The organism is Pseudoduganella guangdongensis, from assembly GCF_009857475.1.
Classification (GTDB): domain Bacteria; phylum Pseudomonadota; class Gammaproteobacteria; order Burkholderiales; family Burkholderiaceae_D; genus Rugamonas; species Rugamonas guangdongensis.
Map to the genome: position 1 here is coordinate 1 of NZ_WWCJ01000006.1, position 55,820 is coordinate 55,820.

The window sequence follows — 55,820 nt, forward strand, 5'->3', positions numbered from 1 at the left end:
GGCGGCGCTGCCGACGCCGCGCGCCCCGCCGCCGACGAGACCCCGGCGGCGCCCGACGGCCGCCCGCCGCCCCCCGGCAGCAATATCGACAACAGTGCCTGATTGCCAACACAATGTTACTGTCACGCACTACTGGAACGGCGTGGTGCTGGCCGCGCCCACCAGACATCTGCATAATCGGGCGCATGACTTCCCTGCCCCGCCGCCTATTCTGCAGCGCCGCCCTGCTGGCCAGCGTCCTTGCCCTGCCCGCCCTGGCGGAACCGCAGACCGTCACGCTCATCGTCGGCGAAGCGCTGGATGAGCACGGCAAGGTCAAGCCCCTGCGCGCCTGGCAGCACAAGCTGTTCGACTACCTGCAGCAGGAACTGGACGTCAAATTCGAGATCCGCATGTATCCCTGGGCGCGCGCCGAGCGCAATGCGCGCGGCGGCGCCGGCCTGGTGTTCGGCCTGCCCAAGACCAGCGAGCGCCTGCGCGCGATGCGCTACAGCGAGCCCGCCATGCGCAACACGCTGTGGCTGGTGACGCGCAGCGACGCCACCTTCCCCTTCGCGTCGCTGGCCGACCTGACAGGCAAGACCATCGGCGCCGCGCGCGGCTACAGCTACGGCGAGCAGTTCGAACAAGCGCGCAACAAACTGTTCCGGGTGGAGGACGAGATCCCCTCGCGCGCCACGCGCTTGCAGCGGCTGTTGCTGAAGCGGGTGGACGCTGTGCTGCTTTACCAGCCCAGCTGGCAGAATGCGGCAGAAGTGGAAGCCGAACTGCGCGCCTATGTCGCGCCGCTGGCGCGCGACCTGGCGCTGCCCTACGGCGTAACCCTGAGCGTCCTGCCCCAGCCCGTGCAAATCGAGAACCAGCAATTCTTCGCCATCGCCAAAGACAAGGACGACGGCCTGATCGACCGCATCAACGCCGCCCTCGCGCGCCAGCAAAGACCGGCTTCCCTGCCCAAGCCGCGCCGCGCTCCCTGACGCGCTGGCGCGGCGCCGGGCGGCGCAATTGCCGGCGCAGCTTGCCCCATTCCCAAAGTTGTGGATAATCACGCCATCTACACATAATGGGAGACCCCGGATGAAGCTGAAGCACTCGGTAGGCGCAGTGGCGCTGTTGGCCATGGCCGCAAGCGCCTGCGCGCAGGACCTGGTAGTCAAGATCGGCCATAGCGGCCCGTTGTCGGGCGCGCAAGCGTTCTCCGGCAAGGACAATGAAAACGGCGCGCGCCTGGCGGTGGAGGAGCTGAACGCCAAGCCGATCACGGTCGGCGGCAAGAAGGTGAAGTTCGAACTGCTGTCGGAAGACGACCAGGGCGATCCGAAAGCCGGCGTCTCCGCCGCGCAGAAGCTGGCCGATGCCGGCGTCAAATACGTGGTCGGCCCGTACAACTCGGGCGTCGCCATTCCGGCCTCCCGCATCTACAACGAAGCCGGCGCCCTGATCGCGCCGGTGGCCACCAACCCCAAGTTAACGCAACAAGGTTACAAAGGCATCTTTCGTATCAACGCCAGCGACACCCAGCTCGGCTCCAAGATGGCGCTCTACGCCGCCAATGAGCTGAAGGTGAAAAGCGTGGCCGTGATCGACGACCGCACCGCTTTCGGCCAGGGCCTGGCGGAAGAGTTCAAGAAGCAGGCGCGCGCCTCCGGCCTGCAGGTGGCCGGCCATGAATACACCACCGACAAGGCGGTCGACTTCACCGCCATCCTGACCAAGCTGAAATCGAAGAATGTGCAGGCGGTGTTCTTCGGCGGCTACGCGCCGCAGGGCGCACCGATGGCGCGCCAGATGAAGCAGTTGGGCATCCAGGCCAAGCTGCTGGGCGGCGATACCATCTGCACCGCTGAAATGGGCAAGCTGGGCGGCAACGCGGTAGGCGACAACGTGCTGTGCGCGCAAGGCGGCGCGCTGCTGGAGAAGGCCGCTTCCGGCCCGGCCTTCAAGGCCAAGTTCAAGCAGCGCTTCAAGGCCGATCCGGACGTCTACGCCTCGGCCTACTATGACGCGGTGCTGATGTACGCCGCCTCCATGCAAAAGCTCAACACCATCGACCCGGCCAAGGTCGGCGCCGATATCGCCGCCGGCAGCTACAAGGGCGTGTCGGGCACCTACGCCTTCGACGCCAAGGGCGATATGAAGTCCTCGCCGGTCACCATCTTCAACTTCAAGAACGGCCAGCCGGCCGCCATTGCGAGCTACTAAGGAATTGCCATAATTCCTGCGCGACCGGCCCGTGCGGCCGGTCGCTGCGGCGCGCCGCCACCAGTTCCTCCACGCTGCCCGGCAGGTAGCGTCCGGCCAGCGACAGCAAACTCCCCTCTTCCAGTTCGCGTTCCACCAGGAAGCGCGGCAAATGCCCCCAGGCCAAGCCCTGGAGGATGATTTCCTTCTTCATCGCCTGGTCCGGCACCGAGCATTGCGGGGCGCCTTCCACCATGAAGTAACTGCGCCCCGGCTGCGCCGCCGTGTCGCGGATGATGCACTGGGTGTAAGGGCGCAGCTGCGCCGGGCGCAAGGCGCGCGACGGCGGCAGGCGCAGAAAGCCCGGCGCCGCCACCGGCACAAAGGGCACCTGCGCCAGGTCGATCCACTCCAGGCGCGCGTCGCTTTTCTCCACCGCGTGCACCACCAGGTCTGCTGCGCCAGCCAGCAGGCGCTCCACCGGCCCGCCGACGGCCTCCACCTGCACATGCAGGCGGGTGCGCGGATGGCGCCGGAAAAAACCAGCCAGGGTGGCCAGCACCTCGCGCTGCGGGCAAATATCGCCGATCACCACCCGCAACTCGGCCTCCTGGCCCATGGCCAGCTGCTGCGCATGCACCTGCAGGCCCGCCAGTTCGGCCAGCGTGGCCTGCGCCCGGGCGTGGAAGGATTGACCGGCCGGCGTCAGCGCCACCCGGTAAGCGCTGCGGTCCAGCAGCTGCAGGCCAAGCTGGTGCTCCAGGCGCGTCACCGCCGCATGCACGGCGGGATGGGAGCGGTGCAGCAGTTCGGCTGCGGCCTGGAAACCGCCGCAGCGGGCCACGGCGTCGAAGCATTGCAGGTCGTGCAGGGTGAAGGCGCTCATTGTCCATATTCCTTACAAAGATACGCCGAACTTTATAATATATTCCCGCCCGGCGCGCCCCTACCATCGCCCCATCGACATTCTTTGAGGGGACCGAACCATGCATATCACCACCGGCGACAAGGTGCGCATCGCCTACCGTTTCGACGGCGCCGACCACCTGCCCGCGCTGATCCTGTCCAACTCCATCGGCACCAGCTACCGCATGTGGGATGGCACGGCGGAGCAGCTGGCGCGCCACTTCCGCGTGCTGCGCTTCGATACGCGCGGGCACGGCGCGTCCGGCGTGCCGCCCGGCGACTACTCGCTGGACCGCATGGGGCGCGACGTGCTGGAGCTGATGGACGCGCTGGGCATCGAGCGCGCCCACTTCCTCGGCCTGTCGCTGGGCGGCTTTATCGGCCAATGGCTGGCCATCCACGCGCCGCAGCGCATCGGCCGCCTGATCCTGTCCAATACCGCCGCCAGCCTGGGGCCGGACGGCTTCGACCAGCAGATTGCCGCCGTGCGCGCCGCGCACGACATGCGCGACATTGCCGAAGGCTTCCTGGAGCGCTGGTTCCCCGCCGCCATGCTGCAGGCGGACGGCCCGCTGATCGGGCATTTCCGCGCCATGCTGCTGGCCACCGAACGCCAGGGGCTGGCCGCATCGCTGGCCGCGGTGCGCGACGCCGACCTGCGGCGCACCGTGCGCCTGGTCGACGCGCCCACCCTGGTGATCGCCGGCGCCGACGACACCGTGACCTCGGCGCGCCATGGCGCCGAACTGGCGGCCGCCATACCCGGCGCGCGCCTGCTCACCCTGCCCACGGTCCACCTGCCGAACGTCGAGCAGCCGCAGGCCTACCTGCGGGCGGTGCTGCAATTCCTGCACTAACTTGCAGGAACGCCACTGTGGGATTTTGTCCACTTGTGACAATTGGAGGATTTCCTGTGGCATTCGCGGACTAGAATTGAATCTGTTGCCGCTGCCCAACTTCCTGTTGGGCCCCACAGCGCACCTTCCATCGGCCCCGCCTCCGCCGATACTTGCATCCCAATATTAACGAATAGCGAGCTGCTGCCCTTGCCGGTTAGCCTTGGCTCGCGCCCGCGACGAGGATAACCATGGCCCAGCAAAACGAACATGCCGAAGTACTGGCCTTCCGCCTTGGTACGGAAGAATTTGGCATCGACATCCATGCCGTGCGCGAACTGCGCGGCTACAGCGCGGTGACGCGCCTGGCCAATGCGCCGCACTACCTGAAAGGGGTGGTCAACCTGCGCGGCTGCATCATCCCCATCGTCGACCTGCGCCTGAAGCTGGGCATGTACGACGCCAGCTACAACGCCACCACCGTGGTCATCGTGCTGGCCGTGAAAGAACAGCAAATCGGCATTGTGGTTGACAGCGTGTCCGACGTGATCAACCTGCAAGCCGAACAGATTAAACCGCCGCCCCCAAGCGGCCCGAATTTCCGCCACGACTACCTGACCGGCATCGCTACTGTGGACGAGCGAATGCTGCAGCTGGCTGACCTGTCCATGCTGCTGGCCGATGTCACTGCCGCTGCCGCACTTCCGCTGGCCGCCTGAAACCCTATCCCGTGGAGAAATCATCATGAAATTCAATCAAATGAAAGTCGGCACCCGCCTGCTAATGAGCTTTATTGCTGTGGCCCTGAGCGGCGCCATCGTGGCCGGCATCGGCATCGTCAACATGGGCCGAATCCATGACATGAACGAGCGCATGTACGAGCGCGAGCTGCTCGGCCTGTCCTACGTCAAGGAAGCCAATATCAGCCTGATTTACATCGGCCGCGCCATGCGCAGCATGCTGCTGTCGTCCAGCGAAGCGGAACGCGCCACCCACCATAGCCGCGTGGAAGCGCGCCGCAAGGAAGTGCGCGACAACCTGGCCGAAGCGGAGAAGCGCTTCTACACGCCGGCCGGACGCGCCTTGATGGCGCAGCTCAAGCAAGACCTGGACGCCTACGACAGCGACGTGCAGCTCACCCTGCAGCGCATGAAGGAGCAGCCGCTGCAAGCCAACAACGAACTGGCCGCCTTCGTCACCGGCGGCATGGCCAAGAAGGCCAATACCGTCGATGAGCGCATGAACGAACTGGCCAAGATGAAAGAGAAAAACGCGGAAGACGCGGCCAAGGCCGGTGCCGCGCTGTACGAATCGAGCCGCAGCTTCATGCTCATGCTGGTGGTTGGCAGCGCCATGATGGGCCTGGGCCTGGGCGCCTGGATCACCCGTTCGCTGCAGCGCCAGCTGGGCGGCGAACCGGCCGAAGCGGCCGCCATTGCCGCCCGCATCGCCGAAGGCGACCTGTCGGTCGAGATCCGCACCAAACCGCACGACAATTCGAGCATGCTGTTCGCCATGGGCCGCATGCGTGACAGCCTGGCCAATATCGTGGGCCAGGTGCGCGCCGGCACCGAAACCATGGCCGCCGCCACCCAGCAGATCGCCGTCGGCAACCAGGACCTGTCTTCGCGCACCGAACAACAAGCCGGCTCGCTGGAGGAAACCGCGTCGTCGATGGAGGAACTGACTTCCACCGTGCGCCAGAACGCCGACAATGCGCGCCAGGCCAACCAGCTGGCCACCACCGCGTCGGAAGTGGCGACGCGCGGCGGCGCCGTGGTGGCGCAGGTGGTCGATACCATGGGCTCCATCAACGAAGCGTCGAAACGCGTGGTCGACATTATTTCCGTCATCGACGGCATCGCCTTCCAGACCAATATCCTGGCCCTGAACGCGGCGGTGGAAGCGGCACGGGCCGGCGACCAGGGGCGCGGCTTTGCCGTGGTGGCGAATGAAGTGCGCACCCTGGCGCACCGCTCGGCCGATGCGGCCAAGGAAATCAAGACGCTGATCGAAAACTCGGTGGCCTGCGCGGAAACCGGCAGCAAGCTGGTGGACCAGGCCGGCCGCACCATGGATGAAGTGGTGGCCAGCATCGCCAGCGTGGGCGACATCATGGCGGAAATCTCGGCCGCCAGCGCCGAACAGTCGAACGGCATTGACCAGATCAATACCGCCATCACCGAAATGGACCATGTGACGCAGCAGAACGCGGCGCTGGTGGAGGAAGCGGCCGCCGCCGCCGAATCGCTGCAGAACCAGGCCGGCCAGCTGTCGGAACTGGTGGCGGTGTTCACCTTGCACAAGGCGGCCACCAGCTCGGCCATCACCATGGCCGCAGCGCCGCACGCGCCGGCTAAAGCGCCGGCCCGCGCAGCCGCGGCAGCCCGCCCGGCAGCGAAAGCCCAGCCGGCAGCGCGCCCTGCCCTGGCGCAGCCGGCGCCGGCCCAGCACAGCATTCCAGCGCGCGCCAAAGCCAAGGCCAATGTCGTGCGCGACGGCGCCGGCGAGTGGGTGGAGTTTTGAGCTGCCTTAGCGCGGCGCGTCGCCCGCCACCGCCGCGGCGGCCGGCGGCGCGACCGATGGCACGGCCGGCGCTGGCTGGCCCGCAGCTGCCGCCATGCCGGCAGCGCCACCTGCCGCGTGCGACCACACGCTGTCACCCGGCCCGCTGCGCGCACGGCGATATGCCAGGCGCGCGCCCCAGGTAAGCAAGAGCGCCAGCACCAGGGCGGTCGCATCCACCGCCAGCACGCCCAGGCTGCCGTGCGCCCACATGCCCAGTGACGGGAAGGCCAGCGCCAGCAGCGAGGTGGCCGGAACCGCAAGCCCCAGCAGCGCGCACAAGGCCAGCAACTCGACCCCGGCGCGCGCCGCGCCGCGCCAGAAGGCCCACCCCACGCACGCCAGGAAAACGCTGTAGTACGCCGTCATCAGGGTCGCGTTCAGGTTGGCGACGGCGCCATGCAGCCACTTGGCCGCCAGCAGCGCGCCCGCCACGCCGGCCACGCTGCCCAGGCAAATCCCTACCGTGGCCGCCGCCAGCAGCAGCGTGCGGCGCGGCTGGAGCGGCAAGGCTTCCTGCCCGCGCAACTGGTTCTTGCGGCGCTTCTCCACCCACAGCAGGTTGCCGCTGTAGAACAGGAAGGCGCCGGCCAGGCCGAACACGAAATACACCCAGCGCATCCAGTCGCCGCCATAGCTGCCGAAGTGCAGCGAGAAGAACGGCGCCACGATGCGGCTCCAGGTGTCGCTCTTGGTGGGCAGCATGCTGGTGTTGAGCACCTGGCCGGTGTAGGGCTCCAGCAGCACGTAGCCGGACACCGCACCGCGCACCACATAGCCCTGGTGCGCCACGCCGGCGCGGACCAGCGGGCGTTTGCCCTCGACATCCATGTACAGCAGCTCGGTCACGGCGAAGCCGGGCGCCTGCTGCTGCACGCGCTTGACCAGTTCACTGGCCGGCATCAGCCGCGTGGCATCGCCCGGACCGGGCGCGCCGGCCGGGCGCACCCACATCTTGCGTTCGCCGTACACCACTTGCTGCAGGGCGTCGTAGAACTGGTCGTGGAAGGCGAACACGATCACCGTCAGGCTGATGACGATGTGGAACGGCAGGCTGGCGATGCCGACCACGTTGTGCGCGTCGAGCCAGAAGCGCTTGCGGTTCTTGCCCTGGCGCAGGGCGAAGAAATCCTTCACCAGGGTTGGCAGCAGCAGGATCAAGCCCGACACCAGCGCCAGGAAGTAGAGCACGCCCGCCACGCCCATCAGGTAGACGCCAACGTATTCGTCGCCCAGGTGGCCGGGAATGCCGCCGGTACGGTGCAGCATGTCGACCAGCTCGCCGAACAGCGAGGGGCGCACTTGCTGCGCCTGCACGCTGCCGTCCGCATCCAGCGTGGCTTGCCAGCGCATGGCGTCCAGCTGCAGCTCGCGCCCGCCCTCGCCCGCGCTCCAGGTCACCGGCGCCGGGTTGGCCTCGTCGCGCTGCACATGCAGGGTGAACTCCTGGCGCGCCGCCGGGTGCTGCGCCAGCACCTGCGCCACCACGCGGTCCATCTGCTGCGGCGCCAGCGCCGCGATGGGGGCCGAGGGTGGGCTGACCCAGCGCTCGAGCGGCTGCTTGAACATGGTTAGCGCGCCGCCGAAGAAGCCGATGAACAGCAGGATGCCGGCGCAGATGCCGGTCCAGGTGTGCAGCGACTGGTAGACGCGCAAAATATCGCTACGGATTTTCATCGTTCAACCCCGCACATACAACAGCAGGCCGTAGGCGGCCAGATTGGCGCCGCCCAGCCACAACAGCGCGCGCAGGCCGGTGCGGAACAGGTAGACCGTGGAGAACACGATCATCCACAAGGGCGCGATGCTCCACATGACGAATTGCGGCTTCTCGCGCGCGTCGATGCCGCCCGGGCCGAGCCAGGCGAACAGGCCGGCCAGCGCCAGCGCCAGCGTGGCGCCGAGGACGCCGCCGGCCAAGGTCTTGCTCCACCAGTCGGGGTGGATGGCGACTGCTCCGGTCTTCATGCTTTTCCTTTCAACAGCGAACCAAAGGGCAGCAGGCTGAAGACCAGCATGCTGACCACGATCCAGGCGAAGACCGCCGCCAGCGGCGACAGCACGGCGCAGGCGGCGGCCAGGGACAGCAGCAGTGCCAGGGCGCCGGTGGCGCCGCCCAGCGGGCCGATCGGCTGCGCCAGCCAGCCCTGGTGGCGGTGGCTCAGGTACAGCAGGCAGCAGCCGGCGATATCAAGTAGCAGGAACAGGATCATGCCGCGCACTCAGAAGCCGTAAGCGGCGCTGACGTAGTAGTTGCGGCCCAGCTCAAAGAAGCTGAAGTCCTTGCTCTTCTTCGACAGGTCGACGTTGCTCAGGTTTTTCACGCCGGTGCGCAGGGTCCAGTGCCGGCCCACCTTGCCCGACAAGCCCAGGTCGTAGCGCATATAGCCCGGCAGCTCCTTGTTGGAGTAGTACTGCTTGCCGGTGTAGTGCGCCACCAGCGAAGCCTGCACGCCCGGCATGGCGGTGTACGCCAGGCCCACGCGGCCGCTGTTTTCCGGGCGGTTGTCCAGCACCGTGGTGACGCCCTTCTCGTTGATGTAGTCGGCCTTCAGGTGGGTGAAGTTGCCGGACAGGGTGAGCGCGGGGTGCAGCTGCAGGCTGGCTTCCAGCTCAAGGCCCTTGGTCTTGGCCTGCGCCACGTTGACCCAACGGCGCGCGTTCTTCACCGGGTCGTAGGTGGCGACGATCATGTCCTCCACGTCGTTCTTAAACACCACGGCGGTCAGGTCCCAGCCCTTCTGGTGGAGCTCGAAGCCAGCCTCGTAGTTGGTGCTGGTTTCCGGCACCAGGTCCGGATTGCCGGCCAGGGTGCAACTGCCGCCGCAGCTGACGATGCGGTATTCCTTGCTCAGCTGGTAGGAGTCCGGCGCCTTGAAGGCCTTGCTGATGCCGCCCTTGACGGTCAGCGCATCGCTGCCCTGCCACACCAGGTAGCCCTTGGGCGAGAAGTGGTTGCCGAACACGCTGTTGTCGTCGACGCGGCCGGCCAGGGTCAGGCGCAGGTCCTTGGCCAGGGCCAGTTCGTCTTCCACGAAGAAGGCCTTGCTGTCGGTGCCGACTTTGCCGGTATCGAGGTAGCTGGCGGCGTCGCGGATCACCTGGCGGCGCAGGTCGATGCCGGCGGTGACGGCGTTGATGCCGAGCGTGGTGTTGCCGTAGAACTTGGCGTAGGTGTTTTCTTCCTTCAGGGTGCGCTGCTGCGGCGCGTTGTAGCGCGTGTTGAAGTCCTGGATCTCCGCGTTCTCGCGCGTCAGGTAAGCCGTGGTGTTGCCCCAGCCCCAGTCGGCGCGGTGCGTCACGCCGTAGGTCTTGCGCTCAATCTCCTGGTCGCGGATGTCCTTGGTCTCGACATTGCGCTGCGGGTTGTAGGCGTAGTAGTACATCACGCGCGGACGCTTGTCCTGGTTGTAGCCCAGGTCGAAGTCGAGCGACTGGTTCTGCGCCAGTTGCCAGGTCAGGGTGCCGGTCAGGTTGCTGGCCTTTTTCTCCTCCAGGCGCGGGGTGCGGGTCTTGTCGCTGGCCGGCGCGCTCCACCAGGCGTCGCGGTCATAGCGCTCGCCGCCGATGGACAGGCTGAGCGTGTCGCTCAGGGCGCCCGCCGCGTGGGCGCCGACGCGCAACTGGTCGCCGTCGTAGCCGCTGCCGATGGTGCGGTATTCGCCGCTGACGCCGCCCTTCCATTCCCTGCTGGCCGGCCAGGTGATGATGTTGATGACGCCGCCCATGGCGTCCGAGCCGTACAGCGCCGCCATCGGGCCGCGCACGATTTCCACGCGCTTGATGCTGGACAGCGGGATCGAGCTGAAATCGAAATCGCCGCCGCGCCACAAGGCGCCACCGGACGACACGCGCTTGCCGTTCACCAGCATCAGGGTGTACTTGCCGCCCAGGCCGCGGATGCGGATTTCGTCGCGCCCGCTGTCGTCCACCTGGTTGTTTACGCCCACGCTGTCGCGCAGCAGGTCGGCCAGGCCGTTGGCCGGCGATTTGGCGATGTCTTCGGCGGTGAGGACGGTGGTGAAGGCCGGCGCGCCCGCCACGGTGTGGGCGCGCATGGAGGCGGTGACCACCACCACGCTGCCATCGGCGATGCCGCCGGCGTCGGCGGCGCATGCAGGAACCCCGAGTGCGGCCAGGCTGGCCGCGATAATTGTTTTTTGAATGGACATATCATCACTGGAATAAGAATTGAACACAAATGATAATCATTCGCATTCAAACATGCAATGATTGCAACTGGAAAAAGTTAATCTGGGTTAAGATTTCCGCATGGACCACATGCACCTGATGACCGTGTTTGTCGCCGTCGGCGAGCAGGAAAGCTTCGCCGCCGCCTCGCGCAGCCTGAATCTGTCGCCCGCCGCCATCACGCGCGCGGTGGCGGCGCTGGAGGAAAAGCTGGGCGCCCAGCTGCTGCAGCGCACCACCCGCCATGTGCGCCTGACCGAGGCCGGGCAGCGCTACCTGGATGATTGCCGCAGTATTTTGGCCAGCATTGAGGAAGCCAACGATGCAGTGGCCGGCGGCGATACCACGCCCAAGGGCAAGCTGAACATCACCGCCTCGGTGCTGTTCGGGAAAGTCTTTGTCACGCCCTGCATCGTGCAGTACCTGAAGGAATACCCGGAGGTCGACATCGCCGCCTACTTCCTCGACCGCCCGGTCAACCTGATTGAGGAAGGCATGGATGTTGCCGTGCGCCTGGGCCACCTGTCCGACTCCAGCATGAAGGCGCTGCGCGTGGGACGCATGCGGCGCGTGCTGTGCGCGTCGCCGGAGTACCTGGCGCGGCATGGCGTACCGCAGCATCCGTCCGATCTGGAGCGGCACAGCATCATCGCCGCCAGCCACCTCGCGCCGCGTGTCGAGTGGAAGTTCGGCCTCGGCGAAGACAGCCTCACGGTGCGCCTGAAACCGCGCCTGACCATCACCAGCATCGACTCCGCCATCCGCGCCGCGGTCGATGGGCTGGGCATCTGCCGCCTGCTGTCCTACCAGATGGCGGAGGAGCTGGCCGACGGCCGCTTGCGCATCATCCTGCCGGAGTATGAAGAGGAGCCGTGGCCGGTGCACATCCTGCACCGCGAGAGCAAGTACGGCTCTTCCAAGGTGCGCAAGTTCATCGACCTGCTGGCGCAGCAACTGCGCGCGCACCCGCACCTGAATTGAGTGTGCGCAGAAGGTGCCTGTCGGGCGCCTTGTTCACACCGTGCGCGAGGCATCGCGTAGCGAAACAGTTTGTTTCTCCACGCATAGTTCCGGCCCCGGGCAGCGCTTCCTACAATCCACTCATCCCAACTCACTTTGAAGGAAGCGAACATGAAAACCTCTCACATCGCAGCGGCCCTGACCCTCGCCTTCGCTGGCGCCACCGCATCCGCCGCCACCGCCCCAACCGAGGTCAGCTATCGCAGCGTGAAAGTCGATGGCATCAACATCTTCTACCGCGAAGCCGGCCCGAAAGACGCGCCGACCGTGCTGCTGCTGCACGGCTTCCCTACCTCCTCGCAGATGTTCCGCAACCTGATCCCGCAACTGGCCGAACGCTACCGTGTGATCGCCCCTGACTACCCTGGTTTCGGCCAGAGCGACGCACCGGCGTTGGACAAATTCACCTACAGCTTCGACAACCTCGCCAGCGTGGTGGACAAGTTCACCACCGCCGTTGGCGCCAGCAAGTACGCCTTATACGTGCAAGACTACGGCGCCCCGATCGGCTTCCGCCTGGCCACCGCCCACCCCGAGCGCGTGTCGGCCATCGTGGTCCAGAATGGCAACGCCTATCACGAAGGCATCGACAACGCCTTCTGGGCGCCAATCAAGCTCTACTGGGCCGACAAGAGCGAAGCCAACGGCGCCAAGCTGAAACCCTTCCTCGAGATCGACGCCACCAAATGGCAATACACCCACGGCGCGCGCGACGCCAGCAAGATCAGCCCCGACGCATGGACGGTGGACCAGGCCTACCTGGACCGCCCCGGCAACAAGGCAATCCAGCTCGAGCTGTTCTACAGCTACGGCAGCAACCCGGCGCGCTATCCGGAATGGCAAGCCTACTTCCGCAAGCACCAGCCGCCGATGCTGATCACCTGGGGCAAGAACGACCAGATCTTCCCCGCCGCCGGCGCCACGCCTTACTTGCGCGACCTGCCGAAAGCCGAGCTGCACCTGCTCGACACCGGTCACTTCGCCCTGGAAGAAGATAGCGCGAAAATCGGCAAGCTGATGCGCGGCTTCCTCGACCGTAACGTCAAGTAAGCCAGCGCCGCGCGCCTTTGCGCGGCATCAAATACGCGCTGCGACGCGTGGCGAAAATGGTAGGATCCTTCCAGGAGCTGCCATGGACGCCACGCCCCCACCCGAGCTCGCCAACCACGAGGAACGTATCACCAGGCTGGAGAACGCCATGAAGGTTGCACGAGGCGGTGGAAAAATCAACGCACGCATGGACGCCCAACACCACCTGATGGTCGCCCTTCAGGTCGCAATTCTTCTCGCGCTGATTGCACTTTTGGCCCAAAGCTAACGGAAGCGACCGTGGTCATTGTGATGGCACAGGAAACACAATTGCGGGCCGATTTCATTCGCCTCGATCCCAAAATCGATCGCGTCGCTACTGAACTGCGTCAACAAATCCACGAAGAGAAACTGCTTCCGCAGCCGCCCCCCGAAAACGAAAAAACCCTGCCAGATCAATGACCTGGCAGGGTTTCTGTACGTCCTGGTGCCGGAGATAGGAATCGAACCTACGACCTTCTCATTACGAATGAGCTGCTCTACCAACTGAGCTACACCGGCAAAGAGTCCGGATTATAACTAGCGGCTGGCAGGCACGCAAGCGCGGGTTGCAATAATTGCACTTACTCCTGGTGGTAGCTGGTCACCAGCGCCACTTCGTCGCGCGAGCCGAGGAAGACCGGCACGCGCTGGTGCAGCTTCTCCGGCTGGATGTCGAGGATGCGGCGCTTGCCGTCGGTCGCCATGCCGCCCGCCTGTTCCACAATGAAGGCCATCGGGTTCGCTTCGTACATCAGGCGCAGGCGGCCCGGCTTGGACGGGTCGCGCAGGTCGGCCGGGTACATGAAGATGCCGCCGCGGTTCAGGATGCGGTGCACGTCGGCCACCATGGAGGCGATCCAGCGCATATTGAAATCGGTGCCGCGCGGGCCGGTGGTGCCGGCCAGCAGTTCGCCGATGTAGCGCTGCACCGGCGCGTGCCAGTGGCGCTGGTTGGAGGCGTTGATGGCGAATTCCTTGGTCTTGGCCGGGATCTGCATATTGCGCTGGGTCAGCACCCACGAACCCATCTCGCGGTCCAGGGTGAAGCAGTTCACGCCGTTGCCGGTGGTGAGCACCAGCAGGGTTTGCGGGCCGTACACGGCGTAGCCGGCGGCCACTTGCTTGGCGCCCGGCTGCAGGAAGTCCTTCTCGGTCGGTTCGACCATGCCTTCCGGCGCCTTCAGCACGGAGAAGATGGTGCCGATGGAGACGTTGACGTCGATGTTGGAGGAGCCGTCCAGCGGGTCGAACACCAGCAGGTATTCGCCTTTCGGGTAGCGGTTCGGGATTGGGTGGATGTCTTCCATCTCTTCCGACGCCATGGCCGCCAGGTGGCCGCCCCACTCGTTCGCTTCCAGCAGGATTTCATTGGAGATCACGTCCAGCTTTTTCTGCACCTCGCCCTGCACGTTTTCGCTCTCCAGCGCGCCCAGCACTTCGCCCAGCGCGCCCTTGCCAACGCTGTGGGAAATGGTTTTGCAGGCGCGGCCCACCACCTCGATCAGCAGGCGCAGTTCGGCCGGGATCGAGTGGTGCAGGCGTTGTTCCTCAACGAGGTATTGGGTCAGGCTGATACGTTTCATGGTTTCCCTAGTGAGTTGAATTCTTAGTTTGCCAGCGCCTTGCTGACGACTTCCATCACATCGTTCGACAGCGGCGTGGTGGCGGCGACTTTTTCCAGCGCGTGGCGCATATGGATTTGCAGCGCCGGCGCGTACCGGCGCCAGCGGTCCATGCTGCGCGCCAGGCGCGCCGCCACTTGCGGGTTCAGGGCGTCGAGCTTGATCACATGCTCGGCCCAGAACTCGTAAGCGCTGCCGTCCACGGTGTGGAACTGCGACGGGTTGTTGTTGCAGAAGCTGAACAGCAAGCTGCGCGCGCGGTTCGGGTTCTTCAGGGTGAAGGCGGGATGCTTCATCAGCTCGCGCACCTTGGCCACATTGGTGTGCGGCGCGGAGCCCTGCATGGCGAACCATTTGTCCACCACCAGCGCTTCGCCCTTGAAGTCCTTGTAGAAGGCGTCGAGCTGCTTGCCGGCGTCGGCGCCGCTGTGGATCAGGGCCGACAGCGCGGCGGCGCGGTCGGTCATATTGCTGGCGGCGGCGAACTGCTCGCCGGCCAGCTTCACCGCGTCCGCGTTCGGCTGCACCAGCAGGTAGGCCAGCGCCACGTTTTTCAGGCCGCGCTTGCCGGCCGATACGGCGTCCGGGCTGTACGGGCCGGGCGTGGCGTTGGCGGCGTACACCTGCAGCAGTTCGGCGCGCAGGGCGCCGCCGATCGCATGGCGCATGAACTGGCGCGCGCTGTGGATCGCCTGCGGGTGCACCACCTCCATCTGCTCGGCGATGATGGTTTCCGACGGCAGGATCAGGCATTGCTCGCGGAAGGCGGCATCCAGCGCGCTGTCGGTCAGTAGCGCACGCAGGGCGGCGATATAGGTGTCGTCCAGCTTGAGCGGCTGGCCGTCCAGCACCGCCTGCGCCAGCGCCAGCAGGCGCTCCATGGCCAGGCGCTGGCCGGCTTCCCAGCGGTTGACCGGGTCGCTGTCGTAGCGGAACAGGTGCAGCAGCTCGTCGTCGCTGTACGGGTACTGCAGCACCACCGGCGCCGAGAAGTCGCGCAGGATGGACGGCACCGGCGCCTCGGCCACGCCTTCAAAGCGGAAGGTCTGTTCGGCCGCGGTCAGCTCCAGCACGGTGGTCGTGCCAAGCGCCTTGCCGCCCACCAGCAGCGGCAGGTCCCGGCCGTCGCGCCCCAGCAAACCCACCGCCACCGGAATGTGGAAAGGCAGCTTCTTGGCCTGGCCCGGCGTGGCGGGGCAGGACTGGCGCAGGGTCAGCTCGTACACCTGTTGGGCGGCGTCGTGGCGGCCGCTGGCGGCCAGCACCGGCGTGCCGGCCTGGCTGTACCAGCGCTCGAACTGCTGCAGGTCGCGCTGGTTGGCGTCCGCCATGGCGGCGCGGAAATCGTCGCACTGCACGGCCTGGCCGTCATGCCGTTCGAAATACAAGTCCATGCCCTTGCGGAAGCCTTCACGGCCCAGCAAGGTCTGGTACATGCGCACCACTTCCGCGCCCTTCTCGTAAATCGTGACCGTATAGAAGTTGTTGATCTCGACGAAGGAGTCGGGGCGCACCGGGTGCGCCATCGGGCCCGCGTCCTCCGGGAACTGGGCCTGGCGCAAGGTGCGCACCTGGTCGATGCGGGTCACGGCGCGGCCGCTGTCGGTGCCGATCATGTCGGAGGAGAATTCCTGGTCGCGGAACACGGTCAGGCCTTCCTTCAGCGACAGCTGGAACCAGTCGCGGCACGTCACGCGGTTGCCGGTCCAGTTGTGGAAGTACTCGTGGCCCACCACCGCTTCGATGCCGGAGTAGTCGATATCGGTCGCGGTGCGCGGATTGGCCAGCACGAACTTGGTGTTGAAGATGTTCAGGCCCTTGTTCTCCATGGCGCCCATATTGAAGTCGCCCACGGCCACGATCATGAAGCGGTCCAGGTCCAGCTCCAGGCCCCAGCGCTCCTCGTCCCAGCGGATCGAGTTCTTGAGCGACTGCATGGCGTAGTCGGTCTTATCCAGGTTGCCGTCTTCCACCCACACCTGCAGCAGCACTTCGCGGCCGGACTTCAGGGTGAAGGTCTCCTCCTGGCACACCAGGCGCGCCGCCACCAGGGCGAACAGGTAGGACGGCTTCTTGAACGGGTCTTCCCATTTGGCGTAGTGGCGGCCGTCGCCCAGGTCGCCCTCTTCCAGCAGGTTGCCGTTGGAGAGCAGCACCGGGTACTGCTCCTTGTCGGCGCGCAGCATCACGGTGTAGCGCGCCATCACGTCCGGCCGGTCGGGGAAGTAGGTGATGCGGCGGAAGCCCTCCGCCTCGCACTGGGTATAGAAGCCGCTGCCCGAGGTGTACAGGCCGGACAGGGTGGTGTTCTCGGCCGGCACGCAGGTGGTTTCAATTTCCAGCAGCACCTCGGCCGGGGCGTTGCGGATGGTCAGCGTGTTGTTGGCCACGATGTACTGGCTGGGCTGCAGCGCCACGCCGTTCATGCGCAGCGCCACCAGCTCGATCGCCTCGCCATGCAGCACCAGGTCGCGGCTCTTGCCGGCCGGGTTGCGGCGCAGCTGGACGCGGTTGGCGACCACGGTGCATTCCGGATCCAGGTCGAAGCCCAGTTCCACGGTCTCCACCAGGTAGCTGGGCGGGGTGTAATCTTTGCGGTAAATCGTTTGCGGGCTGTCGGTGCGCATGGTTTGGGCGAACAAGGACAAAGAAGGCTATTTTACCAATACCGGCCACGGCTTACGCCCGATTCTTTTCCGCTCTCCCTTTGGGGGTAACATTCTGTAATAATTAGGCGAAAGGCATGTTGCCGGATTAAACTGACCTGTGAGTGTTGATAAGGAGCTTTGCCATGAGAGCGCTAGCCATCCTGGTGGCAGCCACCACCCTGTTGCTGAGCGGTTGCGCCACGACCTTGCGCAGCGACGTTACCGTGTTCCATCAGTGGCCCGGCGACTTGCAGGAAAAATCATACGTCTTTGAGGCCCCGCCGCCCGGCGAGGACACGCTGGAATACCGCAGCTACCAGAACCTGGTCAGCGGCGAGCTGGCCAAGCTGGGCTTCAGCCAGGCCGCCAGCGCGCGCGACGCCCAGTTGAGCGTGGGCATGCAATTCACCACCGTGGACCGCCCGGTCAAAGTGCTGACCGCGACCGACCCGTGGATGATGCGCGCCGGTCCCTGGGGTTATCCGCGCTGGGGCTATTACCCCTACCGCTATCGCTACTATGGCTTCTACCACCGTCCCTTCTACGACCCCTGGTTGTGGGGCCCGATGGAGTTCCGCGAAACGGTGCAGCACAACTACGACCGCCACCTGCGCGTCACCATCAATAGCCTGAACGGCAAAAAGCTGTTCGACGTGACGGTGCAAAACACCAGCCGCCGCCAATCGACGCCGCAAGTGATGCCGCTGCTGGTGCAAAGCGCCTTCACCGGCTTCCCGGGCGAGAGCGGCAAGGCCAGGCGCGTAGAACTTGAGCTCCAATAAATTCCTGCCTTCGCTGGGGCGGTGTTTGCGCGCAGGCGCGTCCACCGCCCTTTTCCGTTCGCCGCGCTGGGCCGCCCTGGGGCTGGCCTACGGCCCGGGAGCGGGTGTAGTGGCGGCCCTGGTGGCGCTGGTGCTGGCGCAGGCCGTGCTGTTCCAGCGCTACTATGTCGACGGCCCGGCCCTGTTCTACTGGCAGGCGGTGGCTTACGGCTGGCTGCCATTCGCCCTGCTGCCCTTCTACGCCCTGCTGCTGCGCGGCAGCGGCCCCTGCCCGCGCCCGGGCGCCGCGCCCAACCTGGCCATGCTGGCCACCCTGCTGCTGGCGCAAGTCTTCTGGCTCGACTTGTTCCTCGGCCTGAGCTTCCTCGGCCTGCTGTACAGCGGCTCGGAACAATGGGCCGTGCGCCACCTGGGTCCTTGGGGCGCCTGGGTGTTGTGGGCCGTGCCGCATGGCGTGGCGATCCTGGCGCAACTGGTGCTGCTGGCGCGCGGCGGGCGTGGCCGGCGCTGGCCGCTGGCCCTGGCCGGCGGCATGATGGCCGGCGTGGTGGCGCTGGGCGTGGCGGCGCGCCAGCCCGACTTCTGGTATCCCGAGAAGAACGCGCAGGCCGCCCAGGCCGACGACGACGGCGCCGGCCAGCCGGCGCGCTACCTGAAACTGACCGACGACTTGCTGGAGGCGCAGCCGGTGCTGCTGGCGCGCCAGCTGGCCGCCCTGGCGCCGCAGCGCCCGGGCCGCACCGATATGTACGCGCTGACCTTTGCGCCCTATGGCGACGAGGTATTCCGGCGCGAGAGCCAGATGGTGGCGGAGGTGATGGCGGCGCGCTTCGATACCGGCGGCCGATCCCTGCAGCTGGTCAATCACCTCGACACCGCTAACACCCTGCCCTGGGCCACCGCGCCCAACCTGCGGCGCGCCATCCAGTCCGTGGCGCGCACCATGGACAAAGAGCAGGACGTGCTGTTCCTCTACCTCACTTCGCACGGCGCGCGCGACGGCCAGCTGGCGGCCAATTTCTGGCCGCTGGAACTGGCCGAACTCACGCCGGCCAAGCTGCGCGCCTGGCTGGACGAAGCCGGCATCCGCCACCGCGTGGTGGCGGTATCGGCCTGCTATTCCGGCAGCTGGATCGCACCGCTGGCAGGCGACGCCACCATGGTGATGACGGCGGCCGATGCCGACCACACCTCTTACGGCTGCGGCTACAAATCGGAACTGACCTTCTTTGGCCGCGCCATGTTCGACGAGCAGTTGCGGCGCCACACGCGCTCCTTCGAACAAGCCCACGCCGCCGCGCGCGAGGTGATCCGCCTGCGCGAGATCGAGGCCGGCAAGGACGACGGCTACTCCAACCCGCAACTTTCCACCGGCCCCGCCATCCGCGCCAAGCTCGCTGCGTTTCAGTGAAGGTAGTCGGTAATAAAATACACCGCCGCCACTAGCGCGGTGATGACTCCGCTGATGCGCCACGTCTGCTTGTGCAATGCGATATGCAATTCCTCCTTGGTGGCTAAGGAATCCATCCGCGCGTTCACTCCCGCAAATACCTCCCGAATCTGAGCCAGACTAGAACTGATGCGCGCAACCTCCAGCTTAATCTGCGCAATGTCCGACTTAATCTGCGCAACATCCGCTTTGAGCTGGGCTACATCGACCTCAAGCACGCTCAGCCTGCGTTCCACTTCAGTGAGCCGTTTATTGATCTCGCCCGTATCCATGCTCAGGAAAAACGACACGCACGGCAACGTTTCACTTAGTCGCAAGGTGGCCGGCAGCAAGTGTTCCCGCAACTCGGGATAGCTGTCCATCAAGCGGTGCAATGCGGAAACGAGTTCCATTAGCGCATTGATGCACTCGGTCATTTCTTCGGCGGCGGTGCTCATGACGAGCTCCCTGTATTAGATGTTGACAGGGTTTAGAGCAAGCCGCAGCGGGAAAGTTCAGTCGGAATTCAGGGCACGCAGCGAAATATCGTTGTGGCCGACGTCGGGCACCACGCGCAAGGTGGCGAGGCCGGGCCGGAAGCTGCGGTGCAGCGCTTCGCTGCTGGCGCGCGGGATCACGTCATCGTGTTCGGCGACCAGGAGGGTGGTGGGGGCGTTGACACTGGCCGCATAACGCGCCGACTCGTAACGGTCGCGCAGCAGCAGCCGCACCGGCAGCCAGCGGTAATGGTGGCCCGCCACCGCCGCCATGCTGTCATAAGGCGTGACCAGCACCAGCCGGTCCACCGCCCGCTCGCTGGCCAGGCGCGTAGCGACGCCGCTGCCCAGGCTGCGCCCGACCAGCGTCACTTGCGGATGGCGCGCCCGCACGTATTCGTACAGCGCCTGCGCATCGGCATGCAAGCCCTCCTCCGTCGGCGCGCCCGGCGTGGCACCGTAGCCGCGATAGTGCATCAGGTACAGCGACTGGCCGGGAAACACCGCCTGCAGCTCCGGCAGGCTGCCCGCCACCGCCTCCGCATTGCCGCCGAAATACAGCACCGCGCCCGGCCCCGGCAGCTCCAGCCGCGTGACGCCCACGCGCGTGCCGCCGCCCAGCGGCAACAGCTCGCCGCCGCTGAACTTCTGCGGGAAGTACAGCATGCTGCGCTGCTGGAAAAACACCAGCGCGCACACCGCGAGATAAGCCGCCAACAGCACTGCAAGAAGGGTCAGCACCTGGCGCATGACGGCTCCCTACGCCCCCTCGTCGCCACGGCGCCAGCTCATGCCCCAGGAGTAGAGGGCGACGAACATCATCACGTCGAGGAAAATGCCGAAAACCAGGTACAGCAGGGGCAGGAACAAGAGCGTCATGTGCTGCAGCACATAGGCGTGCAGCAGGTACTGCATCGGGAAGGCCAGTGCAAAATAGGCCAGCGTGCATACCGTCAGCCCGATCTTGCGCCACAGCGAAAAGGCGAACACGTAATAGGTCAGCCCCAGCCCCCACGGCAACATGAACAGGAAGATCAGCGCCATCGACAACGCGTCGCCCAGGTAGCGCGGCGCGTCGTAAGGAAAGTCGTTGGGGAAGAAATGAAAGTACAGCAGCGCCGTCCCCTGCACCAGCAGGCAAGCGCGCAGGATATAGCGCAGCGGCAGGTAACGCTCGCGCGGCACCAGGCTGGTGGCCAGGAAGCCAAGCACAGTGCAGGCCAGCGTCACCCACCACAGGCGCGCGTCCGGCAAGCCGGCCGGCAGCAGCGGATACGGCAAATCCAGCCAGTAGGCGCCCAGGTCGAGCTGGCGCACCGCCACCACGCCGCCCGGCGCGATGCGCGGAATCCAGAACGCGAACAAATGGTGCCACAAGGCCAGGATGGGCGACAGGAGGCACAGCAGCGCAAGGGTGAACACGAGCGGCAGCGCCAGCGAACCAAGCAGGTTGCTGCGTTTGAGCTTGACCTGGTACATCGAGCGGTGCATGCGGATGGCCGACCCGCCAAAGCCGCGAAAACGCAGGTCGTCGATCTTACGCTGCAATACCTGCAACTGCTTCACGCTCAGAACTCCTTGAACAGCGCTGCTTCCATGCCGCGCCGGTTGTAGTACGGGTTATGGTAAGCCTCCACGCGCAACTGGAAACCGTAGTCCTGGCCCAGCCACTTGCGCCAGGTCGCGCTGGCCACATTGCTGCGGAAGTTCACCAGCAAATCGGTGACGCCGGCGCCGATGTACTGGTAGGCCTCCTCACCCTGGTCGTAGCGCACCGCAATATACTGCTGCTTATTGTAGCCCCAGGTCGCGGCCACGTATTTGGCGTTGGCCATCACCCCGCCCGGATCGCTGCGGTTGATACGCATGCCGCCCTGCAGCACCAGCGCGTTCGGCAAGTACCAGGACAGGCCAACTAGCACGCTGCGGTCGCGGTGGCCGTCGCGCGCGTTGACCGCCGTCAGGCCGAGCGTAGCGACGACATTGCGCGCCGCGCCCAGCTTGCGGTTCAGCACAGCGTCGGCGCGCCCCTTCGGGTAGAAGAAGCTGCTGCCGTAGCTGGCGCCCAGGCTGCCGTACCAGTCGTCGTTGAATACGTGGGTCACGCCGGCCACCGCCAGCTTGCCGTGCGCGCCGAACTGACGCGCGTTGACCAGGTCCGCATTCCACACCGTGGCCTCCGAAGTGCGCAGCGTGCCGCGCACGAACTGCTGGTTCCACTGCCCCAGGCCGTCGCTCAGGCTGTGGTGCAGCAGGCCCGCCTCCACGCTGCCGCTCTGCGCCAGCGCCGCGCCGCCCGCAGCCAGCCAAAGCAGCCCCACCAGCCAGCCAGTACGCACAATACCGTTAGCCATGCATGCTCCGGGTCAGGATATCCTTGATGCGGTCCGCCGCGTAGCCGTCGCCGAAGGGGTTGATGGCGTCGCACATGGCCTGGTAGGCCGCCGGGTTGTCGCGCAACTCGCCCACCGCATTCAGGATGGCGGCGCTGCTGGTCCCGATCAGGCGGCCGCCGCCACTGCTCACCAGTTCCGGGCGCTCCGTCGCTTCGCGCAGGATCAGCACCGGCACGTGCAGGCAAGCCGCCTCCTCCTGGATGCCGCCGGAATCGGTCAGCACCAGCCAGGCGCGCTTGAGCAGGTTGAGGGTGGTCGAATAGCTCAGTGGGCGGGTCAGAAAAATACGCGCAGCCACTTCCTCCGGCAGGTCGGCGAACACTTCATCGACCGTGGCGCGCACCTTGGGATTGCTGTGCACCGGCCACACGATGACGACCTTTTCGTCGGCTATCAGGATCTTGCGCACCGTGCTGGAAATCGAGAGCAGCGGGCGCCCCAGGTTCTCGCGCCGGTGCGCCGTGATGAACAGCAGGCGGCTGCCCGGCAGCATGTCGCGCAAGCCACGCAGCTGCAGGCCGCTCATTTCGTCCGGATCGGCCACCATTTCGGGATACTCGCTGGTGGCCAGGCGCACTGCATCGACGATGGTGTTGCCCACCAGGTGGATGCGCGAATCGTCGATATTCTCGCGCAGCAGGTTCTGGCGCGCGTTCTGGGTCGGCGCAAAATGCCAGTCCGCCAGGCGCGCGATCAGCTCGCGGTTCTTCTCTTCCGGGAAGGGGTTGTAGCGGTTGTGCGAGCGCAGGCCCGCTTCCACGTGTCCGACCGGAATGCGCTGATAGAAGGCGGCCAGCGCCGCCATCGCCGCGCTGGCGGTATCGCCATGCACCAGCACCGCGCCCGGCTTGATCGATTCGAACGCCGCGCCCAGTTTTTCCAGCAGCATCGCCGACAAATGGTGCAAGGCGTCCGAGCGGCGCTCCAGCGGCAGGCTGAAATCAGGCAGGATGTTGAAGAAGCGGTACATCGGGTCGGCCATGTCTTCGTGCTGGCCGGTGTGCAGCAGCAGCGGCTCGAGGCCATTCTGTTTGAGCGCGTAATACACGGGCGCCATTTTGATGATCTCGGGCCTGGTGCCCATGCAAAGGAGGATGGTTTTTTCGCTCAATTCTGCTTCCTGTCTCAGCCCACATTTCCAGCGGGAGCTACGTAGCCCAGCTCCCGCGCCCACACGGTGCCATGCACCACCGCACCCTCGCGCACACGGATTTCATTTGCCGTCGCCGTGGTTTCCACGGCCAGCGATCCAAGCACCGTGCCGGCCTCGATCGCGATTGTCTGTTCGCACACCAGCGGTCCGCCGATCACGCAGCCGGCGCCGATGGTCATATTGCCACTGCAAACCAACGCACCGTCGATGCGCGCGCCGGCCTGCACCACCATGTCGCCGTGGCACTTGATGCTGCCTTCGACCCAGGCCTGGGCGCCGACCGCCATGCTGCCGCGCGCCACCAGGCTGCCGGCGTGGTGCGCGCGCTCTGGCAGCGCCCAGTCGCCACCCAGCAGCCAGCGCCCGGCCGCGTCGTCCAGCAAATGGTCGGGACGTTGCAGCGGCGTGTGCTGCCACGCCGCGACCGGCGCCGGTACGGTGCCGGCCGGCGCAGTGTCGCCGAAGCGGATGGTCGGCGCGTGCATGCGACCGAAGCGGGTGTCGCCGTGGAGCACCAGCTCGCGCTCGGCCGAGACGCGCCCGAACAAGCGGCTGCGCGCGCCGGCCACCAGGCGGTGGTCGCTGTGCGCCCAGCGCAGCACGTCGCAAGCCGCACCCAGCACGATGTCGCCCCCGGCCAGCAAAGCGCGGAAGGAATTACCGTCGCCGCAGCGGATATCGGCGCGCGCGTACACCTCTTTCTCGTAAAGCGTGCCGCCGCCCAATTGCAGTCCGGCCGCCCCCAGCAGCAACACGTCCACTGACTGGCCGGGTGCCTGCGGTGGCATGGCCGGCACGCCGGCAGCGCCGATCAGCTGGTAGGCGTCGCCCGTGTCCAGCCGTCCCAGGCGCGGCGCCGCGCTGGCGGCCGCCTCGTCCAGGGCCTGGGCGAAGCGCGCCGTCACGAATTCATGGAACCGCTTGGCGAAATGCGTGATATTGCCGTCGTGCTCGCGCACCACCCGCAGCGGCAACGCATCGCGCTTGAGGCGCCACTCCAGCAGCGCCGGCAGCAACGGCAGTATGAACAGCAGCGCCAGGCTGGCGAAGAACAAAACGGTCCAGCTCATTGCCCGTCCTCCGGTTTGCGGTAGCGCTCCGTCTTGTCCCACGCCATCTGGCGCTTGAATAGCCAGTCGAACACCACCTGGTTGAAGGTGGCGATGGAAATCGCCAACAGGCTGACCAGGAAACCGAAATAATTGAGCGGCATCAGGCGGATGCGCTGGCGGCTGCCATCCAGGTAGACGGCGGCGCCGATTTCAAAGAAGGCGGCAAAATTGCCCAGCGCGCTGTAGGACATCAGGCAGAACAAGGCCAGCACCCCGTTCAGCCAGTGGTTGGCATCAAGGTAGAACAGCAGGATCGCCAGGCCCCAGCCGGCCAGCAGGATGGGCGACATGGCGAACACGCCGAGCAGCAGCAGCCCGTCGAATTTTTCGCGCCACGACACCTTGTCGCTGCCCAGCAGCGCGCCGGCATAGCGGAAGGCGGCCTGGTTGTGCCCTTTCGACCAGCGCATGATCTGGCGCACGCGCACCGGCCAGGTTTCCGGCACTTCCTCGTAGCATTCGGAGCGGTTCTGGTAGGTGGTCTTCCAGCCGCGCAGCAGCAGGCGGTAGGTCAGGTCGGTGTCCTCGGCCAGGGCGTCGTCGCGCCAGCCGCCGATCGCCTCCAGCGCGGCGCGACGCACGCCGCCCACGGTGCCGCCGTACTGCGGCACCAGCGCCATATTCATGCGCGCCTGCTGGTCGACCTGGTAGCCGCCGGAACGCTCCATGTCGAGCAAGCGTGTCAGCAGGTTGTTGCCGGTGTTGAGCGGCACCACGCGCCCCATCACGGCCCCGATTTCGGGATCGAAGAACGGCGCCACCAGTTGCCGCAGCAGGCCGCGTCCCGGCACGTAGTCGGCGTCGAACACGATCAGGATGTCGCTGTCGACCCGCGCGGTGGCGTCCTTCAGCGCGGCCGCCTTGCCCGGCTTGCCTTCGCTGCGATGGAAGGGCGTGATGCGGCCTGGGTGGCGCGCGGCGATCTCGTCGATGATGCGGCGCGTGCCGTCGGTGGAGCGGTCGTTGACGGGCATGATGCGCAGGCGCTCGCGCGGATAGTCCACCTCGAGCAAGGCGCCTAGCGCGTCGGCGATCACGGCCTGTTCGTTGTGCGCGGCCACCAGCACGGTCACGCTCGGCCAGTTGCCGCTGCTGACATCCAGATAGGGGTGGCGCTGCGCACCGAACAAGCGGTTGAAGGTGAAGGCGTAATGGCGCACAGTGTAGACCAGCACCATCAGGATCACGGCCCACAGCAGGTAGAGCAGGACGCGCAGCGTGGCGTCGCTCAGCACCCCGTGCCGTGAACTGGGCCGGTCGTGGATGCCGATCCAGTTGCTGTTGTGCGCCTTCGGGTGCAGTGCCGACGTCGGGTCGAGGCTGAAGGCTGGCGCTGCCGCAGCTGCCGGTGTTGGCGCCGGCGCGGCCCAGGCGGACGCGAGGGAAAGCCAGCATGCAACCAGCAAGGCCAGGAACCGCAGCGTACAACGGCGTCGTTCGGTCATCGAATAATGCTCGGCAGGATGGCAACGGAAGTTTGCCATTCTAGCAAATTAACTTTCAGTCCGGTCAACATTACCAGCCTTCGACGCCGGCAGGAAGGGATCAGCCAGCTGGCCTGGCAGCGTGTCGGCCACCGGCGTCTCGCTGCCATACTCGGCAGGCCAGCTGCGCGGCAGGTAGTGCGTGCCGAACAAGCGATCCAGCAGCGGCAGCATGGCGGCGAAATTACGGTCGACATGGTCGCGCCGGGTATGGTGCCAGTGGTGGAAGGCCGGCGTCGACAGCAGCCACTCCAGCGGCCCGAAACGGACGCGCAGGTTGGAGTGGATGAAGAAGCCCCACAGCGTGCCGACCAGGATCAGCGCCACCGGCGCCGCGCTGCCGGCCGCCGTCGGCCCCGCCAGGCCCAGCACATACAACGGCGTCAGGCTGCACATGCGGGTAAACAGCAGGTCGACCGGATGGGCGCGCGTATTAACCAGGAAGTAGATATGCGTCGGGCTGTGGTGCACCGCATGGAAACGCCACAACAGCGGCCAGCGGTGCGCCAGGCGATGTGCCCAATAGGCGCCCAGTTCGCCGATCACCAGCACCAACAGCAGGCGCGGCGCCAGGGGCAAGCCGCCCAGCGTGGCCGGCAGCCAAGCCGGCAGCAGCGCGCCGGCCAGTTGCGCCGCCAATGCCAGCGGCAGCGCCAGCACAATCATCGGCAGCAGGCTGTTGGCGAAATAGTAGAACAGGTCGTCCCCGCGCAGCGCCTTGCCGCCAGGCGCCTGGCGTAGCGCAAAGTAGCGCTCCAGCGGCAGGAAAATGGCGCACAGCACGCACAGCCAGAGCGCCAGCCGCAGGGCCTGCAGTGCGATCAGGGTCAAGGCGTGGCCTGCGCGCTTAGCGCTGGCGGGCGGCGCGGCGGCGCGCGAATGCCAGCAGCAGCAAGCCGGTCAGCAGGGTCAGCCAGGTGGCGGGCTCCGGAACCTGGCCCTGCTTGCCGTCGTCGCCCAGGGCGAACAAGGACACGCCGTCCAGCAGCGAGAACGGCGGGAAGCCTTCCGGCGTACCGGCCGCCAGGAAGGACAACAGGCCCTCGGTGCCCTTTGCCGTAAAGGAGAAAGTCTCCTTCATCCAGCTGCTGGAGGCATGGTTGGCGTTGTGGTAGGTGTCGGTGGTGAAGGTGTTGCCGTCGATGGAGACGGACCAGTTCTCGGTGGTGTCGCCGTCGAAACCGAATTGCTGCGCCGCCGCCCATTCAAAGCTCAACATGTATTTCTGACCCACCACCAGGCCGTGGATCATCTGCTCGATGCGCTCGACGCCGTAAGCGCCGTCCGCCGCCAGGAAATTACCGCCGTTGGCGCTGACCGCCAGCGCGTTGGCGCCGCCGTTATTCGCGCCCCACAGCGTCAGCGGTGGGTTTTCCGGTTTGTTGAACCAGCTCTTCGCGCCCACGGTGTCGGCCTCGCCCACACCGAAGACGAAGTTGTAGCCGCCCGGCGAAGTCCAGTCGTTCACCTGGGTGTTGTAGCCGATCTGGCCGGTGCCGTTGGTGGTGGCGTCAAAGCCGCCGTTTTTCACCAGGTTGATGGGCGCCGCCTGCGCACCGGCGGCGCACAGCGCCAGGCCGGCCAGGGCGAGGAATTTGCTCAGGGTTTTTCCCAGCAGAAATTCTTTCATGGTTCCGCTTTCCAATTAATGTGTTTGGCAAGCAGTCATGCAAGAACTATGCCTAAGAATTACAGAACAAGATAAATCATTGATGGCAAAAGGAATTTCTTTTAAGAAATTCCTCTTAATCCCATGACAAAACTTATGATGTAAAGAAATCCGACACTTTCGCCGGAAATATTGACTATCGGTAATACGCTTCCGTGGCGAAGGTCAGCACGCCGATCAGCGCCACCACGGCCAGCAGCACCAGCAGCAGGCGGCCAAATTTCGGATTGCCGTCGTCATCGGCGGATTGCTTCGGGTCGGTCATAGCGTTCACGGTAAAAGGATGGTGGAACCGGTGGTGCGGCGCGCTTCCAGGTCGCGGTGCGCCTGCGCGGCGTCGGCCAGATTATAGCGCTGGTTGATCTCCACTTTCACCTGGCCGCCCGCCACCACGTCGAACAGCGATTGCGCGCAGGCTTCCAGCTCGGCGCGGGTGGCGGTGTAATTGCCCAGCGCCGGGCGCGTGAGGTAGAGCGAGCCGCGCGCTGCCAGTTCGCCCAGCGCGAAGTTGGCCACCGGCCCCGAGGCATTGCCGAAGCTGACCATCATGCCGCGCGGCCGCAGGCAGTCGAGCGAACCGATGAAGGTGTCCTTGCCGATCGAATCGAACACGGTGGACACGCCCTGGCCGCCGGTGATCTCGCGCACCCGCTCGGTGAAGTTTTCCTTGTTGTAGTTGATGGCGTGCGTCGCGCCGTGCGCCAGCGCCAGCGCCGCTTTCTCGTCGGAGCCGGCGGTGCCGATCAGGTTCACGCCCAGCGCGCGCGCCCACTGGCAGGCGATCAGGCCGACGCCGCCCGCCGCCGCATGGAACAGGATGGTGTCGCCGGCCTTGAGCGGGGCCGCGCTGTGAAACAGGTACTGCACCGTCATCCCCTGCAGCATCATGGCCGCCGCCGTGTCGCTGCCGATGGCGTCCGGCAGCTTCACCAGGCCGGCGGCCGGCATATTGCGCGCCTGCGCGTAGGCGCCGTTCGGGCGCCCGGCATAGGCCACGCGGTCGCCCACGCGCACCTCGCTCACGCCCTCGCCCACCGCCTCCACCACGCCCGCGCCCTCCTGCCCCAGGCCAGCCGGCAGCGGCTGCGGGTACAGGCCGCTGCGGAAGTACACGTCGATAAAGTTCAAGCCGATTGCCTCATGCCGCACCGTCGCCTCGCCCGGGCCCGGCGGGCCCAGCTCGACATCGACGTATTCCATCACTTCCGGCCCGCCGGTGCGGGACATGCGTATCGCCTTGACCATGCTGCGTTTCCTTTCTATCGAATAAAGCCGCGCTCGCGCAGCCATTGCGTCATGCGCGGGTAATGCTCGCGCGCCCAGTGCGTTGAATTGATATAAGCGCCGCCGCCATCGACATCGGTTTCCCACAACCCGTGCGCGGCGCGCGGCAGCATCCACACCTGGTGGTCCTGGTGGCCGGCGGCGTCCAGCGTTTGCCGGAACAATTTGGCGCTCTTATGCACCGGCACGAAGGCGTCTTTCTCGCCCAGGATGTAGAGCACCGGCGCCTTCAGCTTGGTCAGCTCGGGCAGCGGGTCGTAGCTGTAGAAAACGGTGGTGGTTTCGCTCGGTTTTTCCTTCAGCGTGTCGGGCACAATCTCCACGTGGCTGGCCCAGCGCGCGTTTTCATTGGCGCGCGCTGCGGCCAGCAGCTCGGCGCGGTTGGCGCCGCGGCTGGTGACCCAGCGCATCAGCTTTTCCTGGTAGGCGGCGCCGGCCTGCACTTCCGCCTCGCTGAAGCCGTGCGCGCGCAGCGTGTGCTCGATGCGGTAGACCTCCTGTTCGGCCGGCGGCACGGCCGATGCGGCCTGCGCGATCACAAAGGCCACTTTCTGCGAACGGGTGGCGGCCAGCGGCGCCAGCCAGCCGCCCTGGCTGTGGCCCCAGGTGCCGATGGCACCGGCCTTGATGTCGCCGCGCTGGCCCAGCAGCTCGATGCCGGCGATGGCGTCGTCAGCCAGCTGCTCCATGGTGGCTTTGTTGAATTCCCCGCCCGACTTGCCGACGCCGCGCTTGTCGTACATCAGCGCGGCCATGCCGTGCGCGGCGAAGTAGTAGGCCTGCAGCGCGTAGGCGCCGCGCGGGGCAGGGCTGGACATCTGGGTCAGCACCACGGCCGGGAACGGCCCCTTCCCTTCCGGCAGCACCAGGGTGCCGGACAGGGTGACGTCGCCGTTCTTGAACGTGACTTCCTCGCTGCGGAAATCGAAGCGGCGGCCCACCTCTTTCTTGCCCTGTTGCTGCCACACCATGCGGGTGACCTGGCCCGACTTGTCCTTTTCGAAGCGCATGCTGGTTTCGCGCACGGCGGGGTTCAGGTTGCCGGCGCCGGCGTAGTAGCTGCTCTCGCTCTCGGCGAACATGGAGGCGTAGCGCCCGCTGCGCACATCGCTGTAGAACATCTGCGGGAAGTCGCCCCATTCGGACAATACGACGATGCGCTTGCCGGGGAATTCATAGGCGCCCAGCAGCGGCTGATGGCGCGCCGGGTCGTCAGCCAGGGTGCGGCGGAAAGCGAACCGGCCCTCCTTGCCGTCCAGCCGCACGGTGCCGGCCAGCAGGCTGCCTTGCAGCTTGCCGTCGAACTGCAGCACGCCGCCCGGACCGGACAGCGCGAAGCGCACGCGGGCGCCTTGCTGCTGCAGCGCCTCCAGCGGCACGCCCTTCTTGTCGAAGGCCGGCAGGTCGACGCTGGCCTTGCCGTCCGCGCTGAACTGCGGGCGCAGGAAATTAAAGTCGCTGCCCACGGCGTAACTGCCGGCCCAGTGCCCGGCCAGCGGCGGCGCGCCCGCGGGCGCGGCAGCGGCCGTGCCGACGCCGGCGATAAAGAATGCGGCCATGCCGCCTGCGATGATTTTCATGCCCTGTCTCCCCGATTTTTATATGAGGGCGCTACCTTGCCAGCCGCGCGGCAGGCGGCCAAGCGGCATGCGACAGAATGCTATTTCGCGGCGCCAGCCTGCAATTGCGACAGCACCAGGTGGGCCGTGGCCAGGTTGGTGGCGCAGGCCACATTGTGCACGTCGCAGGAACGCACCAGGGCATTGATGTCCGGCTCGTGCGGCTGCGGCGTCATCGGGTCGCGCAGGAAGATGATGGCGTCGATATGCCCCTCCACCAGCATGGAGCCGATCTGCAGGTCGCCGCCCAGCGGGCCGGAATGCTTGCGCTCCACCTCCAGGCCGACTTCCTTGACCAGGCGGCCGCCGGTGGTGCCGGTCGCATACAGTTTGCAATTGCGCAGGAACTCCGCATACTCGCGCGCCAGCGCGATCATGTCGTCCTTTTTCTTATCATGGGCAATCAGGGCAATGCGGCACGTCATTTCACTTGTCCTTTCAGGTTCGACAGCAAATAGATACCGGCCAGCACCAGCGCCGTTCCCGCCAGCTGCCAGCTGGTGATGGGCTCGGACAGGACGGCTGCGCCAAGGAACAGGGTGGAAACAGGGCCGATCATGCCGGCCTGCGAAGCGGCGCCGGCGCCAATGCGCTGCACCGCCACCATGGTCATAAACACCGGCATCACCGTGCACAGGATGCCGTTCACCAGCGACAGCCCGTACACCTCCAGCGGCTGCACCAGCATGGAGGCGGGCCGCAGCAGGAAGAACTGGCCGATGCAGGCGGCGCTCGACACGCACATGGCATACGACACCAGGCGCAGCGCGCCCAGGCGCTTGACCATTTCGCCGGAGGCCAGCAGGTACACGGCATAGGCCAGGGCCGATCCCAGCACCAGCAAGGAGCCCAGCACCACATTGCTGCCGCCGCCCTGCAAATCGTGGAAAAACACCAGCACGATGCCGCCATAGGCGGTCAGGAGCGCGAGCCACTGGCGGCGCCCGATGTGCTGCTTGAGCCACAGGGCCGATGCCAGCAGCACGAAGGTCGGCGTCAGGAACAGGATCAGGCGCTCCAGGCCGACGGTGATGAATTGCAGGCCGAGGAAATCGAGGAAGGACGACAGGTAGTAGCCGACCAGCCCCAGCCCCAGCAGGCGCCAGGCGTCGGCGCGCGCCAGCGGCGGTTCGCTGCGCATCTTCCACAGCGCGATGGCGGCAAACACCGGCAGCGAGAACAGCATGCGGAAGGCAATCACCGTCACCGCGTCCAGCTGGTAGCGGTAGAGCAGCTTGGCCACGATGGCCTTGGTGGAAAACAGCACCGCCCCGCCAATGGCGATCGCCAGCCCGCCCAGGTAGGCGGCGCGCGTACCGGGCAAGGCGGGTGGCGTGGCATTCGTCATGCCAGCCATTGTAACGGCAGGACGGTTTTCCTGCTGGCGACGGGATTGTCTTCGCTTAGGCCTGCTCGGGCTTCAGCGAACGGCAGCAGCTGCCTGCCGTTCGCGTGGACTAAGCCTGGCTTAACTGATGGCGACCGCCACCTGGCCGGCGGTCACGGTGGCGGTGGTGATCTTGGCGATCACGTTCACCGGCGCCTTGCTGCCTACCAGCTTGTTGACCTGCTTGAACTGCGCCACCAGCGAGCCCGGGGTCAGGGTCACCACGGTGTAGCCTTGCGCGTCGGTGTTGACGTGGCGCAGCCACGGGTTGCTGTTCAAGCCGGCCAGTTGCTGCGCCAGGCCGACCAGCTGGGCGAACTCGGGGCTGGCCTTGATCAGGCCCAGCATGCTCTCCACCGGCAGGTCGATCGCGTTTTCCGGCACGCCCAGCGCGGCCAGCTGGTTGCGCATCTGCACCGCCAGCGTCTCCACCAGGGAGTCGGCGGTCGGCGCCGCCTTGCCCAGGGTGTAGTCGAGCAGGTTCACGTTCAGCTTGGCCGTACCCAGGCCCGGCACTGGCACCGGCAGCGGCACCGACACCAGGTTGGCCAGGTCGCCCAGCTTGGACGCTTCCTCGCGCAGGTAGGTGAAGAAGGAATCGGAGCTCACGCCGGCCGACACCAGGTCCACCATCACCGGCGTGCCGCCGCCTGCGGCGTCGTAGTTGTCGTTCACGGTGCCGGCGAAGAAGGCGTGGATGTCGCCGGTGAGCGCCACCACGTTGCCCACCTTGTTCGCCTTCAGGTGCTCCATCAGGGCCTTGCGCTCGGCGTTGTAGCCGTCCCACTGGTCGCAATTGACCAGGAACTTGCGGAAGTAAGGCGCCAGCGCCGCCGCCTTGCCGGAACCGACCACGAAGGGCGACTCCACTTTCCTGGCCAGCACGTCCGGCTTGACGTAGCCGATGGCGATGGCTTGCGCCGCCGCCGTGGCTTGCGCGGTGGCCGTGGCGCCGGCCTTGGCCGCCGCCTCCGCCTGGCCGAAGGCGGCTGCCGCCACGCCGGCCTGGGTGGCGCTCAAGCCGGCCGTGACGCCGGCCGTGACGCGCGCCGTCATGTCGCCGCCGCTGGCCGCCGCCGTGGCAATCGCCACCGCGCCGGCCTGCGCCAGCTGCGGCGCCGCGCCGGCGGTGACCGCGCCGACGATGGCGCCGGCCAGCGGCATATTGCCGCCGGCTTGGGCGGCGGTGGCGCCGATATTGGTGGCCAGCGTGGCCACCGCCTGCAGCGCCACCAGGGTGGCGATGGCGTCGGTGCCGTTCAGGCCCATGCGCAGCAGCGAGACTTCATTGCCCCACAGTTTCCAGGTCGCCTTGGAATCCTTCATGGCGGTTTTCCACCATTCGCGCTGGGTGGTGCCCAGCACGGTGACGCCGGTCAGCGGATCGGCGCCGGCGGCCGTGGCACCGGCGATTTTCTGCTGCTCGACGAAGGTGTGCAGTTCCTGCGCCACCAGGTAGCGCGAACCGATGCTGCCGAACGGCACACCGGTGGCCGGGTTCGGGGTGGTTTCCGGCACCACGTGGTCGGCGCGGTACAGGCGCTCGTCGGTCATCACCAGCTGCATCAGGTTGCCGAACTTGAAGTCGCGGTAGATCTTGATGTTCTGGAAGCCGGTGGCGGTGGCGTCGAAGGTGACATCGGCCGGCATGTATTCGAACCAGGCCTGGTTGGCGCTGCGGCGGCGCGCGGTGTCCTTCTTCTCGCCGTCGGTATAGGTCTGGGTATCGCCCCAGGAATCGTCGCTGAACTCGTGGTCGTCCCAGATCGCGATGAAGGCGAAGCGCTCGTGCACCGCCTGCAGGCGGGTGTCGGTGCGGTATTTCTTGTACAGGTAGCGGTAATCAGCCAGGGTGGTGGCATACTTGGCGCCCGAGTTGCCGCTCTTGAAGGTGCCGTTCGGCAGCGCCAGCGCGGCATGGCGCGACTCCACGCTGCCGACCTGGAAGGCCTCGCCCACGGTCTCGTAAATGTAGTCGCCCAGGTGGACGATGAAGTCCAGCTTTTCGTTGGCGGCGATGTGGTCCAGCGCACCCCAGTGGTTGATGCTCCAGTCCTGGCAGGTCAGGTAGGCGAACTGCAGCTGCGACACGCTGGCGTCGGCGCTCGGCGCGGTCTTGAAGCGGCCCACATTGGAGCGCACGTCGCCGGCGCTGAACTGGTAGAAGTAGGTCTGGCCCGCTTGCAGGCCGGAGACCTTGTGGCGGATCGTGTTGTCGAAATCGGGGTTGAGCGTAATCTGCGCATCGACCACGGTGGCGCCTTCCAGGGCCTTGTTGCTGCCCAGGGCGGCCGCGTTGTCGGCCAGGGTCACCTGCAGGCGCACCGAGACTTCCGCCTTGCCGCTGGCAAGCGCCACGTCGTCCAGCGACGACGGCACCACCCGCGTCCACAGCATGATGCTGTCGGCGCGCGGATCGCCCGAGGCCACGCTTTGCGGGAATTTCCAGTTGGCGCCGGAAGCCGGAGGCAAGGTGCTGCCGCCGGGGCTCGGGGTCGGTGGCGTGTAATCGCTGCCGCCGCAACCGGCCAGGCCGCCCGTGGCGACCGAGGCAGTGATGAAGCCACCGAGCTTGATAAATTGACGACGATCCATAAGTCTCCTTGAGTCTAAAAGTTATTGTTTTACGATATTAACTTTACAAGCGTATGAATTAATTCAGGATTCCCCGAGGAAAGCTTCTAATTCCTTGTTTTTGCCTGTTCAATCTTGCGTCGCTGCACGATTGGTCGCGCGGGCGCGACAATCCGACGCGGCCGGGGTAGCCTCCCACGAGAGGGAAAGCCAAGGGGCGGTATGCTAGAATATCGCCCTCGATTGCATACCGTCTAAGGAAGATTGAACATGGCTGGACACAGCAAATGGGCCAATATTAAGCACAAAAAAGCGGCAACGGACGCGAAACGCGGCAAAATCTGGACACGCCTGATCAAGGAAATCACCGTGGCGGCCCGTATGGGCGGCGGCGAGATCGCGTCCAACCCGCGCCTGCGCCTGGCAATCGATAAAGCGGCTGACGCCAACATGCCGAAGGACAACGTGCAGCGCGCCATTACGCGCGGCACCGGCGGCGGCGACGGCGCCAACTACGAGGAAGTGCGTTACGAAGGCTACGGCATCGGCGGCGCGGCGATCATCGTCGACTGCATGACCGACAACCGCGTGCGTACCGTGGCCGAAGTGCGCCACGCTTTCAACAAATACGGCGGCAATATGGGCACCGAGGGCTCGGTCGCCTTCATGTTCCAGCACACCGGCCAGTTCCTGTTCGCGCCGGGCACCGATGAAGCCAAGCTGATGGAAGCCGCGCTGGAAGCCGGCGCCGAAGACGTGCTGACCGACGAGGAAGGCGGCATCGAAGTGCTGTGCGGCCCGCACGACTTCGCCGGCGTGAAAGACGCGCTGGAAGCGGCCGGCTTCAAGGCCGAAGTGGCGGAAGTGATCATGAAGCCGGCCACCGAAACCGTATTCACCGGTGACGACGCAGCCAAGATGCAAAAGCTGCTGGACGCACTGGAAAACCTGGACGACGTCCAGGAAATCTATACCAACGCAGTCATCGAAGAATAAGTCCCTATGAAGATCCTGGTAGTCGGCTCGGGTGGCCGTGAACACGCTTTGGCTTGGAAACTGGCGCAGTCGGAACGCGTACAGATGGTCTATGTTGCGCCTGGCAACGGCGGTACCGCGCGCGACGTGCGCCTGCAGAATGTGCCGATCACCGATCTGGAGCAGCTGGCCAATTTCGTCGAGCAGGAAGGCGTCGCCCTGACCGTGGTCGGCCCGGAAGTGCCGCTGGCGGCCGGTATCGTCAACCTGTTCCGCGCGCGCGGCCTGAAAGTGTTCGGCCCGACCCGCGAAGCGGCGCAGCTGGAGTCGTCCAAAGACTTCGCCAAGGCCTTCATGAAGCGCCACGGCATTCCGACCGCCGAATACGAAACCTTCGCCGACGCCAAGGCGGCCCACGCCTTCGTCGACAAGATGGGCGCGCCGATCGTCATCAAGGCCGACGGCCTGGCGGCCGGCAAGGGCGTGGTGGTGGCCATGTCGCTGGAAGAAGCGCACGGCGCAGTCGACCACATGCTGTCCGATAACGCCTTTGGCGACGCCGGCGCGCGCATCGTGATCGAAGAATTCCTGGCCGGCGAGGAAGCCTCCTTCATCGTCATGTGCGACGGCAAGAACGTGCTGCCGCTGGCCACCTCGCAGGACCACAAGCGCCTGCTGGACGCCGACCAGGGCCCGAACACCGGCGGCATGGGTGCCTACTCCCCGGCGCCGATCGTGACCCCGGCCATGCATGCGCGCGTGATGCGCGAGATCATCATGCCTACCATCCAGGGCATGGCCAAGGACGGCATCCAGTTCACCGGCTTCCTGTACGCGGGGCTGATGATCGACGCCGCCGGCAATCCGCGCACGCTGGAATTCAACTGCCGCATGGGCGATCCTGAGACGCAGCCGATCATGTCGCGCCTGAAGACCGACCTGGTGAATGTGATGGAACACGCGGTCAACGGCACCCTGGACCAGGTGGAGCTGGAATGGGACCGCCGCACCGCCGTGGGCGTGGTGCTGGCCGCCGCCGGTTATCCGGACGCGCCGCTCAAAGGCGCGCATATCCACGGCATTCCGGCGGAAACGACGGATGCGGTGACCTTCCATGCCGGGACCACGGACGACGCCGACGGCAAGCTGGTGACCTCCGGCGGCCGTGTGCTGTGCGTGGTGGGCCTGGGCGACAATATCAAGATGGCGCAGAAGCAGGCGTACGAGGCGGTCGACAAGATCGGCTTCGAAGGCGTGCAGTTCCGCCGCGACATCGGCTGGCGCGGCCTGAAGCACTAATGAGCAGCGCCCCCGCCCCGCAAGACGTCAAAGCCTGGCTGTTAGGCCTGCAAGACCGCATCATCTCCGCCCTGGAGAACGTGGACGGCAAGCCATTCCTGCGCGACGCCTGGGACCGCCCGGAGGGCGGCGGCGGCATTTCACGCCTGATTGAAGAAGGCAATGTGTTCGAACGCGGCGGCTGCAACTTCAGCCACGTCACCGGCGCCAAGCTGCCGCCCTCCGCCTCGGCCCATCGCCCGGAAGTGGCTGGCCAGGCCTGGGAAGCCATGGGCGTCAGCCTGGTGCTGCACCCGCGCAACCCGTACGCGCCGACCGTGCACATGAATGTGCGCTTCTTCAGCACCAGCAGCCAGGACGGCACCCCGGTCTGGTGGTTCGGCGGCGGCATGGACCTGACGCCCTACTACGGCTATGTGGCGGACGCGCGCCACTTCCACCGCACCTGCCGCGACGCGCTGGCGCCGTACGGCGACGCGCTGCACCCGAAGTTCAAGGCCTGGTGCGACGAGTACTTCTACCTGAAACACCGCAAGGAAGCGCGCGGCGTCGGCGGCATCTTCTTCGACGACTTCAACGCCCTCGGCTTCGAGCAAAGCTTTGCCATGACCCGCAGCGTGGGCGACGCCTTCCTGGCCGCCTACCTGCCGATCCTGCAGGCGCGCAAGGACAGCGCGTACGGTGAGCGCGAACGCGACTTCCAGGCCTACCGCCGCGGGCGCTACGTCGAATTCAACCTGGTATTCGACCGCGGCACCCTGTTCGGCCTGCAGTCCGGCGGCCGCACCGAAGCGATCCTGATGTCGATGCCGCCGATCGTCAAATGGCGCTACGACTGGCACCCGGAAGACGGCAGCCCGGAAGCGGCGCTGGCCACCGACTTCCTGCCGCACCGCGACTGGCTGGCCGAGTGAAACGCTGCATCGCACTGCTGGGAGGCAGTTTCGATCCAGTCCACAACGGCCACGTCGCGCTCGGCAAACTGTTCGCCGACAAGCTGCACGCCGACGCGCTGCTGGTGATCCCCGCCCTGCCCTGGCAAAAGGGCGCGCTGGTGGCGACGCCCCAGCAAAGGGTGGACATGCTGAATCTGGCCTTCCAGGGCCTGGCCTGCCCGGTCACGATCGACTGGCAGGAACTGGCGCGCGGCAGCGCCACGTATACGATCGAAACGCTGCGGGCGATCCGCGCCGATGTGGGGCCAGAGGTTTCCCTGGCCTTCCTGATGGGCGCCGACCAGCTGCAGCGACTGAATACCTGGCACGAATGGCGTTCCTTGTTCGACCTGGCCCACATTTGCGTGGCGGCCAGGCCCGGCTTTGAACTGGACGACGCCCACGTGCCGGCCGAGGTGGCCGCTGAATTCCAGCGCCGCCAGGCCACGCCGGATCAGGTCAGGAACACCCCGGCGGGCAGGACCATGTTGGCGGCCGAAATGGCCATCGACATCTCGGCTACTGCCATTCGTGCTGCATTACAACGGGGGGACGGGGCGCACTCGCTTATCCCCCCGGTAGTGCTAGACTATATTGAACAACATAATTTGTATAAGAACTAAATAATGGATATCAAAAAACTGCAAGCCCTCGTCGTGGACGCCCTGGAAGACGTGAAAGCCCAGGAAATCGTCGTATTCGACACCACCGGCCTGACCAGCCTCTTCGACCGCATCGCCATCGCTTCCGGTACCTCCAACCGCCAGACCAAGGCCCTGGCTGCCTCGGTGCGCGACAAGGTGAAAGAAGCCGGCGGCGACGTGATCGGCATCGAGGGCGAAGACACCGGCGAATGGGTGCTGGTCGATCTGGGCGACATGATCGTCCACATCATGCAGGCCCCGATCCGCGCCTACTACCGCCTGGAAGAAATCTGGGGCGAAAAGCCGGTGAAACTGGGCGCGGCCAAGCGCAAGTCCACCAGCGAAGGCAAGGCCGCCGCGGAAAAAGACGCCACGCCGAAGAAATCCGGCCACCTGGCCGCCAGCAAGCCGACCAAAGCCGCTGAAGCCGTGATCGAGAAAAAGCCGGCCGCCAAGAAGCCGGGCACCGCCAAGGCCACCGCCGCCGCGGGCGCCGCCGCCAAGAAAGCCGCCGTCAAGAAAGCCCCGAAAGTGGTGGCGCCGGAAGGCAAAAAAGTGAAGGTCGGTATCACCAAGACCGCCGAGGCATCCGCCAAGGCCGCCAAGGAGAAGAAAGCCGCCGCTGCCGCCGCAGCGCCGGCCAAGACCGTCATCAAGCGCATCAAAAAGCCTGCGGCTGAGTAAGCCAGGTGCAGCTGATTATCGCTGCGGTCGGCCACAAAATGCCGGCCTGGATCGAGAATGGCTTCGCGGAATACGTGAAGCGCATGCCGCCGGAACTGCGCATCGTGCTGAAGGAAATCAAGCCCGTTGAGCGCTCCGGCAGCAAGACCGCCGCCACCGCCATGGCCCTGGAAAGGGAAAGGATCGAGGCGGCGCTGCCCAAATCGGTGCGCATCATCGCGCTCGACGAACGCGGCAAGGACTTGACCAGCGTGGGCCTGTCCCAGCAGCTGGAAGCATGGCAGCAGGACGGCCGCGACACGGCCTTCCTGATCGGCGGCGCCGATGGCCTCGACCCGGGGCTGAAGGCCAGGGCGGAAGGCATGATTCGCCTCTCCAGCCTGACCCTGCCGCACGGCATGGTGCGCGTGATGCTGGCCGAACAGTTATACCGGGCGTGGACAATTACACAAAACCACCCGTATCATCGTGTCTAAACCCAAAGGCAAACGATGAAACTGCTCGAAAAGAAGATCTACCTGGCTTCCAAGAGTCCGCGCCGGCGCGAATTGCTGCGCCAGATCGGCGTCGACTTCGAGCTGCTATTGCTGCGCAACGACGGCCCGCGCGGGCCGGACGTGAGCGAAGAAGTCAATCCCGGCGAGGAACCGCTGGCCTATGTCGGCCGCGTGGCCCAGGAAAAAGCCGATTTTGCCTGGGACATGATCCAGAAGCGCCGCCTGTTCCTGCGCCCCATTCTGGCCGCCGACACCACCGTCACCATCGACGGCGAGATCCTCGGCAAGCCGGCCAACGTGCGCGAAGCCACCGACATGCTGCAAAGGCTGTCCGGCCGCACGCACCAGGTGCTGACCTCCGTCGCCGTCCACTCGCAGGACTTTTCCGGCCATATCACCCAGGTCTCCGACGTCCGCTTCGGCAAACTGAGCGACGCCGAGATCAAAGCCTATTGCGCCACCACCGAGCCTTACGACAAGGCCGGCGGCTACGGCATCCAGGGCCTGGCCGCCCTCTTTGTAGAACATATTGAAGGCAGTCATTCCGGCATCATGGGCCTGCCGCTGTATGAAACGGCGCAGCTGCTGCGCCAGGCAGGATTAAAGCTCCCCTGATGAACGAAGACATCCTCATTAACATCACCCCGCAGGAAACCCGCGTCGCCCTGGTAGTGCAAGGCGCCGTACAGGAACTGCATATCGAACGCACCCTGACGCGCGGCCTGGCCGGCAACGTCTACTCCGGCAAGGTAGTGCGCGTGCTGCCAGGCATGCAATCGGCCTTCATCGATATCGGCCTGGAGCGCGCAGCCTTCCTGCACGTGGCCGACATCTGGGAAGCGCGCCCGCACGACGGCAACCAGAACGCCACCCCGACCGCGATCGAAAAGCTGCTGTTCGACGGCCAGGTGCTGACCGTGCAGGTGATCAAAGACCCGATCGGCACCAAGGGCGCCCGCCTGTCCACCCAGATCTCGATCGCCGGCCGCATGCTGGTCTACCTGCCGCAGGACGGCCACATCGGCATCTCGCAGAAGATCGAAAAGGAAGCCGACCGCGAAGCCCTGCGCGCGCGCATGCAAAGCCTGCTGCCGGCCGAGGAAAAAGGCGGCTACATCGTGCGCACGCAGGCCGAAGACGCCAGCGACGCCGACCTGCAGGCCGACATCGAATACCTGCGCAAGACCTGGGGCGCCATCTGCCACGGCGCGCGCACCCTGCCGCCGACCTCCCTGCTGCACCAGGATTTGAATCTGGCGCAGCGCGTGCTGCGCGACTTCGTACACGACGAAACCGCCACCATCCAGGTCGACTCGCGCGAGAATTTCCTCGCCCTGACCGAATTTGGCCGCGTGTATACCCCGTCCGTGCTGTCGCGCCTGACGCACTACACCGGCGAGCGCCCGCTGTTCGACCTGTACGGCGTGGAGGAGGAGATCCACCGCGCGCTGGGGCGCCGCGTCGACCTGAAATCCGGCGGCTACCTGATCGTCGACCAGACCGAGGCCATGACCACGATCGACGTCAACACCGGCGGCTTCGTGGGCGGGCGCAATTTTGCCGACACCATCTTCAAGACCAACCTGGAAGCCGCGCACGCCATCGCCCGCCAGCTGCGGCTGCGGAATCTGGGCGGCATCATCATCCTCGACTTCATCGACATGGAGAACAACGAGCACCGCAACGCCGTGCTCGCCGAGTTGAAGAAAGCCCTGGCGCGCGACCGCACCAAGGTCTCGGTCTCCGGCTTCTCCGCCCTGGGGCTGGTCGAGATGACCCGCAAACGCACGCGCGAATCGCTGGCCCACATCCTGTGCGAACCGTGCCCCGCCTGCGAAGGGCGCGGCCAGGTCAAAACCTCGCGCACCATCTGCTACGAGATTTTGCGCGAGCTGCTGCGCGAAGCCAAGCAATTCAACCCGCGCGAATTCCGCATCCTCGCCTCGCAGGAAGTGGTCGACCTGTTCCTGGAAGAAGAATCGCAGCACCTCGCCATGCTGGGCGACTTCATCGGCAAAAAGATCTCCCTGCAAGTGGAAACCAGCTACCACCAGGAACAATACGACGTGATCCTGATGTGAAAATTCGGGGTCAGGTCTGACAATCGGACAATCTATGCGCTTCGCGCATAGATTGTCCGATTGTCAGACCTGACCCCGAATCTTTTCAGAGGACGATGACTTCGTCGCTGAAGCGGTCTTCCACTCGCTCCCCGGCGCACAACACGGAGTAGATCGCGCAATTCAGCTTTTCTTTCTCCGTTTCGAGCATCGCGAGGAATTCCGGCGACAGGCTGCAGTCGCCGTCGGAAATCATCAGGATATCGGCTTTGCGATAGTTGTCTTCCAATGCGATGCGCTGCAAGGCGTGCTTGAGCGGGGTCTCGAAGTCGGTACCGCCGCCAAATCCCTGTTTCAGGAATTTCAGCAAACCTGCCGCATTGTTGGCAGCATCCATCGAGAATGCGCGGATCTCGTTCGCGGCGCCAAACAGCACCACGTGCAAGGCGCGGTCTTCCTCCTTGAGGATGCGCGACACGGCGAGCAGCAGGGCTTTCGCCTTCTGCATTGGCGCGCCGTGCATGCTTTGCGATGTGTCAAGACAGGCGACAACCGGGCCTGTCCGGCGCTTGCTCTCTTCCGCGTGCGTGAGCTCGGCGGGCATCGTGCCCTTCAGCTCATACGACAGCAGATTGTTCTCCAGCAAGCGGGCATAGAACAGCACTTCCAGCGCTTCGTCCTCAAGGTTCGATAGTTCGCTGGGCAGCATGCGCATCACATCGTTGCTGCGGTGCGTGCCGTGGACCTCGCTGCGGCAGGCTTCGGGAATCCTGGTCTTTTTCTTCTCCTCTTCCGATACGAAGTTGCGCCCCAGCTTGTGCACCAGGTCCTTGATGCGGCCATTGCCCTGCATGGCGCGCGCCAACCCTTCGAAATCGTCGTCGCAAGCGAGCAAGTCCTCGTAGGTGAACTGCGAACCGGGACAGGCAGCGAGGAAGCCTTTGGCCTGCTCATACCTGGCCGAGATGTCGGATAGCGCCGTGCGGAAGCCTGCGAGGCGTTGGCGCACGGGGGCAGGAATATTTTCGTCGGCGATTTCGGCCTCATAGTCCTGCACCATGGCCAGTTCGGCGCGTATCCGCCCGATGCTCTCCGCATTCAGGACCTGCTTGCGGAAATGGTCGGCTTGCCCTTCCCAGTCAGGCTCGGGAACCGTTTCCGGCTCCGCATTCCAATCCCATAAGCGCCATTTGGTGGCCCCGAGCTTCTGGCGCGCAGTCCGCTTGAGCGCCGCCATCGTCAGCTCCCAGGTTTCGAGCTGCAGGTCGGGCAAGCCTTGCGGACGGTACTCTTGGCCGCTGTAGTTCACGCATTTGGTGGCAAACGCGTGGCAGTTCTTGAAGACCAGGCCGTAGAAGGCGCGCTCGCCTACATGGTTGCTGGCGCCGTGCGCGACATCGGCGCTGCCCACCGCGCCCTGGCTGTCGCACGAGACGTAGATTTGCCGACCCATGGTGCTCTTTGACGTGAAGCTGCGCGCGCTATCCATGCACACCGAGCTCTCCGCGAAGCCGTCCACCACGATGTTCGAGATCTGTCCGTCCCCGACATAAATCCCGGAATGCTCCGCCGCCACCCACAGGTCGCAATACAGCACACTGCCAGGCACCGGCTGGACCTTGTCGCGAAAAGTACTATCGACGAAGTACTTGATCGCTTTGATGCCAACGGAGCTCGCGAGCTTTAGCAAGTTCAGCATCGAATGCTTACAGCCAGATATTGGCGCGTAATTGCTGCGAAAGGGTATCCGCTGCATCGTCTGTTCCAGCGCTTGCGGCCTCGGGACCACGGCCGGGCATACGGAGTGCCGGCCGGTCTTCCTGCTGGTCCCATTGCCAGGTCGTCTCGAAGTCCCAGTGCAGTGAATTTTCAAAATAGGCCTGCTTGTACAGCGCTTTATCGAGGGTTTTCCCGTCTATCCCGTTCGGGTCGCTATGGCCCGGGTTTCCATCAAGCGCGATATTGGAGATCAAGTTGTCGCTATTGCCCGTCGTAATTCGCTTAAGCGTAGCCCTGAAACTGAAGGCAATAGCAAACGACTGAGCAACAACTTTTACCTCTAGCTTACCCAACGCGCACTGTTTGATGGTGCAGTCGTTATCTTTTGGCCCAATCCCCACCAAAGACGTACTCCCACTTTGGGAGTGCTGCAACCGTCCGGTCACGAAGCAACGCTCGACAACGCTGCCCTTCGCAAGATACGCGGCAATACCACCTGCCTCATCCCAGCCTTTTGCTTTGGAATCCCAGTCGACATCCAGCACGGCCAAGCAATCCGACACGACGCTGTCCGCCACTTTACCAAGCACGAGGAAGGATCCGGATTGGCATTTGGAGACAGTGCAACTGAGGACATCACCCTTTATCAACTCAAGATTCGTGGTGCAATATGCGATGGAGGCTCCACCGACCCGCAATGCCAGCCGCAGGTGCTGCAGGCGCAAATTGGTGATGCTTGAACCATCCAGAATGGATTCAAAGAGAGCAGACGGCTCGGTCCCACTCACCCGGTAGGTGATGCAATGCCCGTGGCCATCGAAATGTCCTTTGAACCTGATCTTCAGCCAGACGGAAATGTCGCTAGCGTCGATATCGGCAGTCTGGCGGAAATGAAATCCGCCCTGCCCTACTTTGGATTCCGTGAGGCGCTCCAAGTCTTCGTAGGAGGCGATCTGAAACGGGCTGCTCGCGGTTCCCGCGCCCGCCAATCCTTTGATCGAACCCAAGTTTTCCAATGGGCGCGGGCTTTCGGTCATTTTCAAAAGGCCCGTAAAACTCGAGTGGGCACTGCTTGCCTTCAACTTGCTAATGATTAGGTCAGTCACCTTACCCTTGTTGTCGGGGTGGTTCCACAAGCAGTCTTTTAGCAGCAGCACATCCGAATAATCCACCTCGACGCGGCCATTGGTCGCTGCCGAGACCTGCATCAGGTGCACCACCTTCCGCAGGCGCCGGTCGGACAGGCTTTCGCGCGTATCTTCCTTGAACGCGGCTTTGTGCCCGATCCAGATGCCTTGCACCAGCCCGGCGATCTCCGGCGGGATCGCGACCTTGCGCGCGCGCTCCCGAATCGTCTCCAGGTCGTCATCGCTCAAGCGCGACGGGACGGGATTATCCGCCTGCGGCACCAACAGGCGCAGCAAACCCTCCTCGCTCACGTAATCAACAAAGCCGCGCAGCAGGAAGCGGTCGTACAGCGCATTGAGTTCCTCCTGCCCCACCGGCAGCTCGTTGGAGGCGCCGATCAGCGCGCGCAAGGGCACCTCCATCACTTCCGTGCCGTTGTGGTAGCGGCGCTCGTTCAGGATCGTCAGCAGGGAATTCAGGATCGACGAACTGGCCTTGAACACTTCATCCAGGAAGGCCAATTTCACCGACGGCAGGTAGCCTGCCGTATTGCGCCGGAAACGATCGGCCTTCAACTCGGTAATCGACAGTGGGCCAAAGATTTCCTCGGGCGTGGAGAACTTCGTCAGCAGGTACTCAAAATGACCGCCATCGCCCGCGTCCAGGCAGGACGCGATACGGCGCGCAATCAAGCTTTTGCCGGTGCCAGGCGGGCCGACCAGGATCACATTTTCGCCAGCCAAAACAGCGAGCAAGGTCAAACGAATCGCGTTGTCCCGCTCGACTAGTCCATCATTTAACTGGTTCAATAGGGACTTGATCTTGGTTTTCATTCTGTAGCAATCCGAAAAATTGGCAATAGGAAACTGTCGATACTATAAGGACATTTACTACCTCAACGCAAACGTAAGATTTGAGTTGCCCAACCTTGCAGGTTTAAATGTTTCATTTTGTATTGAGACAATTTATATGTTCAGGACTAATATATTTAGAGTTACCATGGTGAAACACTTTGGAGGGGAGACTTACAATGAAAAACCTGAAAATCGGTACGCGTCTTGGCTTGGCGTTCGCTGTGGTACTACTGCTGCTGGCGGTGATGACGGTGGTCGGCATCATGCGCCTGCAAAGCGCGAGCACCAAGACGGAGGCGCTGGTGGCCGAGAACGTGCGCAACGAGCGCCTGGTCGCCGAGTGGCAAAAAGTGGTCGAGGTGAATGCGGCGCGCACCACGGCGGCGTATATGGTGGCCGATCCGGCCCAGCAAAAATCGATTGAAGCGCAGATGGCGGCATCCTCGGGCCGCGCGACCGAGATCCAGGATGCGCTGGGCAAGCTCCTGACCCACCCGGCTTCGCGCGCGGCCTACGACAAGGTGCTGGCCAACCGCAAAGCCTATGTCGACCAGCGCAAGGCGGTCTATAAGGCCAAGGCGGAAGGCGACGCGGAAACCGCTGCGCGCCTGTTCATCGACATGGAAGCGCGCCGCGTGAGCTACCTGGGCGCGCTGGACGAAGTGACCGAGGCGGAGCACAAGAACCTGGATGCGATCGCCGCTGAAATCCAGGCCGGCAACCGCAGCGGCCGCAATATGCTGATCGCGCTGGGCGCGGCGGCAGTGGCGCTGGGTGTCGGCTTTGCCTGGATGACCACGCGCTCCATCGTGCGGCCGCTCAATGCGGCGGTGCAGATCGCGCAGACCGTGGCGAGCGGCGATTTGAGCCGCCGCATCGAGGCGCATGGGGAAGACGAGCCGGCGCAGCTGCTGAAGGCGCTCAAGTCCATGAACGATAACCTGGCCGGCATCGTGACCGAGGTGCGCGAAGGCACGGAGAACATCGCCACCGCGTCGCAGGAGATCGCGTCCGGCAACCACGACCTGTCCACGCGCACCGAGCACCAGGCCAGCACGCTGGAAGAAACCGCGTCCTCCATGGAGCAGCTGACTTCCGCCGTGCGCAATAACGCCGACAATGCGCGCACCGCGCGCGAGCTGGCGGCCACCGCTTCCGACGTGGCGGCGCGCGGCGGCTCGGTGGTGAACGAGGTGGTCAACACCATGGGTTCGATCAACGCAGCCTCGACCCGGATTGTGGACATCATCTCCGTGATCGACGGCATTGCGTTCCAGACCAATATCCTGGCCCTGAATGCGGCGGTGGAGGCGGCGCGCGCCGGCGAACAGGGCCGCGGCTTTGCGGTGGTGGCGAGCGAGGTGCGCAACCTGGCCCAGCGCAGCGCGCAGGCGGCGGGCGAGATCAAGACCCTGATCAACGATACGGTGCAGCAGGTGCAGGCCGGCAGTGCGCTGGTGAACCAGGCCGGCAGCACCATGGATGAAGTGGTATCCAGCATCCAGCGCGTGACCGCAATCATGTCCGAGATCGCCACCGCCAGCAGCGAGCAGACCGTGGGCATCGAGCAGATTAACCAGGCCATCGTTCAACTGGATAATGTGACGCAGCAGAACGCGGCACTGGTCGAACAGGCGGCTGCGGCAGCCAGCGCCATGCAGGACCAAGCCGGACGCCTGACCGGCCAGGTGGGCCGCTTCAAGCTGGCTGCCCGGCCGACGGCGCGGCTGGCTATCAGTTAATTACTGCCGGCGCTACGGCGCCAGCATGGGCGCCAGCGCTTGCGCCAGTAGCTGCGGCTGCTCCAGCGGCACCAGGTGGCCGGCGCCGGCAATCACCTGCAGGCGCGCGCCGGGAATGCCCTGCGCCAGCTCCTGCGCCTCACCCAGGCTGCGCAACTGGTCGTCGGCGCCGTGCACCACCAGCGTCGGGCAGGCGATGCCGCCCAGTTGCGCGGTATCGGCGCTGCGCACGAGCAGCGACTGGCGCACGAAGACTTCACGCCCCAGCCGTTCGCCCATGGCGCGCACCTGCGCCAGCAGCGCCTCGTTGCCGGCGTTGGCAGGGTGCAGCGATTGCGCGATGGCGGCGCGGCCCAGGCCACGGAATGGGCCGCGCGGCGTGGCGCGGGCGGCCTTGCCGCGTTGCTCGGCCATCAGCGGCGGATCGGCGCGGCTGGAGGTGGCGACCAGCGCCAGCGCCTTCACGCGCTGCGGCGCCAGGCGCACCATTTCGCGCGCCACGTACCCCCCCATCGAGAATCCAAGCAAGTTGAATTGTTGCGGGCAGCCCGCCAGCACGGCCAGCGCCATGGCAGCGATGCTGTCGCCTTCGGCCAGGCTGGCGAAATGCAGCGGCAAGTCGGGCGGCAGGTGGGGCAGCATGGCATCCCACAGCGCGTCGTCCAGCATGTAGCCGGGGAGCAGGACCAGCGGCATCATCGCGGTGTCAGCGCGGCGCCAGCATCGGCTCCAGCGTTTGCCATACCTGGCCGGCGCTGATGCCGTGCATGCAGTTCTGGTGGCCCAGCGGGCATTCGCGCTGGCGGCACGGCGAGCAATCCAGGCGCAGCGAGATCGAGGCCGCCAGGTCGGAGAACGGCGGCGCGTGGTCCGGGTCGGTCGGGCCGTAAATCGCAATCACCGGGCGGTTCAGCGCCGAGGCAATGTGCAGCAGGCCGGAATCGTTGCTCACCACCCCTGCCGAGCGCGAGATCAGGGCCACCGCGTCGGCCAGGCTGGTTTTGCCGGCCAGGCTAAGCAAGCCGGCCGGCGCGCCCGCTGCGGCGACCACTTCGCTGCAGGTGTCGGCATCCTTGGGCGAGCCAAGCAGGGCCACTTGGGCCTGCGGGTCGCGCGCCAGGATGTGCAGGGCCAACTGGCCGAAGTGGGCCGGCGGCCAACGCTTGGCGCCGCCGAATTCCGCGCCGGGCGCAAACACCACCAGCGGGCGCGCCGGGTCCAGGCCAACCTTGGCGCAGGCGGCAGCGACCTGCCCCGCGCTGGCCTCCATGCGCGGCTTGGGCAGCGCACCGCGCAACGCGGCGTCCGGCGCATCGGCCAGCGCCGCGTAGAACGGCACCATCGGGCGCGGCGGCGTGTCGTCGAAATGCATCACATTGATCAGGCCATAGCGGCTCTCGCCCTTATAGCCGACGCGGCGCGGGATGCCCGCCAGCCACGGGATCAGGGCGTACTTCAGGGTATTGGGCAGGATGTAGGCGTCGGCGTAGCCGCGCTGGCGCAGCAGGCGCGCATAGCGCCAGCGCTCTTTCAACTGCAGCGCGCCGTGGCGGAACGGCGTCTCCAGCACCTCGGCCACCTCCGCCATCTGGCGCCACACCGGCGTCACGGCGGGCGGCGCCAGCACGTCGATCGGGCGCCCCGGATTGGCGGCCTTCAGCAGCTGCAGCAGCGGCTGCGCCATTACGGCGTCCCCGATCCAGTTTGGCGAAATCACCAGCGTACGGCCCGATTGCGATGTCATGTTGTCTATTTTTCCAAGTGCGCTAACCAGCCATTATTACCGATTGCAGCAACGGCAACAACACGCGCCTGGGCGGAGCGGCGCAGGCCCGGCTGCTATAATCTGGCACTTTTCGGTCATCATTCAATTGCGCAGTCCATGCTGGAAAACCAAGATCTAACGCCCGCCAAGACACGACTGCCCGCCAACCTGCTGGCCTTTGCGCTACCGGCATTGGCCCTGACCACCTCTTTCGGCATCGGCGCCGTGCAGGCCCTGGCCCTGCTCTTGTTCGCATGGTACTTCCGCAGCGGCGTATTCGCCTGCTACCGCGACAACTGGCGCAGCGTGCGCCCGATGGTGCTGGCGTTCGGCGCCTTCTTTGCGTTCTCGCTGCTGCGCCTCGTGATCGACCAGCAGCCCCTGCGCACGCTGGACGGCCCCTCGCGCATGCTGTTCGGGCTGGCCTGCATCGGCGTGTTCTGCCACCTGAAGCCGCAAGTGCGCCACTTCTGGCTCGGCCTGTGCTACGGCACCCTGGCCGCCGCCGTGCTGGCCGTGCTGCAAACCCAGTTCTGGGACATGCCGCGCGCCGAAGGCTTCACCCACCACGCGATCACCTTCGGCGACCTGGCCCTGGCCATGGGCCTGATGGCGATCTGCAGCCTGAATACCTCGCGCGAGCTGCGCTACCTGCCGGCGCTGGCCCTGCTGGCCGGCATCGTCGCATCCGCCCTTTCCGCCTCGCGCGGCGGCTGGCTGGCCTTCCCGCTGGTGGCCTTGCCGCTGGCGCGCTACGGCTACCAGATGCACGGCAAGCGCATGCTGGTGGCGCTGGGCATGGCGGCTGCGCTGTGCGTGCTGGCCTACCTGGTGCCGGCCACCGGCGTGGCGCAGCGCGTGGCGGAAGCGGTGTCCGACGTGCAGGGCTACCTGGCGCGCGGCGACGCCACCACCTCGGTTGCCATCCGCCTCGAATTATGGAAAGCGTCCTGGCTGATGTTCCTTGAGAACCCCTGGCTGGGCGTGGGCCGCGACAACTTCGACCTCGCGCTGCATGCGCTGGCCGCCAAAGGCCTGATCCAGAACTCGCCGGCGCTCGCATACAGCAGCAGCCATAACGACGCCCTGCACTTCCTGGCCACCGGCGGCCTGCTTGATTTCTGCCTGCTGCTGGCGATGTACGCGGCGCCGTTCCAGTTCTTCCGCAATATGCTGCACGCGGCCGACCACGGCCAGCGCCCGCTGGCCCTGGCCGGCATGGTGATGGTGCTGTGCTTTGTCGGCTTTGGCCTGACCGACACCATGTTCTGGCTGATGGCGCCCAAGCTGTTCTACGTGACCATGGCCTGCAGCCTGGCCGGCATCTGCCTGTACATGACGCGCGGCGCCAACGTGCCGCGCCGCATTCTGGTCACGCGCACCGACAATATCGGCGACGTGGTGCTGACCCTGCCGATCGCCGGCTGGCTGAAGCAGCGCTACCCGGGCGTGCACATCACCTTCCTGGTGCGGCGCTACGCGGCGCACACCGTGGGCCAGTGCCGCAATGTGGATCAAGTGGTGGCGATCGAAGACCATCCCGACCTGGCGCAGCATTTCCGCGCCGCCGGCTACGACACGGTGCTGCTGGCCTTCCCGAAACGCAGCATCGCCATGGCGGCCTGGCGCGCCGGCATCGGGCGCCGTATCGGCACCAGCCACCGCTTCTACCACTGGTTCACCTGCAATGAGATGGTGCGCTTCAGCCGCGTGAAATCGCAGCTGCACGAAGCGCAGCTCAATTTCGAGCTGCTGCGCCCTTTGGGCCTGAAACAGATCCCGCCGCTGCAGGAAGTGTGGCCGATGTACGGCCTGCAGGCGCCGGCCAGCGAGAAGGTCGATGCGCTGCTTGGCGCGCAAGGCTGCAACGTGATCCTGCACACCAAGTCCAACGGCAACGGCCGCGAATGGCCGCTGGCGCATTTCACCGAGCTGGCTCGCCTGCTGCAGGCCCATGGCGATGTGAAGCTGTGGCTGACCGGCAGCGCGCCGGAAGGCGAGCTGCTGGCGCAGCAAGCGCCCGCGCTGCTGGCCCTGCCCAATGTGAACAATGTGTGCGGCAAGCTGGATTTGCGCGAGCTGCTGGCCCTGATCGGGCGCTCCGACGGCCTGGTGGCCAGCGGCACCGGTCCGCTGCACCTGTCGGCGGCGCTGGGCCGCCCTACCCTGGGACTGTTCCCGCCGATTAAGCCGATTGATATTGCGCGCTGGGGCGCGTTGGGCGAGCAGGCGGTGAACCTGGCCGCCGCGCAAGCCTGCGGCCAATGCCAGGACAAGAACGCCTGCCGCTGCATGGAAGCGATCACGCCGCAGCAGGTGCGCGATGTGATCCTGGGCTGGCGGCGCCGGACTTAATCGCGCAGGGCCACGCGCACCAGGTCGGCCACATTATCCACGCCCAGCTTGGCCATCAGGCGCGCCTTGTGGACTTCCACGGTGCGCACGCTGATATTCAGCTCGGGCGCGATCTCACGGTTATGGCGGCCCATCACCACCAGTTCAAACACCTCCCGCTCACGCGGCGTCAGCTCGCCCAATAGCTGGTCGCGCTGGATGCGGCGATCCAGGTCCTGGCGCTGGCGCTGCTGCATCGAGAAGGCCTCCTCGATGGCGGCGATCAGCTTATCCTCCTCGAACGGCTTCTCCAGGAAATCCACCGCGCGCGCCTTGAACGCCTCGCGCGCCGAGCTCACGTCGCCGTGGCCGGTCACGATAATCACCGGCAGCAGCGAATCCATATCGTTCAAGGTGCGCTGCAGCGACAGCCCGTCCATGCCGGACATGCGGATATCGGCCACCAGGCAGCCGGCCCATTCAGGCTGGAAGGCCTGCAGGAAATCCTCGGCGCTGGCGAAAACAGCGGTGCGGTAGCCGCGCACGCCGAGCAGCAAGCCCAGTGCATCGCGCAGCGAAGGGTCATCGTCAACGATGAATACGGTAAGGTTAGGCGACACGTTTATTCTCCAGAATCCAGCGCCGGCAGTATAAATCGAAAGACCCCGTGCGCGGCAACTTCCGCCCACAAAGTGCCGCCGTGGGCCTCCACAATGGCGCGGCTCAGCACCAGGCCCAGGCCCATGCCACTCGCCTTGGTCGAGACGAAAGGCTCGAACAGGCGCGCCGCCGCCGCCTCCGACAAGCCCGCGCCGCTATCCTCCACGGTGAAGCGCAGCCTGCCGCCGACATTCTCCGCCACCACCGTGATGCTGCGCTGGCCGGCCGGTCGCGCGCGCACCGCATCCAGCGCATTGGCCAGCAGGTTGCGCAGCACCAGCTCGATCTGCAGGCGGTCCACCTGTACTGCCAGCGCCGGCGCCGGCGCCACCGTCAGCTGCACCCCATACTCATGGAACTGGGGCCGGAACTGCTGCACGATACCCGCCAACAAAGCGCCCGCGCCCACCGTCTCCAGCTGCATGGCGCCGGTGCGGAAAAAGTCGCGCAGGCGCCGCACCACCTCCGCCGCGCGCGCCGACTCGTTGATCATCTGGCCGATCGCGTTCCGCAGCAGGTCGCCGGTTTCGCCGCGCGCCAGCAAATGCTCGCACGCCTTGCCGTACACCGCCAGCGCCGTCATCGGCTGGTTCAGTTCATGCGCCAGCGCCGCCGCCATCTCACCCGCCGCCGCCAGCCGCAAGGTCTGCTTCAACTCCTCCGCCACCTGGCGCCGCTCGTCCACCACGATGCCGATGAAAAAGCCCACCAGCGCCAGCACCGCATCCAGCAGCTGCAGCTCGGACACCGTGATGTTATCGGCCTGGTTGGCCTTGACCAGGGTGACGATGGCCAGCTGCAGCACGAACACCACCAGCGCCGCGCCGTGCACGCCCTGGCGCGAAGCGGCCCAGATCAGCGGCAGGAACAGGAAATAGAAGTGCTTGAACTCGGACGTGACGATATAGCCGAACACCGCCCACAGCACAAAGATCGCCAGCGCCAGGTAGCCCAGCGTCTCCGGCTTCCAGGTCGCCGCGCGCAAGCGCGCCCGGCCCTCCGCCGTGGAAAGCTTGAGCAGCAGCGGCATGCTTACCACCACGCCGACCATATCGCCGAAGCCGAAACGCCAGACGGCGCGCAGCCAGTCCTGCCAGGGCACGAGCCCCAGCCAGGCCAGCAAGGAAATATGGAACAGCGCGTTCAGCATGGTGCCCGCCGCCACCAGCGCCAGCCACTGGTAGAAGCTGCGGCGCGAGGTGAAGAGGGACGCCCCCTCCAGCACCCGGCGCAGCGTCTCGCCCAGCAAGCCGTAGGCGCAGGTCAGCCAGCCCGCCGTCAGCACGGTGCCCAGCGGTCCGCCGGGCATGCCGCGCACCAGCACATCGCCCGCCACCAGGGCCAGGAACCAGGGCAACGCCGCGCGCGGCCCGATCACCAGCCAGAACACCAGGCCCAATGCCGTATCCGGATTCCACGGTGTGATGTTGAGCCCGTGCAGCGGCTCGACATAGCTCAACCAGTCAAACACCAGGTAGACCAGTATAAAACCAGCTGAGGGCAATAAAGGTGGAAGTCGCATGGGAAAAATTCGCAACTAAGGGTTTTACCTATTGAAAACCTGTTAAGCAAGGGTGACGCCAAGAGGCAACCAACATTGATTTACAGCAACACATACGAGGATCGCGTACGCAACCCTACAGTATTGCCGCACCAATCCGGTGCAATTAGCATTGTCGGATTGTAACGCACTGTTTCGAATTCATAACATCATGTATCAGCACGCAATCACCCTGCGCTCCGGGCTGGAACCGAAATCACCGCTGTCCCGCCTCACGGCAGGGCTGAAGCTGCACATGCGCGCCCTGGGCGCACCGCGCCTGACGCGCGACTGGCTCGACCTGCTCAACTCGCACGCCGCCCTGCGCCAGCTGGCGGCGCTGCAGCCGCGCCTGATCCACAAGATTTATCGCCCTTGGCTCAGCAAGCGCTACTGCCAGCACGGCCGCCTGGCAGCGCTGGCCGACCACTACCGTTTCATTGTCCAGCACGGCCTGGGCGAAGCCACGGTGCAAGCGGCGCGCCACGGGCTCGAGCTTGCCAGTTTCACGGGAAAATCGGGCGCCCACTATACCATCGAACTACGCGCCGTCGTGCCGATGGAAAGGGAGGGTGAACTGGTGCTGCAGCTGCTGTGCCAGGGCGCCCTGGTGTACGCACTGGCCTTCTCCTTCCTGCACGAAGGCACGGCGCGCCAGATCGGCATCGGCTGCGTACAAGGCCCGCAGTGCGGCGGCGGCCTGGAGCTGGGGCGCGAAGCGACGCGCGACCTGCACGGCCTGCGCCCGAAGAACCTGCTGCTCAAACTGGTCAGCCAGCTCGGCCACGCCTGGGGCTGCGAGCGCCTGGTTCTGGTCGGCAACAGCAACCGCGCCGTGTGCGGCAAATCGATCCGCAAAGGCAAGGTCAAAGCCTGCTACGACAGCCTGTGGCAGGAGCTGGGCGCCGCCAGCCGTCCCGACGGCGACTGGCAACTGCCGTGCGCGCCCCTGCAAGCGCCGGACATGGAAGAAATTCCATCGAAGAAACGAGCAGAAGTCCGCCGCCGCCACGATTTGATGACCCAGGTCAATCTTTCGGTGCTGGCGAAAATGGTGCCTGTAAAAGTGGCATAAGCGGGTGTAGAATCAAAGCGTTACGCCAGCCCGTGCGTAGGACAATTGAAGGGAGATGAAGATGCGCCTGGATATCTATCGTCGTGCCGAACACAACGGCATTTTTTCCTACCTTGCCGTTCCCGAAGGCAAACCCATCCCGCAAGAAGCCATCAACACCGACTGGCTGCCCGCCGAGCAATCACTGGAAGTCGAAGATGATGTGCAAGCCCTGCCCGCCTACCACATCGACAAGCTGATCCAGCAAATGGGCAGCAAAGGCTACGCCATCACCGGCCTCAAAGACATGCAGTAAAAAATGGGGACGTACCCCATTTTTTCTTAGTCCCCGAACAGGTCGTCGAGCCCGGCGGGCCGGGTGCCCGTTTGCGGCTTGGTGCGCCCTTTGCGGCCGGTGAATTCTTCTTCGATGTTGTCGCGGTAGAAGCTCCACGCGCTACCGGTGCTGGAAAAGCGCTGCCAGATGTCGCGGCTGACGTTGTCGTAGTCGATGGCGCTGCCGTCATCGAATTCGACGCGCAACACGCGCGCGCGTTCGTCGTAGCCGATCGCGCGCAGCTTGCCTGCGTTGATGCGCTTCATGTCCATGCCCTACCCTCCTCGTTGCTGTTGTTGCCGGCTGGCGCGCGCCACCATTTCCTGCGCTTCCGCGAACAGGCCGGGCTGACTGGCCAGGCATTGCGCGCGCTCGGCGGCGATGCGCTGGCGATTCAGTTCCGCACTCTGCGCGGTCAGCTCCATGCCGAAGCCAGTGGCAGGTGTCGACGCCAGCATGCGGCGCAGCATCTCTTCGCCCAAGGCCGGTTTCTGGTGCCCGGCCTCCCAGTACCAGCGCGTGCTGCCGCCCTTGCCCGGCGGCGGAATCGGCTCGCAATTGAATTCGCCAAAGCCGCTGAAATCGTGCACCGCGATCCGCGCTTGCGGATGGCGCGCGCGCGCCGCTTCGGCCTCCTGCTGCAGGATGGACTTCCATTCCTCGAACAGCGGCCAGACGCCGCTTGCTTCGTACATGGCCAGCAGCTGCGCGTGGTAAGCATACACCAGCAGATGCACCTCCGCGCCCGGATTATCGCCGGCCGCCACGTCCAACAAAGCACGAATGCTCTTGCGCGCGCCCTCGCGGTCCAGGCCATATGGCGCGCGCTGCACCAGCATGGCGGCGCCCTCCTCCGCGCGCTGGCGGAAAATCTTGTAGTAACCGTCGTTGCGCACAAAACCCGCGTACTCATGCAGCGGATTCAAGCCGCGCGGCGTCATGGTTTCCGCCTCGCCGTTGCCCTGCATGGCCAGAGTGGCGGCAGCGGCGCGCACAGCGCCGAGCGAGAACACCGTCTCGAAGCGCCAGCGCCAGGCCGCCGCCGGCATCGGGGGCGCATTCCACACGCCGGCGCGCTCGCCAGGGCGCAGCAGGGAATCATGAAAATCAACGCCCGCCACCACGCGCGCCGGCCGCACGCCGCCGCTGCGCAAATACGCCAGTTGC

Annotated in this window: 53 protein-coding genes and 1 tRNA gene (1 of these 54 running past the window's edge); 23 read left to right on the forward strand and 31 right to left on the reverse strand. The window is 65.4% G+C overall.

Annotated elements, in window-relative coordinates:
• Nucleotides 1–185 precede the first annotated feature (185 nt).
• The gene (locus GTP41_RS09335) at nt 186–977 is read left to right on the forward strand and encodes a substrate-binding periplasmic protein (RefSeq protein WP_161025316.1); all 792 of its coding nucleotides are present in this window, start codon (nt 186–188) and stop codon (nt 975–977) included.
• Nucleotides 978–1,077: 100 nt separating this feature from the next.
• Complete coding sequence (locus GTP41_RS09340; protein ID WP_161025317.1) at nt 1,078–2,202, forward strand: branched-chain amino acid ABC transporter substrate-binding protein; 1,125 nt, start codon at nt 1,078–1,080, stop codon at nt 2,200–2,202.
• On the opposite strand, the gene GTP41_RS09345 is transcribed toward GTP41_RS09340, so the two are convergent.
• On the reverse strand, nt 2,165–3,067 hold the full coding sequence (locus GTP41_RS09345) for a LysR family transcriptional regulator (protein WP_161025318.1): 903 nt from the start codon (nt 3,065–3,067) through the stop codon (nt 2,165–2,167). The genes GTP41_RS09340 and GTP41_RS09345 overlap by 38 nt on opposite strands.
• 100 nt (nt 3,068–3,167) lie before the next feature.
• On the opposite strand from GTP41_RS09345, the gene pcaD reads away from it, so the two are divergent.
• From pcaD to GTP41_RS27800, 3 genes are all read left to right on the forward strand, one after another.
• Nucleotides 3,168–3,944 (forward strand): 3-oxoadipate enol-lactonase, encoded by a 777-nt coding sequence (pcaD, locus tag GTP41_RS09350; protein ID WP_161025319.1) that lies wholly within the window; start codon nt 3,168–3,170, stop codon nt 3,942–3,944.
• Between the two features lie 230 nt (nt 3,945–4,174).
• On the forward strand, nt 4,175–4,642 hold the full coding sequence (locus GTP41_RS09355) for a chemotaxis protein CheW (RefSeq protein WP_161025320.1): 468 nt from the start codon (nt 4,175–4,177) through the stop codon (nt 4,640–4,642).
• Nucleotides 4,643–4,667: 25 nt separating this feature from the next.
• Complete coding sequence (locus GTP41_RS27800; RefSeq protein WP_308700843.1) at nt 4,668–6,449, forward strand: methyl-accepting chemotaxis protein; 1,782 nt, start codon at nt 4,668–4,670, stop codon at nt 6,447–6,449.
• A 6-nt stretch (nt 6,450–6,455) separates the two neighbouring features.
• Here GTP41_RS27800 and GTP41_RS09365 read toward each other — a convergent pair whose 3' ends face one another.
• From GTP41_RS09365 to GTP41_RS09380, 4 genes are read right to left on the reverse strand one after another with little or no spacing between them, the layout of a single operon-like run.
• Nucleotides 6,456–8,165 (reverse strand): PepSY-associated TM helix domain-containing protein, encoded by a 1,710-nt coding sequence (locus GTP41_RS09365; RefSeq protein ID WP_161025321.1) that lies wholly within the window; start codon nt 8,163–8,165, stop codon nt 6,456–6,458.
• Between the two features lie 3 nt (nt 8,166–8,168).
• Nucleotides 8,169–8,456, reverse strand: a complete 288-nt coding sequence (locus GTP41_RS09370) for a hypothetical protein (protein WP_161025322.1) — start codon at nt 8,454–8,456, stop codon at nt 8,169–8,171.
• Nucleotides 8,453–8,701, reverse strand: a complete 249-nt coding sequence (locus GTP41_RS09375; protein ID WP_161025323.1) for a hypothetical protein — start codon at nt 8,699–8,701, stop codon at nt 8,453–8,455. The genes GTP41_RS09370 and GTP41_RS09375 overlap by 4 nt, the downstream gene beginning before the upstream one ends.
• 9 nt (nt 8,702–8,710) lie before the next feature.
• Nucleotides 8,711–10,660 (reverse strand): TonB-dependent receptor plug domain-containing protein, encoded by a 1,950-nt coding sequence (locus tag GTP41_RS09380; RefSeq protein ID WP_161025324.1) that lies wholly within the window; start codon nt 10,658–10,660, stop codon nt 8,711–8,713.
• Between the two features lie 100 nt (nt 10,661–10,760).
• Between GTP41_RS09380 and GTP41_RS09385 the strand changes: the two genes are divergently transcribed.
• The 4 genes from GTP41_RS09385 to GTP41_RS09400 all read left to right on the forward strand — a co-directional run bounded on the left by GTP41_RS09385 (nt 10,761) and on the right by GTP41_RS09400 (nt 13,190).
• On the forward strand, nt 10,761–11,660 hold the full coding sequence (locus tag GTP41_RS09385) for a LysR family transcriptional regulator (protein WP_161025325.1): 900 nt from the start codon (nt 10,761–10,763) through the stop codon (nt 11,658–11,660).
• Between the two features lie 150 nt (nt 11,661–11,810).
• Nucleotides 11,811–12,749, forward strand: a complete 939-nt coding sequence (locus GTP41_RS09390) for an alpha/beta fold hydrolase (RefSeq protein WP_161025326.1) — start codon at nt 11,811–11,813, stop codon at nt 12,747–12,749.
• Between the two features lie 82 nt (nt 12,750–12,831).
• Nucleotides 12,832–13,017, forward strand: a complete 186-nt coding sequence (locus tag GTP41_RS09395) for a hypothetical protein (RefSeq protein ID WP_161025327.1) — start codon at nt 12,832–12,834, stop codon at nt 13,015–13,017.
• Nucleotides 13,018–13,028: 11 nt separating this feature from the next.
• Entirely contained in the window at nt 13,029–13,190 is a 162-nt protein-coding gene (locus GTP41_RS09400; RefSeq protein ID WP_161025328.1) for a hypothetical protein, read from the forward strand.
• A 23-nt stretch (nt 13,191–13,213) separates the two neighbouring features.
• Here GTP41_RS09400 and GTP41_RS09405 read toward each other — a convergent pair.
• The 3 genes from GTP41_RS09405 to pepN all read right to left on the reverse strand — a co-directional run bounded on the left by GTP41_RS09405 (nt 13,214) and on the right by pepN (nt 17,019).
• Nucleotides 13,214–13,289 (reverse strand) — tRNA-Thr (locus GTP41_RS09405).
• Nucleotides 13,290–13,351: 62 nt separating this feature from the next.
• Nucleotides 13,352–14,353 (reverse strand): class 1 fructose-bisphosphatase, encoded by a 1,002-nt coding sequence (locus GTP41_RS09410; protein WP_161025329.1) that lies wholly within the window; start codon nt 14,351–14,353, stop codon nt 13,352–13,354.
• A 23-nt stretch (nt 14,354–14,376) separates the two neighbouring features.
• Nucleotides 14,377–17,019 (reverse strand): aminopeptidase N, encoded by a 2,643-nt coding sequence (gene pepN / locus GTP41_RS09415; RefSeq protein ID WP_161025582.1) that lies wholly within the window; start codon nt 17,017–17,019, stop codon nt 14,377–14,379.
• 164 nt (nt 17,020–17,183) lie between these two features.
• Between pepN and GTP41_RS09420 the strand changes: the two genes are divergently transcribed.
• Both GTP41_RS09420 and GTP41_RS09425 read left to right on the forward strand, forming a co-directional pair.
• Complete coding sequence (locus GTP41_RS09420; RefSeq protein ID WP_161025330.1) at nt 17,184–17,822, forward strand: DUF4136 domain-containing protein; 639 nt, start codon at nt 17,184–17,186, stop codon at nt 17,820–17,822.
• The gene (locus GTP41_RS09425) at nt 17,809–19,233 is read left to right on the forward strand and encodes a C13 family peptidase (protein WP_229502806.1); all 1,425 of its coding nucleotides are present in this window, start codon (nt 17,809–17,811) and stop codon (nt 19,231–19,233) included. The genes GTP41_RS09420 and GTP41_RS09425 overlap by 14 nt, the downstream gene beginning before the upstream one ends.
• Here the strand turns inward: GTP41_RS09425 and GTP41_RS09430 are convergent.
• The 15 genes from GTP41_RS09430 to GTP41_RS09495 form a co-directional block, all read right to left on the reverse strand.
• The gene (locus GTP41_RS09430; protein WP_161025331.1) at nt 19,227–19,709 is read right to left on the reverse strand and encodes a hypothetical protein; all 483 of its coding nucleotides are present in this window, start codon (nt 19,707–19,709) and stop codon (nt 19,227–19,229) included. The genes GTP41_RS09425 and GTP41_RS09430 overlap by 7 nt on opposite strands.
• A gap of 57 nt (nt 19,710–19,766) precedes the next feature.
• On the reverse strand, nt 19,767–20,498 hold the full coding sequence (locus GTP41_RS09435; protein WP_161025332.1) for an alpha/beta hydrolase: 732 nt from the start codon (nt 20,496–20,498) through the stop codon (nt 19,767–19,769).
• Between the two features lie 9 nt (nt 20,499–20,507).
• Nucleotides 20,508–21,314 (reverse strand): hypothetical protein, encoded by an 807-nt coding sequence (locus GTP41_RS09440; RefSeq protein WP_161025333.1) that lies wholly within the window; start codon nt 21,312–21,314, stop codon nt 20,508–20,510.
• Between the two features lie 2 nt (nt 21,315–21,316).
• On the reverse strand, nt 21,317–22,102 hold the full coding sequence (locus GTP41_RS09445; protein WP_161025334.1) for a YaiO family outer membrane beta-barrel protein: 786 nt from the start codon (nt 22,100–22,102) through the stop codon (nt 21,317–21,319).
• Nucleotides 22,095–23,255 carry a non-hydrolyzing UDP-N-acetylglucosamine 2-epimerase gene (gene wecB / locus GTP41_RS09450; RefSeq protein ID WP_161025335.1) on the reverse strand — a complete coding sequence of 387 codons (1,161 nt, stop codon included), beginning with the start codon at nt 23,253–23,255 and terminating at the stop codon, nt 22,095–22,097. The genes GTP41_RS09445 and wecB overlap by 8 nt, the downstream gene beginning before the upstream one ends.
• A 14-nt stretch (nt 23,256–23,269) precedes the next feature.
• Nucleotides 23,270–24,367, reverse strand: a complete 1,098-nt coding sequence (locus tag GTP41_RS09455; protein ID WP_161025336.1) for a bactofilin family protein — start codon at nt 24,365–24,367, stop codon at nt 23,270–23,272.
• Nucleotides 24,364–25,854 carry a glycosyltransferase family 2 protein gene (locus GTP41_RS09460; protein WP_161025337.1) on the reverse strand — a complete coding sequence of 497 codons (1,491 nt, stop codon included), beginning with the start codon at nt 25,852–25,854 and terminating at the stop codon, nt 24,364–24,366. The genes GTP41_RS09455 and GTP41_RS09460 overlap by 4 nt, the downstream gene beginning before the upstream one ends.
• A gap of 48 nt (nt 25,855–25,902) precedes the next feature.
• Nucleotides 25,903–26,724: a sterol desaturase family protein gene (locus GTP41_RS09465; protein WP_202419683.1), complete on the reverse strand. Its 822-nt coding sequence runs from the start codon at nt 26,722–26,724 to the stop codon at nt 25,903–25,905.
• A gap of 16 nt (nt 26,725–26,740) precedes the next feature.
• Nucleotides 26,741–27,523: a PEP-CTERM sorting domain-containing protein gene (locus GTP41_RS09470; protein WP_161025338.1), complete on the reverse strand. Its 783-nt coding sequence runs from the start codon at nt 27,521–27,523 to the stop codon at nt 26,741–26,743.
• A gap of 175 nt (nt 27,524–27,698) precedes the next feature.
• Nucleotides 27,699–27,827 carry a hypothetical protein gene (locus GTP41_RS27635; RefSeq protein WP_260115149.1) on the reverse strand — a complete coding sequence of 43 codons (129 nt, stop codon included), beginning with the start codon at nt 27,825–27,827 and terminating at the stop codon, nt 27,699–27,701.
• A 5-nt stretch (nt 27,828–27,832) separates the two neighbouring features.
• Complete coding sequence (locus GTP41_RS09475; protein WP_161025339.1) at nt 27,833–28,807, reverse strand: quinone oxidoreductase family protein; 975 nt, start codon at nt 28,805–28,807, stop codon at nt 27,833–27,835.
• Between the two features lie 14 nt (nt 28,808–28,821).
• Nucleotides 28,822–30,426, reverse strand: coding sequence for an alpha/beta hydrolase family protein (locus GTP41_RS09480; protein WP_161025340.1), 1,605 nt, complete (start codon nt 30,424–30,426; stop codon nt 28,822–28,824).
• A gap of 80 nt (nt 30,427–30,506) precedes the next feature.
• Nucleotides 30,507–30,890: a methylglyoxal synthase gene (locus tag GTP41_RS09485; RefSeq protein ID WP_161025341.1), complete on the reverse strand. Its 384-nt coding sequence runs from the start codon at nt 30,888–30,890 to the stop codon at nt 30,507–30,509.
• A complete protein-coding gene (locus GTP41_RS09490) occupies nt 30,887–31,813 on the reverse strand; it encodes a DMT family transporter (RefSeq protein ID WP_229502807.1) in 927 nt (308 codons plus the stop codon). The genes GTP41_RS09485 and GTP41_RS09490 overlap by 4 nt, the downstream gene beginning before the upstream one ends.
• Before the next feature lie 120 nt (nt 31,814–31,933).
• Nucleotides 31,934–34,447 carry an alkaline phosphatase D family protein gene (locus GTP41_RS09495; RefSeq protein ID WP_161025343.1) on the reverse strand — a complete coding sequence of 838 codons (2,514 nt, stop codon included), beginning with the start codon at nt 34,445–34,447 and terminating at the stop codon, nt 31,934–31,936.
• Between the two features lie 249 nt (nt 34,448–34,696).
• On the opposite strand from GTP41_RS09495, the gene GTP41_RS09500 reads away from it, so the two are divergent.
• From GTP41_RS09500 to rng, 8 genes are read left to right on the forward strand one after another with little or no spacing between them, the layout of a single operon-like run.
• Nucleotides 34,697–35,422, forward strand: coding sequence for a YebC/PmpR family DNA-binding transcriptional regulator (locus GTP41_RS09500; RefSeq protein WP_161025344.1), 726 nt, complete (start codon nt 34,697–34,699; stop codon nt 35,420–35,422).
• A gap of 6 nt (nt 35,423–35,428) precedes the next feature.
• Complete coding sequence (gene purD, locus GTP41_RS09505) at nt 35,429–36,700, forward strand: phosphoribosylamine--glycine ligase (RefSeq protein WP_161025345.1); 1,272 nt, start codon at nt 35,429–35,431, stop codon at nt 36,698–36,700.
• Nucleotides 36,700–37,614: an oxygen-dependent coproporphyrinogen oxidase gene (gene hemF / locus GTP41_RS09510; protein WP_161025346.1), complete on the forward strand. Its 915-nt coding sequence runs from the start codon at nt 36,700–36,702 to the stop codon at nt 37,612–37,614. The genes purD and hemF overlap by 1 nt, the downstream gene beginning before the upstream one ends.
• A complete protein-coding gene (locus GTP41_RS09515) occupies nt 37,611–38,258 on the forward strand; it encodes a nicotinate-nucleotide adenylyltransferase (RefSeq protein WP_371867316.1) in 648 nt (215 codons plus the stop codon). The genes hemF and GTP41_RS09515 overlap by 4 nt, the downstream gene beginning before the upstream one ends.
• A 3-nt stretch (nt 38,259–38,261) precedes the next feature.
• Nucleotides 38,262–38,963 carry a ribosome silencing factor gene (gene rsfS / locus GTP41_RS09520; protein WP_161025348.1) on the forward strand — a complete coding sequence of 234 codons (702 nt, stop codon included), beginning with the start codon at nt 38,262–38,264 and terminating at the stop codon, nt 38,961–38,963.
• Between the two features lie 5 nt (nt 38,964–38,968).
• Nucleotides 38,969–39,439, forward strand: a complete 471-nt coding sequence (rlmH, locus tag GTP41_RS09525) for a 23S rRNA (pseudouridine(1915)-N(3))-methyltransferase RlmH (RefSeq protein ID WP_161025349.1) — start codon at nt 38,969–38,971, stop codon at nt 39,437–39,439.
• 15 nt (nt 39,440–39,454) lie between these two features.
• Complete coding sequence (locus GTP41_RS09530; RefSeq protein WP_161025350.1) at nt 39,455–40,075, forward strand: Maf family protein; 621 nt, start codon at nt 39,455–39,457, stop codon at nt 40,073–40,075.
• Nucleotides 40,075–41,541 carry a ribonuclease G gene (gene rng / locus GTP41_RS09535; RefSeq protein ID WP_161025351.1) on the forward strand — a complete coding sequence of 489 codons (1,467 nt, stop codon included), beginning with the start codon at nt 40,075–40,077 and terminating at the stop codon, nt 41,539–41,541. The genes GTP41_RS09530 and rng overlap by 1 nt, the downstream gene beginning before the upstream one ends.
• Before the next feature lie 85 nt (nt 41,542–41,626).
• Here the strand turns inward: rng and GTP41_RS09540 are convergent, their stop codons facing one another.
• Nucleotides 41,627–43,219 (reverse strand): VWA domain-containing protein, encoded by a 1,593-nt coding sequence (locus GTP41_RS09540; protein WP_161025352.1) that lies wholly within the window; start codon nt 43,217–43,219, stop codon nt 41,627–41,629.
• Between the two features lie 7 nt (nt 43,220–43,226).
• On the reverse strand, nt 43,227–45,200 hold the full coding sequence (locus GTP41_RS09545; RefSeq protein WP_161025353.1) for an AAA family ATPase: 1,974 nt from the start codon (nt 45,198–45,200) through the stop codon (nt 43,227–43,229).
• A gap of 197 nt (nt 45,201–45,397) precedes the next feature.
• Between GTP41_RS09545 and GTP41_RS09550 the strand changes: the two genes are divergently transcribed.
• Complete coding sequence (locus tag GTP41_RS09550; RefSeq protein WP_161025354.1) at nt 45,398–46,963, forward strand: methyl-accepting chemotaxis protein; 1,566 nt, start codon at nt 45,398–45,400, stop codon at nt 46,961–46,963.
• A gap of 12 nt (nt 46,964–46,975) precedes the next feature.
• Here GTP41_RS09550 and GTP41_RS09555 read toward each other — a convergent pair whose 3' ends face one another.
• Nucleotides 46,976–47,662 (reverse strand): alpha/beta fold hydrolase, encoded by a 687-nt coding sequence (locus GTP41_RS09555; RefSeq protein ID WP_229502808.1) that lies wholly within the window; start codon nt 47,660–47,662, stop codon nt 46,976–46,978.
• Between the two features lie 7 nt (nt 47,663–47,669).
• Entirely contained in the window at nt 47,670–48,707 is a 1,038-nt protein-coding gene (waaF, locus tag GTP41_RS09560; RefSeq protein WP_161025355.1) for a lipopolysaccharide heptosyltransferase II, read from the reverse strand.
• Nucleotides 48,708–48,845: 138 nt separating this feature from the next.
• On the opposite strand from waaF, the gene GTP41_RS09565 reads away from it, so the two are divergent.
• Nucleotides 48,846–51,083 (forward strand): glycosyltransferase family 9 protein, encoded by a 2,238-nt coding sequence (locus GTP41_RS09565; protein WP_161025356.1) that lies wholly within the window; start codon nt 48,846–48,848, stop codon nt 51,081–51,083.
• Here GTP41_RS09565 and GTP41_RS27970 read toward each other — a convergent pair.
• Entirely contained in the window at nt 51,080–51,682 is a 603-nt protein-coding gene (locus GTP41_RS27970; protein ID WP_161025357.1) for a response regulator transcription factor, read from the reverse strand. The genes GTP41_RS09565 and GTP41_RS27970 overlap by 4 nt on opposite strands.
• A gap of 2 nt (nt 51,683–51,684) precedes the next feature.
• Complete coding sequence (locus tag GTP41_RS09575; RefSeq protein WP_371867317.1) at nt 51,685–53,193, reverse strand: ATP-binding protein; 1,509 nt, start codon at nt 53,191–53,193, stop codon at nt 51,685–51,687.
• Nucleotides 53,194–53,434: 241 nt separating this feature from the next.
• Between GTP41_RS09575 and GTP41_RS09580 the strand changes: the two genes are divergently transcribed.
• Entirely contained in the window at nt 53,435–54,337 is a 903-nt protein-coding gene (locus tag GTP41_RS09580) for a VirK/YbjX family protein (RefSeq protein WP_161025359.1), read from the forward strand.
• 61 nt (nt 54,338–54,398) lie between these two features.
• Nucleotides 54,399–54,632, forward strand: coding sequence for a DUF6139 family protein (locus GTP41_RS09585; RefSeq protein ID WP_161025586.1), 234 nt, complete (start codon nt 54,399–54,401; stop codon nt 54,630–54,632).
• Between the two features lie 26 nt (nt 54,633–54,658).
• Here GTP41_RS09585 and GTP41_RS09590 read toward each other — a convergent pair whose 3' ends face one another.
• Both GTP41_RS09590 and GTP41_RS09595 read right to left on the reverse strand, forming a co-directional pair.
• The gene (locus GTP41_RS09590) at nt 54,659–54,925 is read right to left on the reverse strand and encodes a KTSC domain-containing protein (RefSeq protein WP_161025360.1); all 267 of its coding nucleotides are present in this window, start codon (nt 54,923–54,925) and stop codon (nt 54,659–54,661) included.
• Between the two features lie 3 nt (nt 54,926–54,928).
• Nucleotides 54,929–55,820, reverse strand: the 3' portion of a protein-coding gene (locus GTP41_RS09595) for a hypothetical protein (protein WP_161025361.1). Its footprint extends 326 nt past the window's final position; 892 of the gene's 1,218 nt are visible here — the last part of the coding sequence; the start codon falls outside the window, past its right edge; it ends in the stop codon at nt 54,929–54,931.

What these genes read in the sequence shown, in the direction of transcription:
- GTP41_RS09495 (WP_161025343.1), bottom strand. Translation starts at nt 34,447, where the DNA reads ATGGATCGTCGTCAATTTATCAAGCTCGGTGGCTTCATCACTGCCTCG.
- pcaD (WP_161025319.1), top strand. Translation starts at nt 3,168, where the DNA reads ATGCATATCACCACCGGCGACAAGGTGCGCATCGCCTACCGTTTCGAC.
- GTP41_RS09435 (WP_161025332.1), bottom strand. Translation starts at nt 20,498, where the DNA reads ATGCGCCAGGTGCTGACCCTTCTTGCAGTGCTGTTGGCGGCTTATCTC.
- GTP41_RS09590 (WP_161025360.1), bottom strand. Translation starts at nt 54,925, where the DNA reads ATGGACATGAAGCGCATCAACGCAGGCAAGCTGCGCGCGATCGGCTAC.
- GTP41_RS09430 (WP_161025331.1), bottom strand. Translation starts at nt 19,709, where the DNA reads ATGAGCACCGCCGCCGAAGAAATGACCGAGTGCATCAATGCGCTAATG.
- purD (WP_161025345.1), top strand. Translation starts at nt 35,429, where the DNA reads ATGAAGATCCTGGTAGTCGGCTCGGGTGGCCGTGAACACGCTTTGGCT.
- GTP41_RS09460 (WP_161025337.1), bottom strand. Translation starts at nt 25,854, where the DNA reads ATGACCGAACGACGCCGTTGTACGCTGCGGTTCCTGGCCTTGCTGGTT.
- GTP41_RS27800 (WP_308700843.1), top strand. Translation starts at nt 4,668, where the DNA reads ATGAAATTCAATCAAATGAAAGTCGGCACCCGCCTGCTAATGAGCTTT.
- pepN (WP_161025582.1), bottom strand. Translation starts at nt 17,019, where the DNA reads ATGCGCACCGACAGCCCGCAAACGATTTACCGCAAAGATTACACCCCG.
- GTP41_RS09555 (WP_229502808.1), bottom strand. Translation starts at nt 47,662, where the DNA reads ATGATGCCGCTGGTCCTGCTCCCCGGCTACATGCTGGACGACGCGCTG.
- GTP41_RS09490 (WP_229502807.1), bottom strand. Translation starts at nt 31,813, where the DNA reads ATGACGAATGCCACGCCACCCGCCTTGCCCGGTACGCGCGCCGCCTAC.
- GTP41_RS09390 (WP_161025326.1), top strand. Translation starts at nt 11,811, where the DNA reads ATGAAAACCTCTCACATCGCAGCGGCCCTGACCCTCGCCTTCGCTGGC.
- GTP41_RS09500 (WP_161025344.1), top strand. Translation starts at nt 34,697, where the DNA reads ATGGCTGGACACAGCAAATGGGCCAATATTAAGCACAAAAAAGCGGCA.
- waaF (WP_161025355.1), bottom strand. Translation starts at nt 48,707, where the DNA reads ATGACATCGCAATCGGGCCGTACGCTGGTGATTTCGCCAAACTGGATC.
- GTP41_RS09380 (WP_161025324.1), bottom strand. Translation starts at nt 10,660, where the DNA reads ATGTCCATTCAAAAAACAATTATCGCGGCCAGCCTGGCCGCACTCGGG.
- GTP41_RS09455 (WP_161025336.1), bottom strand. Translation starts at nt 24,367, where the DNA reads ATGAGCTGGACCGTTTTGTTCTTCGCCAGCCTGGCGCTGCTGTTCATA.
- rng (WP_161025351.1), top strand. Translation starts at nt 40,075, where the DNA reads ATGAACGAAGACATCCTCATTAACATCACCCCGCAGGAAACCCGCGTC.
- GTP41_RS09540 (WP_161025352.1), bottom strand. Translation starts at nt 43,219, where the DNA reads ATGCTGAACTTGCTAAAGCTCGCGAGCTCCGTTGGCATCAAAGCGATC.
- GTP41_RS09550 (WP_161025354.1), top strand. Translation starts at nt 45,398, where the DNA reads ATGAAAAACCTGAAAATCGGTACGCGTCTTGGCTTGGCGTTCGCTGTG.
- GTP41_RS09355 (WP_161025320.1), top strand. Translation starts at nt 4,175, where the DNA reads ATGGCCCAGCAAAACGAACATGCCGAAGTACTGGCCTTCCGCCTTGGT.
- GTP41_RS09345 (WP_161025318.1), bottom strand. Translation starts at nt 3,067, where the DNA reads ATGAGCGCCTTCACCCTGCACGACCTGCAATGCTTCGACGCCGTGGCC.
- GTP41_RS09395 (WP_161025327.1), top strand. Translation starts at nt 12,832, where the DNA reads ATGGACGCCACGCCCCCACCCGAGCTCGCCAACCACGAGGAACGTATC.
- GTP41_RS09545 (WP_161025353.1), bottom strand. Translation starts at nt 45,200, where the DNA reads ATGAAAACCAAGATCAAGTCCCTATTGAACCAGTTAAATGATGGACTA.
- GTP41_RS09445 (WP_161025334.1), bottom strand. Translation starts at nt 22,102, where the DNA reads ATGGCTAACGGTATTGTGCGTACTGGCTGGCTGGTGGGGCTGCTTTGG.
- hemF (WP_161025346.1), top strand. Translation starts at nt 36,700, where the DNA reads ATGAGCAGCGCCCCCGCCCCGCAAGACGTCAAAGCCTGGCTGTTAGGC.
- GTP41_RS09375 (WP_161025323.1), bottom strand. Translation starts at nt 8,701, where the DNA reads ATGATCCTGTTCCTGCTACTTGATATCGCCGGCTGCTGCCTGCTGTAC.
- GTP41_RS09480 (WP_161025340.1), bottom strand. Translation starts at nt 30,426, where the DNA reads ATGAAAATCATCGCAGGCGGCATGGCCGCATTCTTTATCGCCGGCGTC.
- GTP41_RS09470 (WP_161025338.1), bottom strand. Translation starts at nt 27,523, where the DNA reads ATGAAAGAATTTCTGCTGGGAAAAACCCTGAGCAAATTCCTCGCCCTG.
- GTP41_RS09565 (WP_161025356.1), top strand. Translation starts at nt 48,846, where the DNA reads ATGCTGGAAAACCAAGATCTAACGCCCGCCAAGACACGACTGCCCGCC.
- GTP41_RS09335 (WP_161025316.1), top strand. Translation starts at nt 186, where the DNA reads ATGACTTCCCTGCCCCGCCGCCTATTCTGCAGCGCCGCCCTGCTGGCC.
- GTP41_RS27635 (WP_260115149.1), bottom strand. Translation starts at nt 27,827, where the DNA reads ATGACCGACCCGAAGCAATCCGCCGATGACGACGGCAATCCGAAATTT.
- GTP41_RS09485 (WP_161025341.1), bottom strand. Translation starts at nt 30,890, where the DNA reads ATGACGTGCCGCATTGCCCTGATTGCCCATGATAAGAAAAAGGACGAC.
- GTP41_RS09420 (WP_161025330.1), top strand. Translation starts at nt 17,184, where the DNA reads ATGAGAGCGCTAGCCATCCTGGTGGCAGCCACCACCCTGTTGCTGAGC.
- GTP41_RS09530 (WP_161025350.1), top strand. Translation starts at nt 39,455, where the DNA reads ATGAAACTGCTCGAAAAGAAGATCTACCTGGCTTCCAAGAGTCCGCGC.
- GTP41_RS09365 (WP_161025321.1), bottom strand. Translation starts at nt 8,165, where the DNA reads ATGAAAATCCGTAGCGATATTTTGCGCGTCTACCAGTCGCTGCACACC.
- rsfS (WP_161025348.1), top strand. Translation starts at nt 38,262, where the DNA reads ATGGATATCAAAAAACTGCAAGCCCTCGTCGTGGACGCCCTGGAAGAC.
- GTP41_RS09410 (WP_161025329.1), bottom strand. Translation starts at nt 14,353, where the DNA reads ATGAAACGTATCAGCCTGACCCAATACCTCGTTGAGGAACAACGCCTG.
- GTP41_RS09340 (WP_161025317.1), top strand. Translation starts at nt 1,078, where the DNA reads ATGAAGCTGAAGCACTCGGTAGGCGCAGTGGCGCTGTTGGCCATGGCC.
- GTP41_RS09385 (WP_161025325.1), top strand. Translation starts at nt 10,761, where the DNA reads ATGGACCACATGCACCTGATGACCGTGTTTGTCGCCGTCGGCGAGCAG.
- GTP41_RS09585 (WP_161025586.1), top strand. Translation starts at nt 54,399, where the DNA reads ATGCGCCTGGATATCTATCGTCGTGCCGAACACAACGGCATTTTTTCC.
- GTP41_RS09475 (WP_161025339.1), bottom strand. Translation starts at nt 28,807, where the DNA reads ATGGTCAAGGCGATACGCATGTCCCGCACCGGCGGGCCGGAAGTGATG.
- GTP41_RS09370 (WP_161025322.1), bottom strand. Translation starts at nt 8,456, where the DNA reads ATGAAGACCGGAGCAGTCGCCATCCACCCCGACTGGTGGAGCAAGACC.
- GTP41_RS09580 (WP_161025359.1), top strand. Translation starts at nt 53,435, where the DNA reads ATGTATCAGCACGCAATCACCCTGCGCTCCGGGCTGGAACCGAAATCA.